Origin of the sequence: [Scytonema hofmanni] UTEX 2349 (assembly GCF_000582685.1) — a bacterium.
Lineage (GTDB): Bacteria > Cyanobacteriota > Cyanobacteriia > Cyanobacteriales > Nostocaceae > Hassallia > Hassallia hofmanni.
This window is the reverse complement of sequence record NZ_KK073768.1, coordinates 2,153,119-2,210,789: the sequence shown is the minus strand read 5'-3', so window position 1 is coordinate 2,210,789 and position 57,671 is coordinate 2,153,119. Positions and strand designations below refer to the sequence as shown.

Genomic DNA, 57,671 nt, shown 5'->3' with positions numbered 1-57,671 from the left:
GACAAAAAGCTCTGCACCGCTTTCGTGTAAAAGTTGGCAAACATTTCTGCCGACGTTGCCCAAACCTTGAACTGCGACTTTCAGCCCTTCTAAATTTTCACTTTGTAAGCGAAATTTAACCGCAGCTTTGATGCCTAAAAATACACCTTGGGCTGTGATGGGAGCTGGTCCACCAGATTTTTCTTCTACACCGACTACATAATTAGTTTCTTGACTAATTGTTCTGACATTTTCTGGGGTAAGATTCACATCTTGCCCAGTAATAAAACGTCCTTGTAATCTGTCTACAAAACGTCCGTAAGCTCTAAATAATTCTTCAGTTTTATGTGCGGGGTCAGCAATAATAACTGCTTTGCCTCCACCAACGGGAATGTTAGCACAAGCTGCTTTATATGTCATACCCCGACTTAAACGAAGGGCATCTTTTAAAGCAGCTTCTTCGTTGACATAAGGCAACATTCGTGTTGCCCCCATTGCGGGTCCTAAGCTAGTGTCATGGATGGCAATTATTGCTTTGATATGTGGGTCTTTACCATGACAAAATAACACTTGTTCATGACCCATTTCTTCTACTGTGTCAAAAAGGTTCACCCTACACTCCACTTTTGAATTTGAGATTTTTAATTTGGGGTTAAAGTTAGTAATTGTCAATAACTCGCAATTAACAACGAAGATGATTCGTAGTGAGCAGTTTACCGCTCAAATCAAAGATTTTAAGATTTTAAGCACTGAAGTGCTTACTACGTTAAGGAGCTTTTATTTAACTACTAACTACTAATACCAATTTTGTATGAGGCTGCACAGAATCATGAAATCCATTAATTCATCCGCGTTTATCTGCGTTTATCTGCGGTCAATAATTCTTTAAATCTGATTCTATGCAGCTTCATCTTAATTTGGTATAACCACCATCATTAGATATTTGGAAATGAAAGCATTGCGGAATTTTTAGCGGGAGTTGCTTTAACTCCTTGTGCAGCTAAACTATGATTGCGACCTTTAGAAGGTGCCGCTCGATTGGGGTCAATGATGACATCGATGAGGAAGGGAACTTGTGATGCGATCGCTTGTTCTAATGCTGCCTCTACATCAGATTCTTTGACTACTCTGATTGCTTCTGCTCCCATTCCTTTAGCAATCATCGCAAAGTCTGTGGGGGGAATTGATGCATCTGCTCCTGTCAATCCCAACAATTTCATTCCTTGATGGCACATGTTGTAACGTGCATCGTTAAGCACAATCCAAATTGCGGGAATTTGGTATTTGACGGCGGTGCTGATTTCGTTATTCATCAACATTGCCCCATCACCAACAATGGCTACGGCTTTACCATTCCGGGCTTGTGCTGCTCCAACAACTCCGGTGACGGCGTGACCCATTGCCCCGACTCCGGTGCTAACTCGGTAGCGATTTGTTTGAGAAAATCTCAGTAAATGCGTTGACCAGGTAAAGGAGTTACCACACTCTGCCATAACTACGGCATCGCTACCTTCGACGATGACTTTTTGAATGGCTGCCATCAAGACTTCTGGTCGCACTGGAATATCTGCACCCGGTTCAATTTCTTCTCGTTCGGGGTTGGGTAAGGATATTTGCGCGGTATTCTCTGGCATGTGCTTCAACAACGCTTTGACAAAGGCTTTGATATCAGCCTGCACGGGGTAGGTTTTGGCTGATGGGTAAGCCACTCCTGGCACTTCTGGGTCAATGTCTACATGCACAAAACCACCTGGGGGAACCATTGCCGGACTCCAAAACGAGGTCGGTTCACCTAAGCGTGTTCCTAAGACTAAAGTGCGTAAGGCAGTTGCAGATTGCATGTATGTCATGACTGAACCATGACCACCTAAACCTGTGACTCCGACAAACTGCGGATGTTCTTCCGGAAAGATGCCTTTACCGCGAGGTGAACACATGACTGCTGCACCTGTTTTTTCTGCAAGCTGGAGAATTTCTTCGGCTGCATTCCTAGCACCGAATCCAACCCAGATGGCAAAGGGTTCTTGGGATAGTAATTCAACACATTTGGCGATCGCTTCTTCTGATGGCGCCACCGATAAACAACCAACTCCTAAATCGGGCAGGGTTGTTTCATCAACTGTGGTTGTCTGTACACCTGTGGGAATGCTTAAATGAGCGACAAATCCCCCCGGTTGCGCTAACCCCAGGGCAATTCTTCTAAAAATCTGCGGAAGTTGAGCAGCAGATTCGATGGTGACAGCATAGTTGAACAGCGCTCCTGAGGTGAATATGCCGCTACTGGGCAATGTGCTGGTGCTGGTTTCCTGAATTGCCCAGCGTCCACGATGCGCTGCTGAGGTGCAAGCTGATAACAAAATCACTTTTGCACCTTCTCCACGAGCCGCAAATAAGCCTGTGAGAGCATTAGTCATTCCCGGTCCTGCGGTGGTGAAAACTACGCTCGGACTACCAGAAGCAAAGTAAGCTTCGGTGGCAGCAAAGGCGGCTCCGGCTTCATGACGAAAGTTGAGTACTTGCATGGTACTATTCGATAGAGCGCCCCAAAGGCTTGCCATTGCTCCCCCTGCGACACCGTAAGCGCAACCTACTCCCAAATTCTCTAGCATTTCGGCGATCGCATCGGCAACTGTCAGCGATTTGGAGTTTCTTCCTGATTCTAGATAACCGTTTTGTTTGTACGCTATTGGGGTAATTTGTGTCGTAGATGCGGTATAATTTTGAGTCATTGCTTTTACGTAAATCCTAAAAAATTGCTGGCATAAAAATCTCTGTATCTTACTCAACTGCCTTTAAGCTCATTTTTTCAATAATGCAGAAAAGGAAAAACTGAGTTTATCTTGTAACTTTTGACCTGGCTTGGTTGAGAGAGGTAACATTTAAATATTGCAAAAGAATATAGTTAGTACTAAACCTTTCTACATGTGCTTCTGGAAACAAGACTACGGGAGATTAAGAAGTATTTACAATGAATAATCTTTTGATCGCCTTGTCATTTTTTTTGCTGTTTAGCAAGAACTGCAATACTGATTCTGCATAGCTTACAAATCTATTCCTTGCGATAGTTAAATAAAATAGCAATCCCCTTAAATATCTAAAAAAAAGTATTAAATAATACATTTTTTTCAAAGCAAAGTGAACAAAAAATCATTTGTTCTTTGCAGTTCTGTTTTTACCTCAGATGCTTGTGTTGTTGTACAAATCAAGATTTAATACACTGTCTACCTTTTGGTGGATGAAAAGCAATTACGTATATTAAACACTTAAAATCGTCTTTCTTGTGACAGATGACAAGTATGTGGCATGAAACTTATGTTAAGATAAGTTAAGTTTATGAGTTAGGAGTCAAGTTTGCCTGAGACCTTAACTAAATTAACGATATTCTTGGCATTTTGAAGCAAAAAAGATAACGGTCAGCGTTAATAGTAGAAATTGTTTTATTTACTCTTTTTATTATATTAAACTAGCCGTTTATCATCGTTTTTATTTGTTGCTTTATAGTAGAAAATATTGTATTGTAAAGATTGCGTAAAGTTTTATTAAGAAGATGATTTTTCTGATAATTTAAGAAGTGGGATTAAAAAATTAATATTTTTAAGACCTCAAAGAAATTATTAATTCATGCTTACAAGCCCATTTATAACATTGGTGCTGACGGATTAAAAAGGTTTAGTATTTCCATGAATCTTGGCGATTACAAGTTAGTTCCATCCAACTCTCAATTGGCTTCAATGCCTCAAGAGTTGCAATTGGCTGATTTACTGTTAAATCAGGTTGCAGATGCTGCTTTTTCTCTACAAGAAAACTCCGAGTTTCTCTATGTAAACGATGCGTTCTGTCGCATTACTGAGTATTTCCGTGAGGAATTACTGGGGATGAAGTTACAGGATGTCGATGTAGATTTTTTGCCAGAAGTTTGGTCAGAACAATGGCGAACGCTAAAATTACAAGGTTCGCTCTGTTTGAAATCGCGTTACCGTACAAAGAAAGGGCAGATGTTTTTGATGGGGATTACCCTCACTTATATAGAACATCAAGGCAAGGGAATTGCTTGTGCAATAGCTAGCGATCGCAGTCAAGAAATAGTAGAGTTTTCGATGCAACGGTATGCTGATAAATCTTCTTATGCCAACATTGAATTACATCAAGAAGTATCTGCCCAATATCAGCAAAAAGAAGAAGAACTAAAAACATCTGTTAATTTACTACGTTCGACTCTCGAATCTACCGCTAATGGCATACTTGCGGTAAATTTTGAGGGGGAGATTCTTTGCTACAATCAAAAATTCATGGATATGTGGCAACTCCCCAAGTCAGTAACTATATCTAGAAAATGTAAACGAGCTAAAGCTTTTTTTGAAAGCCAAGTTAAAGATCCACAACTTTTCTCTGATTGCGTATGGGAAATGGAAATTCAATGCGATCGCGAAAGATACGATTTACTAGAATTAAAAGATGGGAGAACCTTTGCACACTACTCAGAACCGCAGCGACTTGATGATAAAATTATTGGCAGAGTGTGGAGTATTTGGGACGTTACAGAATTCAAACGCACTGAAGCAGCACTCAAGCTGAACGAATCGAGATTTCGCATTTTAGCAGAAACTACCGATGCTAGTGTTTTCCTAATTCAAAACTCAAAACTTTGCTACGTAAATCAGGCGGCGGAGGTACTCACAGGCTACAATAAAAAAGAATTGCTGAATAACTTTAACCTTAACCGATTAATTAAAAGCAAAAAGCTCAGGCAAGTTAATAAGCTTGATCGTGCGGCTCCCTGTGAATACCAAGAAATCCAGATTGTCACCAAAAGTGGCTTAGAGCGGTGGCTAGCTTGTACTGTGGAAGTGATGGATGGATTACTTGATTTTTCCGGTAAGGCAGTCGAATTCGTCACAGCAATTGATATCACCGATTACAAAAGTGCAGAATCAGAAGTTCGTCAAGCTTTAGAACAAGCAAAAAAACTCAGCGAACTGAGAGAACGCTTTGTATCTATGCTGTGTCATCAATTCCGCACACCGCTGAATATTGTCTCGTTTTCTTCTGATTTACTCAAACGCAATCTTCACCAATGGAATGAAGAGAAAACCCGCTCTTATCTTGATTTAATTCAAAATGCTGTCCATGAAATCAGCCAACTTTTAGATGAGGTTTTGTTGTTTGGGAAAGCAGAAGCTGCAAAGTTAGAATGTAACCCCAGACCAGTTGACTTACAACAGTTTTGCCGTGATATTGCCGCACAGATGCATTTAGCAACTGATAAGCAAACATCAATTAATTTTATTAGCCCTGGTAACTGTTCAACTGCTTATTTAGATCCCAAACTGCTGCATCATATCTTAACTAATTTACTTTCAAATGCAATTAAGTATTCCCCTGAAGGGAGTATAGTTACTTTTGAACTTTGCTGTCAAGATGAAGAAGTAATTTTTCAAGTTAAAGATGCAGGGATTGGGATTCCGGTAGTAGATCGACAACAAATATTTGAAGCATTTTATCGCGGTAGCAATGTCGATAGTATTCCCGGTACTGGTTTGGGTTTATCGGTTGTCAAAACCCTTGTAGAGATACATAAAGGTCGAATTACTGTTGAAAGTGATGTAGGTGCAGGCACTAAATTTACTGTTGTGTTGCCCAATAGAATTGCTGAATCTTGAGTTTTGAATAAAAACTTTTATTTAGCACTAATTAAATACTCGGCATAAAGTTTAGCGTTACTTTTCTACTAAAAATTGTGGTAATTGAAGATGATGCAACAAATAGCAAAAAAAATTCTGGTAATTGAAGATGATGCAACTACCCGCAATATCTTCTTAGATGGTCTGCAAGCTGAAGGTTTTGATACTATAGGCGCCCACAACGGTATTACTGGCATTCAGCAAGCACAAGAACATTCACCGGACTTAATAATTTGTGATATCATGATGCCGGATATGGATGGTTATGCCGTTCTGACTGCGCTACGTCAAGAGCCGATAACAGCGATTATTCCGTTCATTTTTCTCACAGGCATCAATACCCCAGAAGATGTCCGCAAAGGTATGGAATTGGGCGCAGACGATTATCTTACCAAACCGTGTACAGTAGGGCAATTGCTCAGAGCGATCGCTACCCGATTAGAAAAGCAAACTCAGATCCGCTTCTGGTGTGCCATCAATTCTCATAAAATGTCAGCATCATTACCGACACAAAAGACTTCAACCGAAGAACCTCTTGAATTCATTTTTCCATCGATTCCTCAACTCAAAGAAGTTTTTGATTATATCGAAGCTCATTATCAAGAAGGAATTACTTTGTGTGATGTAGCTCAAGCAGTTGGTTATTCCTCCGCTTACTTAACTAATCGAGTTGCCAAAAAGACGGGAGACACCGTAAATACTTGGATTGTGAAGCGTAGAATGGCAGCAGCACGTTATTTACTTCAAAATACTGATCAAAGTATCGAGCGAATTGCTACAAGCCTAGGCTACCAGAATGCATGTCACTTTTCCCGTCAGTTTCGTCAACATAACGAGATACCTCCCCAAAGCTGGCGGAAAAAGCATCAATTTATACTCACATCTTGCACCTAACCCTAGGGATTATAAATCGCGGCTATACAAACTAAGTCCACCTACGTGGACTAATCGAAAATCAAGGTTTTCAACCCCCATAGGTGGATTTTGCCTTTGTAGCCGCGATTTATAATCACCCAGTTTAACTTTTTTGTCTCAACTGCTGTATCAATAATTGTACTCCTAAAGCGAACAAACCAAGAGTTACCATCGCAAATACCCCTGTTCCTAAGGAGAAAACACCTAGAACGAGGGTACGCACTGCGGAGGAAATTCTGATGGTTAATTGGTTTTGTGAATGGATGGGGTTTGTGGCAAAACTGATAGCGATCGCATTTAGTAGGGAGTATACTGCGATCGCTAGTCCTCCAGAAATTATTGACCCAATTAAACAGCGTAATGGAGTCGCTGTATTTTTTTCTGTCTCTGGTTGTTGAATTAAATTTGGGTCACTCATAGGATTTTAGATTGGGAGTTGGGAATTGGGCATTGGGCATTGGGCATTGGGCATTGGGCATTTCTCCCTTGTCCCCCCTTTCCCTAATTCCCTATTCCGCATATAATTGTATCAGCCCATGCTTTATCTTCTGCCTTTAATGGTGGTATTGGCTCTTGATTGTAATCAATAGTTAAATAATATCTCGCACGGGCATATATTCGATTTAATAAAGGTTGCAAATCTAAAATCACTTCCTTATCTCCCGACTGCAAAGGTAAGACGAAAGCAGGAATCTTTTCGCGAATGCTAAAGCCGTATAATTTAGCTTGAGGGCGAATTTCACTTGGACTAACAACAATGCGATAATCTGTTGTTGGCACTTCTCCTAATAAAGACATTTGCCGACCATTTCTGAGTAAATCAATTTCTACTAAATGCGTCAGACTAGCTAAAACTTGTTTTCGCTTTCGTTCATAAGCTTTTCTTCCTTCACCGGCTCTTTTGTTTTTGGGAGAAAGAATTTCAATTGTTGTAACAACAAATCCCGTGTCTATCTCTCGAATTTCTAAGTAACTTTCTGTGACATTTTCTGGCATGGGTATTGTCACCGTTACCCCATCTGTGGTAGAAACTTGTGTAGTTTTAGATGAATGCTCTTTCTGATTTGATTGTTGAGAAAAAATAGTCACATCAGGAATACCTACCTTCTGGGAATCCTCTTCATCACTTAAATAAGTACGTTGCTCAATCGCAACTCGATATTGAGGAGGTATGTTTGGCTCAATCTCGTCCGCTATAATTGCGATTAACCGATGATGTACTTCTGACCAAAATACGGGATTTTCCAGATAAGGATTCATCCCAGGAAATGGAGAATTCATAGGACTATGTTTTGTTAAGATGCTATCTGAATTCCATGTGCGATCGCTTGAGTTACAAACAATTCTAAATCTTCGTTATTCGTCGCTGTTTTCACTTGCTGCTTAACTTGTTCTGCATGTTCTTGAGATTCACACAGCGCAAACACACTTGGTCCAGAACCAGACATCATCGTTCCCAAAACTCCTGCATTTGCAAAAGTTTCTCGCAACTCTAACACTTGCGGATAAGCTGGTAAAACTACCTTTTCTAAATCATTATGCAACTTCTGAGCGATTTCTTTGACATCTTGATGTAAGATTGCTTTTACCATTTCTCCTGAATGTACCGCTGATGCACGAACCGCTAAATTATCGCTATCTCTAATATAAGAATCACCAAACTGAGTGCGATAAGTTTTATAAGCCCAAGGTGTAGAAACTTCTAAGCTTTTGTATTTACCCAATACTATATATATACTATTTAAACTTGGCAAAGGAGAAAGTTGTTCACCTCTACCTGTAGCGATCGCTGTTCCACCGGCAACGCAGAATGGTACATCTGAACCTAAAGTAGCTCCTAGTTCTTCTAATTCTGACTGAGTTAATCCCAACTTCCATAATAAATTAATTCCTACCAAAACCGCTGCTGCATTCGTCGAACCCCCAGCTAAACCAGCAGCTACAGGAATCCGCTTAGTAATAGAAATTTCTACACCACCGTATTTAGCAAAGGTGTTAGGAAATTTTCTCATCATTAATTCAGCAGCCTGGTATGCTATATTACTTTCGTCTGAAGGAACTTGCGGATGGTCGCAGTGGAGACGAATCCTGTCAGTGTTGAGAGAACGCAACTCGATTTCATCTGCCAAATCGATGCTTTGCAGTATCATAGCTAACTCGTGGTAGTGATCGGGGCGATCGCCTATAATTTCCAGATACAAGTTGATTTTAGCAGGAGCAATTAGGGTGTAAGAATGCATTTTGAAAATTAAGAATTAGGAAGAGCGTCTGTTGTAGAGACGCGAAATACGAAGTCTCTACAGAAGTTGAAAATTCAGAGTTTTTCTTGACTATTGACCATTGACTGTTGACTATTGACTTCTAACTGATTTGCCAGTGCTACCCATTGAGACACGCTAACGTCTTCAGCACGGACTTGAGGATTTATTTCTAATTGTTCCAGTAATTGTGTCAGGCTGGTGCGTTCTACAATCGACTGCAAATTATTTCTTAACATTTTGCGCTTTTCCCCAAATCCTAACTTTACCAAAGTTTCCAATCGTCGCGGGTCATTTGCTGGTGGTTCTATTTGGTAGGGAACTAACCGCACGACTGCTGAATCTACTTTTGGGGGTGGGGAAAATGCAGATGCGGGTACTGTACAAATTAACTTACACTCAGCTAAATATTGTACCCGCACGCTTAATGCTCCAAAGGCTTTCGAGCCTGGTTTAGCATATAATCTTTCTCCTACTTCTTTTTGTACTAGTAGTACTATTGAATCAAATGGTTGAGAATTTGGTTTGCTGATAGTACCAAGGAGCTTTTCTATAATTGGTCCAGTGATGTTATAGGGAATATTAGCTACGACTTTATTTGGGTTTTGAAAAGCTTCAAAAGCTGCAAGATGAGATGGTAAATCTAAAGTGAGAAAATCTCCTTGCAAAAGTAAAAAGTTATCACTTTGACCCAATTGTTTGACTAATAATTTGCACAAATCGCGGTCAATTTCCACTGCGAGTAAAGATTTGACATGTGGTAATAAACGACGAGTGAGAATGCCGGTACCAGGTCCAATTTCCAGAACGCGATCGCTTTGGTTACATTCAGCTGCTTCTACTATTGACTGAAGTGCCTTTTCGCTTTTTAGCCAATGCTGGGCAAAGTTCTTGCGCGCTCTTATCATCTATATAGCTCCTAAATTCTATGTTTTAGCTTCTTTTTACTGTTAAATATATTGACTTATATAATATAGTATGATGCTCAAGATAAAATTATAAGACTTGGTGTCAAAATAAGAGCGATCGCTTAATTATCCATAAGATTTACCCAAGTGTCATATTTTTCATGTTCGAGGATATCAAGAGTCACCCATTCAACAGCCCAAAAAATCTTGACTGTTGACTGTTGGCTCTTAACCCTTGACCCTTCCTCTAAAATTCTTTCTTACTATGACAGACATTACTGTAAACTTCAACTCCATCATTAGACTCACAGACGACGACTTTTATCAACTATGTCGGAAAAACCCTGATGTCAAATTTGAACGCAATGCCAAAGGAGAATTACTTATAATGTCACCCACTGGAGGAGAAACAGGAAACTGCAATGTTGAAATCGCGACAGATTTTGTTATTTGGAATCGACAAGCAAAACTTGGAGTCTGCTTTGATTCTTCCACCTGCTTTAAACTACCCAATGGTGCAAATCGTTCCCCCGATGTATCTTGGATACGACAAGATAGATGGGATGCACTTACCCCAGAACAGCAAGAGAAATTTCCGCCAATTGCCCCAGATTTTGTTTTAGAGTTAATGTCACCAACCGATAGATTGCCAGAAACACAATCTAAAATGCAAGAATATATAGATAACCAAGTGAAGCTTGGGTGGTTAATTAACCGCAAAACACGTCAAGTTGAAATTTATCGTCAAGGACACCCACCAGAAATACTCGAATCTCCAAAAACATTATCAGGAGAAGATGTTTTACCAGGTTTTATTTTAGATATGCAAATAATCTGGAAGTAACTTATAGCGTTTCCTAGTCTGCTGAGGTACAAATTTATCTGCGTCCATCTGCGTTTATCTATCTTCCGAAGCGGTTAATCCAATATTCTATACCTCATGAATGTGGGAATCTCTATATACCTTATTGATATTTTTGCGGATTTTATACTAGCCACATTGAAGTTAATAAAATAATACAGCGACAAAATTATGAATAAAAAATATATTATCCCCTTTATTGTTATGGCGATCGCCGCCAGCGTCAGCAGTTGTAGTTCAACCCAAACTTCTCGAAATCTTGACGAAACGGCATCAGCAGCCACAACAACACCAACTAACAGTCTTTCATCCAAAAACCCAAGCATGGCTCAACTGCGAGCTAAATCGTCCCAATACCAGCCTTTTTCTACAGAACCTTTTACTGAAAATACCGCTTTCTCAACCTCTCAACCTACCACTGGCAACACTATTGACATTAACCTATATACAAGTGATAGCGAATGTCAACAATTGATTCCGAACACAGTTTCAGTGCCAGCAGAAGAACCTGCAACGGGTATTGTGAGTAAAATCATAGAAAAACAAGATACAGGCGATTTTGATTTATCTGGTTATCGTATAAGTGTAAAAAATCGTATTGCTACCGTAGATTTCCGAATATCCCCTGAGTCTAAACGGCAGTTAGTTTCTCTTTCCCATTGCGAACAGTTTGCTTTATTTGGTAGCCTCCGCAAAAGCTTGACAAGCAATGCTCAATTAAATATCAAAAAGGTTCGCTTCACCGAAAGAGGTAAGAAAATTATTCTTTAATTGCCAAGCGCGAAACGTCTGTAAGGGAGTTATGACATCGACCGAATTTAAATATGCATTATCCAGAACCCTTGATTAGACCTAGCACTGCTACGTCTCTACTCTATGTCTAATAAACTCTTTCTATGCGCTTTTGCTACAAGTACGTGAGCCAAAAAAATATTCACTATTTAGCACAAGTAGGAGGAGACACAAAATCAGTACCCTCAGAAGCAGAAGAAATAAGCGTTACCTCCCCTTTACCGTTGAATACCCAACCCGTAGCAGGTACAATTTCTATAGCTTTTGGTTTTGCGGGTTTAGCCGGAGATGTCCTGGATTGTTGTGCAGTGATAGCGCTGAGACGAGAATCTGTCCAAACAACGTCACTGCTAAGAAAATCGTCAGGGCTAAGAGGTAAACCACCGCGTCCGGTGACAATAAATTCGCTACCTTTGTTGTCAAAAGCGGCACAGCTAGAGGAAACTAGTATTGGAGTATTTACTATACCTGCGGGCAATTGCAATAATCCTTGATTTGGGTCAACATTAGGTGTGTTGATTTGTATAGTACCTTGTACCCCAAGTTCAGAACTAGCAGTAATGTCACTAAGCTCAGTTAAGCGTGGGCGAGGCTCAATGCCATAAATGCCACTTGCTGTAATATCAACCTTACCACCCTGTCCGCGAAAAGCATTAGCAGAGATGTCACTATTTTCATTAGGGACAGCGACGATGAAGCCATTGGGAGAATTGATGGTGATGTTACCCCCATCTCCACCTTGTTGTGCAGTACCTGCGGTAGTAGAAATTTGACTGGCACCACGCAGCAGCAATAAGTCTCCTACTTCTAGCTTGATATTGCCACCATTACCTGATTGAGATTGTGCAATTAATCCTCCTTGGTTGTTCAAGTTAATTTTTGGAGAGTTAACTATAATATCTCCTGCCCTTCCTGTACTTTCTGATTGAACGAATATACCAGTAACGTTGGAAGATGTAACTGCAATGTCTCCGGGAATTTGTGTATTTGCACCAACAAAAGTGCTGCTTCTAGTAGAACCAGTCCCGGAAATTGTTACAGAGTCAGAGGCATTAATATTAATCGTGCCTGCATTTCCTTGTCCAAGAGTACCCGCAGTTAATATGGCGCCATTACTTAAGGACAGATTTCGCGTAGTAATGTTGATATTGTCTGCATTGCCTATTCCACTTGGAAACACAAGACTGTATGCACCACTTATACGCTGATTACTACCAATGCCATCAAAAGTGACAAAATCAGTGGCATCAATATTTATACTGCCTGCATCTCCTCTACCATTAGTATCTGTAGCTAAACGAGCACCATTTCTGACTGTGAGCGATCGCGTCTTGATATCAATATTGCCCCCTCTACCAGGTTCGGCTGTTGCAACTTCGCTATAAATCCCACCAGCAAATCCACTTCGATTCACCCCTTCTAAAGAAATAGAATCAGTGGCTGTAATCCTGACATTGCCAGAATTTCCAGTTCCTAAGATGCTAGCTGCTAAAAAAGACCCATCAGCAGTATTTAATGACCCCGTAGTAATGTTGATATCACCACTATTACCAATTGCTCCAAAACGCACGTTACTGAAAGCTCCGGCTTCGGTGAGAAAGGAAACAACATCCCGTGCTTTGATTGTGATATTACCACCATTCCCATTACCGAAAGATTCACTACTGATAATAGAACCACTCTTCACCTGAAGCGAGCCTGTGCTAATGTCGATGTTACCCGCACTGCCTCTTATTCCTCCTCCTAACTGGCTGAATATTTCACTGTTGTTAGAAAAGGAGACGGTATCACGGGCATTTATCTTAATATTGCCTGCATTTCCTACTCTGCCATAACTGTTGACAAGCAATTGAGCCTGATTAGCCAGTTGCAGTGAGCCAGTAGAAATACTAATCGTACCACCATTGCCTTGGGCTACAGCAAAGTCCCGTAATCCTACGGTGCTTGTGGCAGTCCCTCTATCAAACAGGACAGATTCACCAGTTTCAATAATCACATTGCCTGCATTTCCTTGACCCACAGTATTTGCTGTGAGAAAAGACCCATCGGTAACTGAAAGCGACCTAGCTCTAATTCGGAGGTCATTCCCATTACCCATCCCCTCTGCTTCCACAGTCGTAAAGGCTCCACCGTCTCTATCAAAAGAGGCAGTATCGCGGGCTTCTATATTTATTCTACCTGCATCTCCCTCACCAGCAGTACTCGCTCTCAAAGTAGCACTATTGGTTACTGAGAGAGAACCTGTGGTTATCCTCGTTTCACCACCATTACCAATGGCTCCTTTTTCTACGCTGCTTGTGGCAGTCCCTCTATCAAACAGGACAGATTCACCAGCTTCAATAATCACATTGCCTGCATTTCCTCGACCCAAAGTATTTGCTGTCAAAAAAGACCCATCGGTAACTGAAAGCGACCTAGCCCTAATTCGGAGGTCATTTCCATTACCCATTCCCTGTCCTTCTACAGTAGTAAAGGCTCTACCAACTCTATTAAAAGAGGCAGTATCGCGGGCTTCTATATTTATTCTACCTGCATCTCCCTTGCCAAGAGTACTCGCACTCAAAATACCACCATTGGTTACTGAGAGAGAACCTGTGGTTATACTCGTTTCACCACCATTACCAATGCCTCCTGGTTCTACTTGGCTGAAGATAAAGCCTTCATTGCTAACCTCAGCAGTATCACGAGCATTAATAATTACATTACCCGAATTCCCTTGACCCAAAGTGCTAGCTCTTAATTGGGAGTTATTTGTAACTAATACAGACCCAGCTTTAATTTGTAAATTACCACCATTGCCCACACCTGTTGCTTCTAAACTAGTGAAGCCAAAGCCTCCATTAATGAAAGTAACTTGCCCTTGAGCATCAATTAGAAGATTCCCTGCATTTCCCTGACCAAAGGAACTAGTTTCAATCCTGGCACCATTACTGACTTTGAGCGACCCAGTTTTGATGATGATGTCGCTTCCCTGACCTACAGCATTAGCTTGTATCGCATTGGAGACAAGACTCCCATCAATTATCGCTTCTGTTGCATTTATTTCTATATTTCCTGCTTGACTTTGGGGTGAACCCAACCCTGGTGCTATCCCAGCTCGTATTTCTGTACCTGCTCCCGAAATATTCAAATTGCGAGCATTGATGGCAATACTACCACCTCCGCCTGCAAGTACGTTGACATTAGCTCGATTACTCAAAGATACGTCTTGCTTGGCTATTCCATCAGGAAAATTCAAACTTAGGTCACTGCCATTAACATTCAGTCCAACAGTACCAGTGTCTGCGACACTGCCCAACTCCACTCGACCGCCTGGAATCTGTAAAATACTATTATCTAAGCTCAAATTCCCGCCTACAAGACCTAAGGTTTTATTAGGTGCGCCTTGTAATCTAGATCCTTGCACCTGGATATTTGCCGGATTCTGTCCAAATTGCAAACCAATGGGAACGCTGATGGTTAGCAAGGGTGTGCTTTGTGGAGCGATCGCACTAAATGTAGTACCATCAGCAAAGTTGAAACTAGTAGCTGTAGTTGCCAAAAATGAGCCACCGACATTCAAACTGGCATTTTGTCCAAAAACAATCCCCGACGGGTTGATTAAAAACAGGTTAGCCGCACCGTTAGCGCGAATCAAACCATCAATATTAGATATTGACCCACCTGTTACCCGATTAATAATGTTTTGAATGTCCGCAGCATTATTGAAGAAAGCAGTAGTACCAGTAGGGACAGAAAATAGCCCAAAGCTGTGAAATAAGTTGCTTCCAGCTTGAGTTCCACCAGTGATGTTAAAAGTGTTACCTATCTTACTGACGTTAGAATTATTCGGTAGAGTGCCATCTGGTGTAATTTGTTGAGCAAGAGCGCAGTTTGGAGAGAAAAGACTTGTACACAAGCCCACAATACCCCAAAACCAGCGCCAACGATTACTTATTCCCGACATTGCACCCTCCCCAAGTATTGCGTATTTATTTGACGACACTATTAATTAATAGATAATAAATGTGGCAGATTATGCGTTTGTGTGGGATGAGAGTGAAGGTTTAAGTGCGATCGCTAATTTCTTCATTCCCAGATAGATAGACAGGTGAAGCAAAAAGTTCTACAATCTGACTGATTGTCGTAATCTTACCCATTGCCCAATCAACCCAAACATAGTAAAAAATTTTGGTGATTCGGCTCAATCGCGCCGATCGCTCTATTAAGATAAAGACGTCTTTAGTAGAGGGCGACAAACAAATGGATGTAAAATTGATATTAGTTGGATTAACTGTTATCTTTACCTTTTCGTGCTTATTTTTCGGCACAAAAAATGGCTTTTATGATTCAGACAACTACCACGGCAATGGATCGGCACATTAACAAACGCCCAATTCTGTTAATTTGATAGGTTGTCATTATCCACGTTTTTCCGAACCAGCGCGGGTTCGGAAGCGTCCTCCCCAATTATCTAATCCGCATTCGAGGACGCACTTAAGTACTTACCCCTAGGTCACAAGACCAAAAACCGCGTAAATCTAGGCTTTTGGGAAATGTGCAGCAAATATAAGGTTTGAGGGGAAAAGAGCATGAGTGAGGATCTATCAGTATCCTCTGGCTTTGATACTGGGGAGAGGACAAATGAATTAGAATGTTTTCCCTATGGTGTCCACCATAATGATGAAGGCATGTGTTTATTGGTGCGGATGGGACCACACCGCATCCTCCTTGACTGTGGCTTAAAAGATATTTCCGGACTGGTAAAGGGGCTGAAAAAGTCGGCAAAGCGAGGCAGTTCACCTCTACCAGCAGATTTAGTTTTGGTAAGTCACGCCCACCCAGATCATGCTAGGGGATTGTTGGCACTGCATAAGGCTTTTCCCTTATTACCTATATACACTAGCGAAGTGACGAGCAAGTTACTACCGCTGAATTGGCAGGATAAAGAGAATAACGAAATTCCCCAACTTTGTCAAGCCTTGCCGTTGCGATCGCCTGTGGAATTTAAAGATGGTTTAGTCGCAGAATTATACCCCGCAGGTCATCTACCCGGAGCAGTGGCGATTCTCCTCACCTACACCACCCAGCAACGCTCTTACAAATTACTATATACAGGTGACTTTTTCTTATCGAACTCCCGGCTAGTAGAAGGTTTGCGTTTAGAGGAATTACGCGGATTAGAGTTGGATGTGCTAATTATTGAAGGCACTTATGGCACATCCCGTCATCCACACCGTCGCAACCAAGAAAATCAACTAGCAGAACGAATTAATCGAGCGATCGCTGACCATCACTCCGTACTACTACCTACGCCAACATTGGGTCTAGGTCAAGAATTATTGATGCTATTACGTAGCCATCACCACTTCACCGGTCGCGACATAAATATTTGGGTTGATGGTACTGTCGCCACGGGATGCGATGCTTATTTAGAATTATTACCTCACCTGCCCCCATCTGTACAAAACTTCGCCCGTCATCAACCGTTGTTTTGGGATGAACGAGTGCGTCCCCGCGTGCGTCGTTTGCAACCAGAATATCGTCACACTGTTGGTAATACTCCTTGTATTGTCCTCACCGACTCTACAATTGATTTGGATGAATACTGCCAACTAGGTATGAATTCCTGGGTAATACTTTCACCAGAAAAAACTCATATACAACTTAATAAAGCATATCCAGGACAAACTAGTGTCGAAACTTATCTTTTGGCACAGCATAGCGATGGTCCGGGAACCACCCAGCTAATTCATAATTTGCGACCCCAGCATGTCATTTTTGTCCACGGTTCCCCCGGCTATTTGGCAGACCTGACTAGTTTAGAAGAATTGCAAAATCGCTACCACGTACATTCGCCCCCCAGTGGTACATTAGTCGAATTGCCTATTGGCGATACGTTTTTGCAACCAGCACCCCCAGAGACTAATTATGAGGGCGAATTAACAGAATTGGGAACGGTAATTACAATTACCCTCCCCGATGCCGTTACTGCTGACGCTAGGTGGCAACAATTCGCCGATACTGGCTTAATCGAAGCGCGTTGGCAGGGAGAAGAGATCGTATTGCGGGGTTTGTCGCAACGAGAATTACTCAATCAAAATAGCGATCGCTTTATTTGGTCTGATGTCGATTGCTGCGGTACCTGTAGACATCAAAGAGGGCAGCGGTGTTGGAACCCCGCTTCCCCCCTGTATAACTTCAAGGTTACTCTTGAAGGTTACTGCCCTGCCTTTGAACGGTTAAATGAGAGTTAGTTGTTAGACTGAGGACAGGTTGTCAGAATTAATTCCTAGTCCCTAGTCCCCAGTCCCCAGTCCCCAGTCTCCTTACTCTGGATTTGAGTCTGTGTAACGATTGCGGATGCGTTCAGCTTCTGGACAATCTTCAGTCATAAGAGGTTCGACATTACCACGGGGCACTGAAGCTAATTTTTGCGTTACAGCACCAATACTTTCAAGGCGAACCATCTCTTCCCAAGAACAAACTTCGTCCTCTTCTTCTGTTTCATAGCGTAGAGTGACTAAATCTCCCTCTATGTCGAGGATGCGGGCGCGTTCAATCCAGCGTTGCTGGTCCCGCAAGAATACACATACCTCCCGCCCGTCGCAACACAGTTGATAAATCTTGCGGTGTAGCATGTACTGCTTCTGCCTTTTTAAACGACGTAGTTAAACCTGTGAACATCTGGGTTTTATCCCAACCAATATATAGTACCGTTTTACAACACTTGCACAAAGCTAGACAAAGTTAAACTTAGTAGAGACGAGATTGTGCAACGTCTGTACATAATTCAGTAATTGTCCTGACAAGTGTGAGTATTTTTTGGTGAATACTTCTACCATTATGTAATAAATAATACTCCAAAACAAGTGGTAAGTGCGGTTGTTTAAGTTGCCTACTTGTAATCATTGGCATTTTTGGGAAGTCTTTACCCCTATGTATTTGATCTTAACTCATTCTCCTGTCACCTTAATGGTTTTAAACAACAACACCCCAAAAGTTCTTCACTGCGTCTTGATGTGACACAAAGGAAAGCAGTCACTAAAGGGGGACTTTCTTGACAAGGGGGACTTTCTTGACAAGGGGAAACATTTTCCCTTTGTGCTCTTGTGTCAGCTTCGTTTGTATTGTGTGGGAAATTTCATTAATAAATTTGAGGAGGATGCCTCTCGTTTAATTTGACCGACGCGAACTGCTTCATCTAGTGCCACCAAAGCAGCCAAATCTTTTGAATCATAGCTTTTGGTAGCCAAAACCTGATGAAGTAGACCCTCGGATTCAACACTAAGACATCCAGTCTGGAAAGCAGATTCAATAAGTGCGCGAATCATTTTAATTAGGGCATAGTTAGCAATGTGTTACATACAGTTTGCAATATTTCCCTCATCTGCTAGTTGACATCAAACAGTATTTACTAGTGATTATAATTACATAACTTGTGTGATTATAATCACAGGCAATAAATAATTAAATTCTAACTAAAGCTATCAAAAAAGGGAAATTTATCCTTTGGTACACCAAAATAATACTTAAGTAAAAAGTAAATAAACGTACACTAAATTAGTTTAGACTGTAAAATTGTGGTAAAATAATATACTTTAAAGACACGATTTGCATTTAATTAAAGAAAAAACTTACGGAAATCTTCATCCTTTTGACTCAACTGTACCCACTCCAGGTTTAAAGCTTGGAATTTTTGCACCAAGCGATCGCACGCTGGGCGTTCGGTAGCGTAATGTCCGGCATCAATTAAAATGAGATTGCGATCGCGACTTTCTTGAAATTGATGGAACTTACAGTCAGAAGTCAGATAAGCTTGAGCACCAGTTTTGACCACAGCTGAGATATAACTTGCTCCCGAACCCCCTAAAACAGCAACTCGCGAAATTTTCTGCTGTAAATCACAAGTTGGAGAAAAAAGCAACTTTTCTTGAGCAAGTCGGGTTTGAATTGTCGCCAGTAAATCCTGTAAACTTATAGATGGATTTAAAACACCAACGCGCCCATATCCCAAACCAGCTTGTGTGGGAACTATCGGGGTGACTTGTTGAAGTTGTAAAATTTGAGCTAAAACGTCAGCAGTGCCATCATCAACTTGGTCAAAGTTCGTGTGAGCGCTGTAAATGCCGATATTGTGGGTAAAAGCTAACCGTGCCATTTCGGCGATCGCTTCCCCAACAACTAAAGACTTCAGGGGGTTAAAAATCAGCGGATGGTGAGCAAAAATGAGATTAGCGTTAAAGGCGATCGCTTCCTCCATCACCGCTAAAGTAGGTGTTAAACAAACCAAGACGCGTGCATTTTTCTGCAAAATTCCCGGTTCAATTTGCCACCCGCAATTATCCCAGCTTTCGCACCAAGCAGGATTTGCCCATTCTTCAAACCAAGTAATTAAATCAACGATTTTCATAAAATGGATGGGGGTTGGTGGATAGTTGATAGGTATTTGTAGTGTGCGTCACGCATAAAGCCTACTGGCGCGACTTTTCCCCGTCCGTAGTCGATACCAAATTGCTTAATATTGACAAATTTTTCAATCCTTAATTTTACCACAAATTTTTTGCCACAGACATTATGAGCGATCGCGTTTATATCTGAATCTAAATTTTTATGTTTAAAATAAGTAACTTCAAAAAAGAAAGTTTAAAATTATATTCCATATTTGTTTATTTATCGTTACCAAGATATTTTTGGTAGCCCATTTCATATTTCTCCTTTGCTAAACAATCCAAAGAGAAAGGAGCAATGAAAACACCTAATAATAGCCAACAAGAAACAGTTGCAAACGGCGAAAATGTTTTTCCACAGGTTTTCTCCCAACCACCTATGCTTTCTAGCGGCAGAACAATGTGGAGCCAGATGAGTCTGGAACACCACTACCTACCAGCAGGGGAGACTCCTGAGTATTGTCTCAAACAATTTGTCATTACTATTAATCTTGGTCAGAGTTTTCAGGTGGAGCGAACTCTAGACAGACATCTGCAAACAGGGTTAATGTTTACGAGTGCTGTAGCGCTTTGTCCGATGCATATTCCCCAAGCAATCCGTTGGGATAGGGATGCCAACATTCTTTTGCTCAATTTGGAGCCGGAATTACTGATTCGCAATGCTGTAGAGTTGCTGGATACGGATCAATATGAAATGTTACCGCATCTGATCGCTCAAGATGCATTGATTCATCAAATTGGGCTGGGACTGAAGACACAGCTTAAAACTAATGGTTCAGATAGCCGTCTTTATGCTGAATCAGCCGCAACGTTTTTAGCTGTGCATCTTTTGCAAAATTACTCAACTCGAAAATCCTCTATACAAGAGTATGAAGGGGGTTTACCGCAACAGCAGCTAAAAAAAGCAGTTGATTATATCCAGGATAATTTAGCACAGGAGATTTCTCTCGATGCGATCGCACTTTATCTTGGCATCAGTCGCTATTACTTTTGTCGATTATTTAAGCAATCTATAGGTCTTAGTCCACACCAGTATGTGATTCAACAGCGGGTAGAACGGGCGAAGCAACTATTGCTGCAAGGTAAGATGAGTATTGCCGATGTTGCCCAAGCCTGTGGTTTTACTCACCAAAGTCACCTCAATCGCCACTTCAAACGATTGACTGGAGTGACACCTAAAACTTTATTCAAGTTATAGCAAGATTGTGCAAAAACTGCATAAGTATGCAAGACTCTTTGCTCATTTACTGCCACTATTAAATCAACCGGATGTGTTCGTAATTCGTCATCGGTCTCTAGTTGGATATTGTTGGTAGGGTGCAACTGCAAATTGTTGAAGAGTCTCCTTGAGGGTAATCGCCAAAGTCGGATTACGTGCCACATCTTCAAAGGATAAATCAACTTGTAGAGGTAATGATATGCCTGTAGTTAGTGACTTTATCACCATTCTTGCTGATACTCAACAGAGGACGGTAACAGCGCCTGATGGACTTACCATCACTGAGGGCTTTAATACTGGAGGACGACACGCTCCTGGTACTGCCTACATCTCTTTTATGGTAAGGGGGCTTACTGCTGGCAGCCCCAATGTTTTCGTGAACAATACAGATGTGGGAAATTTGTTTAGCAATGATGGGAATTGGCAGACACAAACTGTGACGCTGGCAGGAAATGTTTTAAACAATGGCAATAATGTTTTGCGTATCAGTGGTGTTCCAAACGATTCCTTCGATGTTCGCTCTGTCATTTGCCACTTTCATCAAGACGCTTAATTCGTAGCATTCAATTCAATTGTCGCGCTTCTGATGCCGTGTTATCGTGTAGCACACGCTACCTACGGCTTCTAAAACTTTAGTCAAGTTATATACAGGAGAAAATCGAATGAATACAAAGCAATCTCAGAAATCGCCAACCACACAAAAGCAGCAAACTCAAGCTCTATGGACAGAACTCAATGATGAGGTAGCTGCTCAACTATCAGGGGGAGGACCTAATGGACCTGAAGACAAAACTCCTCCGGTAATCTTTCCTATTCTTGTGCTTAGATTTTAACTAATTCTGGGGGTAGAACATTAGACCCTACTCTATGAGAAGCCGATGTAGCGTCTATTGCTTACTTACTACAGAAGAGCGTTACACAGAAATACTCTGTTTAAATAGCTTGTACGAGGTAAGTAACGAAATGTCAAATCTCTAGAATCGTATCGTAGCTGCGCTTTAGCACTAAAGCACAGCCAATACGGTTCGGATAAGAAAATTCGATAAACCAAAAATCTTGTAGAGACGCGATATATCGCGTCTCTACATACCCTAAATTACCACGAAAAATCCTTAACCGAACCGTATTGAAAGCACAGCTACAAACCGTGATGATTTATTCATACCGACTGATTAATTGGCGGTTAAACTCCTTTAGGAGGTAGTTATGAAATTGGTCAAAGAACCCGTAGGACTTTTTGCTCTGGGTTTAAGCCTTGCACTCTCAATAGGAATATATGTTCCTGTAATAATGGCACAGACCTCTACAAACTCAAAGACTGTTCAAGTGGGTATTGGATTGGAGACAAGAAACGCGACGAAGGAACAAATTGCGAGGGAAATAAAGCGGCATCTTAATAGCCGCAAGATTTTAGTAACAGATCAAGAGGTTGAGACCGCAGCCAGCAATGCAGTCAATAAGCTTGGTACAGCAAAAGACCCCCAAAAAGGTGTGATTTACATACATACAAAGAAGTTCACGATCTGTCTCTCATGGGGCAGAGACAAGGATTTCTGTAAGAGTCATTAGCAGATATATTGTCTCATTTCTGATATTAGTGGGATAGGTTCATGAGATTTTTCAGGTGAAGAAAATGTCTAAAAATCAAATAGCTAAGGAGTTAAAAATGTTTGGTAAGAAATCAATTAAGCATTCATCACAAAATCTTACAAACAGTTCCTCATTGCCGAAAATTGTAGTGGAACTAGATGAATACAATGAAGAGTCATTGTCTGGTGGCTCATCTGTTAAAGCGCCAAATGCTCTTGTCCTACTTTTCGCCAATCCCTTTAGCGCATAATGAAACTGAATATATGAACACAAATAATGATTGCACCGTTCCAAAATTTAGCTCTCAAGAGGATAGGACGATGAAAAGAAAGCTTTGGCAAGAATTAAATGACCAACAAGCAGAAAAGCTTTCTGGAGGCATGAATAAAGGCGAATTGATTGACGAAGTGGATCGAGCTAGACAACCAGAAGCAGAAGGAAAAATTAGAGGAACATTGATATTAACCTTATAAATTTATCATCCACCGAGTCCGCCAATACGAGGGTTATAGCGTTCCCACCCTGATGTAATACCATTTGCGATATATTCAGTTAAAATGCATTGGAGTTAGAGTATAAGTAATAACAAAGGAGGTAGCCATGTTTCGCAAGCAACCACTTGAAAATTCATCAAAACCTTCTAAAAGACTTTGGCAAGACTTGAGCGATCGCCAGACGCATTCAGTTGCATTGGTTGCTTGCAGTGATAATTGGAGAAGCAATAAAATACCTTAATAGGATTCTTTTGGACAGTAACCATGAGTACGAAATCCAAAAAACAGCTATTGCAATTGGATCGAAGCTTATATCGAGAGATTTATGAAATTGAAGCCAGCAATTGTCAAGGAGGAGCAATATCCCATGAATTAACTCATGTAAGCCAGTCAAGAACAACTCTAATTAAGTAATAAGCTCAGATGTTTTTTCAAAGCAGTATAAAAAGGAGTTGAAATATGTTTCACAAGTCTCTAATTCAAAACCGATTAAAGCATAGCTTGAATATTAAAGAATTCTCGGAAATAGTTGTTGATTTAGACGAATACAGCGAGGAGTCCTTGTCAGGAGGGAATTCCTTGCAAGGAGGAAATATCACTATTACAGCAACGGGTGACACGACTTCTAGTGCGATCGCGCTCCCCTCATTGCTCAGTCAGGTAAATAAAGCAAAACAATAAATTGATTTTAAAACCACAAAGGAGTTCAAACAATGTTTCGCCAAATCCCCAAGAAAAATTTTTTGCTGCCTACCTTGACTACCTCATATGAGGCAAAACTTATTGTGCCATTAGCTGAACATGATGAGGAGTTCTTGTTAGGAGGAGTTGGAAACAAGATCGTTACTGATACAGGATCTCTTAAGGCACCAGGAGGAAATATTACTGTTAGCACTGTTGAAATTTTAACAAACTCTAAATTTTATATGGAATTAGACGGCGTTGCATAAACGCGGAATGTGGGATTAACTAGGGCTTGCTGAATAAGTCTTTAAAGCGAATCTAGAAGCCACACAGGTTACAAAATGGTTGTTTCGTTGCTCAGTTTCCTTTCTTTACCTAGCGATCGCGCTTTGATTGTGCAAGGGTTTTGAGACTCTAGATGTTAAACAAGTGCATTTGTTTGGTGAAAAAAGGCTTAAACCCCTTATCTGGACTAGATTACACATTCATTCAGCAAGCCCTAACTAAACACAGCTATTTCTCTATAATTTACGGATTCAAAAAATCCCGATGTTCCCCCGGAAGTTGGCTCAACTCTTCCGGGGTTCCTTTTAGTTTGAGTTTACCCTTATCCAGTAGGACAATCCAATCAGCGCGTTGAATTACTCTCGGACGATGGCTAATCATAATCGTGGTTTTACCTTGACGATGTGCCAGTAGTTTATCGAGTACCTCGGCTTCCGTCACTGGGTCGAGTGCGCCAGTGGATTCATCTAAAATTAGGACGGGTGGATCGGTGATAATTGCACGAGCGATCGCTAACCGTTGCCGTTGTCCCCCTGAAAGATTTGCCCCAAACTCACCCAGCACAGTTTGATATTTGTCGGGTAGTTCGCTGATGAAATCGTCAGCACCAGCAATTTCACAAGCATTTACCACTTGCTCTAAAGTCACATGAGGGTAGCTGAAGCGAAAGTTTTCAATAATCGAACGGCTCCAGAAGTGCGCTTCTTGAGGTATCAGGATAACTTGTTGACGCAAACAATCTAAAGACAAATCAGATTGATTGTAACGCCCAAAGCGGATATTGCCAGATTGCAGTGTATGGAGAGAGGCAATTAGTTTTGCTAATGTACTTTTACCACAGCCTGACTTGCCAATCAGCGCTGTCACCTTTCCACCAGGGATAGTAATAGAAAAGTCTTGCAGCAAATCCACTCGACCAACGTGATGGAAGTTGAGATTTTTGCAGGTAATGTCAGCATCAGCAGGAATTTCTGCCCAATCTTGAGGGGCATTATCCCGAACCTCTGATTTAGCGTCGATGATGTCGCTGAGGCGTTGGGTAGCGGTTTGAACACGGGCGAACTCGTCAACAAAGTTGATTACAGTACTAATCAGTGCTATAAAGTTGCGATTCATACCGTTGAATGCCAGCAATTGACCGATGGTAAGTTCTCGCCGAATGACTAAAATGCTGCCAAAACAGAGAATAGCAAGAAAACCAATCTCAGAGATTAGGTTAGAAAAGACACCGTTGATAATACTGATATTTAACAATCTGAAGGTGACATTTGCTAAGGAACCGAAGCGACTTTGCAGTTCTTCCCAAGCTTGAGGTGAAGCATTAGTGGTTTTGAGGGTTAAGGCTCCCTTGAAAGTCTCAACTAAGAGTCCTTGGTTTTCTGTATCAGTAACTAAAACATCACGGGTTTTTTGTTGTAAAGCAGGCAAAAAGACTATGGTTGATAGACTCATGAGAAAAGCTACTGCGATCGCCGCGATGGTAAGCTGCCAGCTGTACACCAGCATTAACCCCAAAGACACCAAAGCGACGAATAACTCACTAGGCAGAGTGGTGACGACTTGGGAAATCAACAAATTAATTTCCCGAATGTCCCGCAAGCGGCTGACAATCTCCCCACTGCGATGAGATTCGTAGTAGCTGAGGGGAAGTTGCAAAATAGCCCTTCCAAATTCCAAAGCTAATCCTAGTTCTAAGCGTTGGGCAAAATGAGCTACCAGATGTGCTTGAATTAGGCGTAACAGACTACTGAAGAGAATCATGGCAGAAACAGCGATCGCCACTGTCACCAGCAGTTCTGTATCTCTTCGCACTAATACGTCATCAGTGAGTACCTGAATCAACAGGGGAAATGCTAAAGAAAGCAGCCCAATTACCAGGTTTAGGGGTAGAATTTCTGCAACTAGGTGGCGATAGTGCCAAATGCGACGTAAGAAGCGCCCAAAGCCAGCAATCCGGTCATTAGGTTGCTCGTAGAAGCGGCTTTCGTCCGGCACTAACAGCAGCATCACCCCATTCATCCAGGACTCTGTAAGTGCCTCACGGGTAAGATAGCGCACACCTATTGCCGGATCTGCAACGACGTACTTTTTGCCTTTGCGTTCATGTAGAACAACCCAGTGATAGCCCTTCCAGTGAATAATGGCTGGTAGAGGGGCTTCGTGAAGGCGATCGATAAGCAAAGGTGTTGCTTTGACAGAACGGGCATTAAAGCCTAAAATTTCCGCCCCTCGACGTAACCCCAAAAGCGTTGTTCCTAATTGCCCTGTACCAACTGCCTCACGGATACGCGAGATGGCAAATTTACGTCCATAGGATTTGGCTACGGTGGCAAGACACGCTGCACCACAGTCTTCTTCGCTGTGTTGGAGAACAATTGGATATTTCATTGAAATTTTAACAGCTTAGGATCGTCGGCTTTCTGTGTCTGGCTACCGCTCACGCACAGCTTGCTAAACTTTTCATATTTTCATATAATTCCATCACAAATCCGTCAGCAGTCTTGCCTTTCGTAACACAAACGTCAAAACCGTCTCCTGACGGGAAATAATATCTGCCCTCCCCTCCATACCCGATTGAATCGCACACTTGCGACTTCCAGCCGTTAATTCCATACCTTCAGGCTTAATTGTTACCTCGTAAGTGCCTGTTTTTGTAGTTGTGCTACTCGCATCTTCAGTAGAAGTACGATTTTCGTAGCTTACTGTAGGTATCGCATCTGGAGAAATAGCTTTGACTTTCCCTAAAAGAGTGCCGTAGTCGGTATAGGAACAACCAGCAACTCGTATTTCCACCCTTTGACCTGTTTTTACTTGGGGAATTTCCTCAGATGCTACCAAGGCTTTAATTACCAAAGGTGAATCACTAGGAGCAATTTTGGCAATGACATCACCAGAGCGTACTACTTGTTGAGGGTTACGCAGATTGAGTTCGTGGATAGTGCCAGAGGCAGAGGCACGAATAATAGTATCAGTAATTTCTTTATTGACTTGTTGAAGTTCTTGTGTGTTGCTGCTCAATTGCTTTTGAATTTCAACTTTTTGTTGTATCGTTTGCTCTCTTTCTTGGTTTAAAGAAGCAAGGTTGAGTTTACCTGTGGCGATTTCTGCGGCAATTTTCTCTTTTGAGATGACCACGTTCGCATCGCTGGGATTAAGGGAAACTAATGCTGCTTGCACTCTTGCTTTGGCTGCTTCTATAGCTTGTTGTTGCTGCCCAATTGCTTCTCGATACTCTTGGACAGTAGCTTTTTGCGACTCTAGGAGTTGTTCTTGTTGCTCAACTGCTAGCTGTGCTTCTTGGAATTGATCTATTGAAATCGATCCGCTTTCGGCTAAGGGCTGATATCTGTCTCGTTTTGCCTTTGCTGCTTTGAAAGCAGCCTCACTAGACTTGAAGTTTGCTAAAGCTGATTTCAACTTTAACTGTGTTTTTTGCCATTCCTTTTGGGCTTGTTTTAAATTGGCTCCCGCTTCTGTTGCTTGAGCAATTGAGCTAATTTGCTTGTCTTTTAGATCCCTTTCGCTGCGGCTGAGTTCTGCTTGTACTGAATTGACATCACGATTAGTGCGATCGCTTTGAGCTGCTACCTGTGCTTCTATTGCACGAATTTGGGCATCAAGTTGAGATAGTTGAAGTCTAGCTTGTTGTATATTTGTAAGCAGTTGCTTTTTTTGGGTTTGTAGGCGAGAATCGTCAATTGTGGCGATGACATCCCCTTGCTTAAGCACATGATTAGCCTGCACAGCAATACTTTTAATTCTTCCTTCTGTTGCTGATTGCACTAAGCGCAATTCTCCAGTCGGGCGAATTGTCCCTGGAGCTTTAATAATGACTTTATATTTGAAGATGGCTGCAAGCATAATAACAGCACCAAAAATCACTAGGAGTAGAACTCCTCCTACGGTACTCCAACAACTAATCGGGGGTAAAAACTCGTTTGGCGTAACAGGGTGGAGCAAGTCAGGATTAATCCCAGACTCAGTTTTTGGTTTACTGATAGAAGCTAAATCTAGTTTAGACACGGTTAATATACATCTGAATGAAAAAATCGATAGACATAGGACTTACGCAGAATGATGAATAAACAAACCGCAGAGAACGTATAAAAATAAGAGTTTGGGAGAGTTTTTGCGTAACTCCTAAAACAGTGCGATCGCTACCACTTTTGCCGGAAAATATTTTTGCAAGTCTAATAATTAGCAGTAGTTTTTAACCAACAACCAACTAACTCTTATTCGGAATATTCAGCTTTAATGATAACTCTTCGCGAAGTTCGTGGAAAGGTTTATTCCATACTGGTTGAGCATTCCAATTCCATGCTGTCACCGGAATGAGTTGATTAACAGCAAGATAAGTTAACATACGGTGTTCATCCTCTGGTTCGCGAGAAAAACAATAAGGATTGCGATAGCCTTTATTACAAGGTTTATAATGATTAGCTTTATCCTGAGAGATGAGTTGCAAAATTTCCTCACCTTTAGCAAGCAAATAATCTAAAAAAATTAAACTAAAAGGTTCTTCCTTAGCGCGAGTTTCTGGTTTTTTTTGCACCCATCTTGCCCACTCAAAGCCATAAATAAAGTCGTGGACGTAGCGAAAGCGTATTTTCGTTTTAATTCCGCACAACTCCAACAGCGATACTATCTTGTTACAAAAACATTTTAAAAACTCAATAGCATCATTTGCTATTAAAGCCTGTCTTAACATACTACTTACCAAAAAATCAAAATCCCAGAAAATATTTTCTGGGAAGTTGTCCAAATAAGCGGAAATTATTTGCTCTAAACTCTTTTGTAAAAATGTTATTAGGTGAATTTCATTAGTTTTTTCAGTAACTAAACTTCCCAGTTCAGCAAAACTGGTAGCTAAAGTTTTCTGCGGATTGAGAGACAACTGATTAATAGACTGCTGGGCAATGATTTCATCAAGAATACTGAAACTATGAATACACGTCAGATTTTGCTTCATATAAATTTCAATCACTCCAGCACTTTACAGTTTTATAAACTGCTGCACAAAGCAACAAGCCTTAGTTTAATCGAGCAGTAGATCAGAAGTAAATCAAATAGGAATAAACTTAACTTTTTAGTTACTATACTTATCGGGACTGAAACAAAATAGAACTTAAAAATAAAGTATAATGCGTTACCAGCATAGCTTTCACGTCGAGGTAACACCCCATGAAAGAGACAGCCCCCGCAACCATGCCCCCGTGCGCGTGAAAAATGGCGTCAACGGTTTGATGAATCATTTACTCATAAAGCCCAAATCGGGAAATATGACAAGAATCGAAAAATCGGTTAAGCACTAGCATTAGATTTTACCCTGCCGTCAAAGATTTACCCACTTGCAAGGCACTTCGCAATTTGCTAAGATTTTTTCAGCCCAAGTAAATATAGGAGATTTCAATTGATACCACTTATAACTTGTAGAGGAAAACCCTTAAATGCGAATCATTACAGAAACCAGACTTAAAAAAGCTTCCGAAAAATATCCGGATGCTGAATCGAGTATACAAGCCTGGAAAAAAGTTGTGAAAGCACAAGACTGGAATAGTTTTGTAGATGTAAAAAACACATGTGTCTTTGCCCCTGACCAAGTTAAAAACTTTGTCATTTTTGATATTAGAGGAAATAAATATCGTTTAATAACTTGTATTAACTATAAAAGAAAATGTATATATATTCGCGAGTTCCTTACTCATGAAGAATATGATACAGATAAATGGAAAAATGATGAATGGTTTAGTAACTAAAAATTAAGCAAACCTAAGATTGGTATTGTATCAATCTTAGCTTTAATAAATAATGAAAAACATAATTGCACAGAATGGTGAAATGGCATACAACGATATCAGCTATCAAGAATTACTTACATATTTCCCTCCCCGTCCCATAAAATCTGACGAAGATTTTGAAAAAACTCAAAAAATAATTGATAAGTTACTTGACAAAGGTGAATTAGGAGAGGAAGAAGAAGATTATTTAAATATATTAGGAATGCTAATTCATGAATACGAAGAACAACAAGATTTAGTTCCGGATATTTATGGAATAGAACTTCTTAAGGTTCTGGTTGAGGAATTAAATTTAAAACAAAAAGATTTAGTTCCTATTTTCAAAACAGAATCAATTGTTTCTGACGTACTCAAAGGTAAACGTAAATTAACTGTTGAACACATTCAAAAACTTGGCGAATTTTTTAAAGTTTCACCTGCTGTATTTTTTCCAGTGAATCCATCAGAGAGAAATTTCTTAGAATTAGCCTAATTTTAACTACCGAAACATTTACCTGTTTTAAATAAAATGGGTACATTGTCATGAATCTTCTACTAATTGACGATTAGTTGTAGTCTGTAAATCACAAGATCTACAGTCAACCGATCCAGATGTCTATTGTCATCCAGAAATATGGACAACCAATTCTCTAGTATGACTGCGTTGCCGATGTTCCCAAATGTAAATTCCTTGCCAAGTTCCCAGCACCAAATGACCTCGATTGATGGGGATGTGTTCTGAGGTATGAGTCAGGGCAGTGCGGATGTGTGCTGGCATATCGTCGGCACCTTCGGCATTGTGGATGTACTTAGCTGATTCGGGCACGATTTTTGCCATAAAATTAGCTAGATCCAAAAGTACATCTGGATCGGCATTTTCTTGAATCAGTAAACTAGCTGATGTGTGACGCAAAAATAGTGTACAAAGCCCAATTTCCACGCTTGATTCTGCAACTATAGCCTCAATCTTTGGGGTGATATTATACAAAGATTTGCCCATAGTGGGAATTTTTAGTAATTTTTGGTAGTGAGTCATAGAAACCGCTAATATTGAGGTTTGTAAAAATAATTAACACTTCAAGTAGGTTGATTTATTTGGCTGTTTTCTACTTTTGTTTTATGGTTAGATTGAGTTGCTGATGACAATATGAGTAATGGGATAATAATATACCATGCCAACTCATAGTTTCGCAAAGCAACGCGTAATAGTAGCTTTAATTCCTGTGCTTCCGTATCTAGCCAAGGAGAGTCGAAGTTATTCCAGGGAAGTATGGGTTTGTTAGGCAGATTGTGTGCCAAAACTGTAATGTTATCTAAATCTGGTTTTGGTAAACGCCAATGTCTAGAAAGCATTGTATCATCTTGGTTAGTATTCATAGTTTTTGTAGTTCGGGAATAGAATAAACCGTCAATTGATGTAACAAAGCAACCAAGGCAATTCCAGCAGTGATGTAAGTAGCATATTTCAACGATTGGGAAATGTCCTCTAATCGTGGCTTATTTGCATTATAAGTCGCTATGAAGTTGGCAAGCATTTTTAATTGATATTCTTCAGGTGATAGTAATAAATAATTATGCTGAAAATTTTCATTTTCTAGATTAGGGCTAATAAAATACTGACGTGGTAATAAAGCCCACATTAGCAGCGTAAAATTGAAGAAAAACAACAATATTTCCAGCACGCTGAATAGGCTGAAGACAGGAAGCAACTTTGAGATTGTCAGAAAGCTTAACAATGCAGTGTTTGTAACAAATAGGATGTTCGTTTGGGTAAGTAAAATTTGTCCTTCCTCCTTTTGTCTTTTTAAGACTCGACGAACATCCTGGGCAGCTAATTCCAAAGTGGTTTTGTCTGGTGTTGAAGATTCCACTCTTAATCCTTGCTTTAAAGACTTTTATTTAGTCTAAAAATAATTAATTACAGCTTTAGCTATAGCTTCATTGCCATCTTTAGCAATCGGTTGAGATTGCTTTGGTTGATGAGGTATTTGATTGAGAAAGTCCCAATTGCCTGCAAAAAATTCTTTAGGAGTAAGAATTTGATGCTGATGGTAATTGGTAATACCTTCTAACAGAAAAGCAGCTTCGGCAAAGTCATCACGAGTTAGTGAAACAATTGGCACTCCTAATCGTGTGGCTTCAGCAAAAGTGCCAAAACCAGGTTTAGAAACAACTCGTCCACAAATCGGCATAAAATCTACAGGTCGGTATTTTTTATCAGTTATTTTCACAAAATTAGGTAAATCTGGGGCAGATTTATCAAAGACGATAAATTGCCAATCGGGAAATTGTCGCAGATTTTCATAAGGAATTTGCTGCAAACCCAAGCCACCAAAAGTGAGTAAAATAGTTTTTTCTATTGGAGCAGTTATTCCCCAAGTAGATCGTAATTCATCTGCGGAATAATGAGGAGAACCACCAGTTAAACCCACATCTGTGATATTTGGGAAAGCTTGCATCGGTTCGTGGAAGGGAAGACGAAACAAGCGATCGCATTTTGAATAACATTCACTAATCCAATCAGCAATTTCTAGAAATTCCCCTCCCCAATCTCGATATATCAAATCCCAGCCAAAGTTACTCATCATCCAACAGGGAATATTAGCTGCTTTGCCAATCAAGGAAGCGAGAAAGGGAATATCTGCCAAAATTAGATTAACGCGATTTTGGCGAATAAAATTCACTTCAGAGGCAATCAGCGAATTCTGATTTTTTTTAATTTCCAGCAACTTTTCCAAAGTGGCTGCTTTATCCATTATCAAGCTATCTGCTTGCACAACACCCAAATCAAATGCGCGGGGACGATGAATAAAATCCCCTTCTATATAGCATTCTAGCAACCACCGTGGTGCAGTCGTCACCATAATTAACAAGACTTCGGGACATAACTTTTGAATTGTTGCCGCTACAGATGCAGTGCGGGTAGCATGACCAAAGCCGTGATTAGTAATAGCAATGTATAAAATTGGACGTTCCATATTAAATTCGGTATGGGGCATGGGGCATGGGGCATGGGGCATGGGGCATTGGGCATTGGGCATTGTCCAAGTGAAATTCACAAAACTTCTTTTTATTCTCCTTTTCCCTTTCCCCTTTTCCCCTCCTCAAATTGCCCAATGCCCCATATTACTTATTTGCAAAATCTCTGAATTTCGTCAATTAATTGGTCGATTTCCGATTCTAGTGTAAAGTAGTGGACGCAAGCGCGTACACAATCTGGATCGGCAATTGTTCGAGTTAATATCTTTTGTGACTCTAAAAATCGTACCAGTTGCTGGCTAGTTTGAGGTTTGTTATTTGTCAGTTTAAATGAGACTAAACCGCTTTCTGGTGGGGAAGTCCGCAGACATTTTACATCGGGTAGCGTTGCCAAACTTCGCCAAAGGTACTCACTCAAACGGAGAATTTCCTGATAACGTTCTTCAGGTGTTCCCCATTCGTGATGGATAGCGATCGCTTCCCTTAAGCCAGCGTATAGTGGAAAATCTGAAGTAGCTACTTCATAACGTCGTCCGTCTGGATGCCAATCTCCAGGCTTTCCTTGACTATCTATCACAACACTACGCCAACCTATAAAGGTCGGTTTCAGACTTTCTTGTACTTCTGGTCGCACATACAAACCACCCACACCCCCAGGACCACACAACCACTTGTGACCTGTGAAAGCATAAAAATCTGCACCTAATTCTGTTAAATCTAAAGGCATTGAGCCAACAGATTGTGCCGCATCTACGAGAATTCTTACATCGTTATTTCGGCACACTTCCACAATTTTGTCAAGTGGCAAAAGTTGACCCGTGTTCCAGAGAATATGACTCAACACCAGCAACCGTGTGTTAGGACGTAAGTGTTGGGCGATCGCATCAACGGGATCGCCTTCATTTAAAGTTGCCATTACAGGACAAGTGGTAATTTCCACTTTTAACCTGCGCCCAATTTCTCGTGCGATCGCTATAATACCTTGATGTTCGCAGTCTGTGAGCAGCATATGGTCGCCGGCTTGCCACTCCAGACCCCACATAGCAATATTGCAACCGACAGTTACATCCTCCGTGAGAGAGATTGTTTCCGGTGGGACATTTAATTCTGACGCGATCGCCCCTCTCACTGCTTTATATTCTGGCGCCAGCCAGCGATACACCTCACCACTGAAAGGACCTATATCCTGCATATGTGCTTGGGACAAAGCGATCGCATCCAGAGCCCTTTGCGGCATCGGTCCTTGTCCCCCATAGTTAAAATAAGTCTTATTAGCTAAAGCTGGAAATTGCTGACGGTAACGATGCAACTCGATTTGTGCTGTAGAAATACTAGTCATAATTGTTAGTTGTTAATGGTTGGTTGTTATTGGTTATTGGTTATTATTTAGCAACCAGTCTCTATTTCTTACCCTTTCCCCCTTACCCTTTCCCCTTTCCCCCTCTTTTTCATGTAGATTACTCCGATTAGTGCCAATTCTTGTTAGCTTAAAGGAATGTTAATTAATGCTGAACATCTGCTGCAATACCAACGGTGTAAGCGGCGACCTTTTTTAGATATTTACGGTGATAAAAGGCAGCGAGATCCCGCCAATGACTTGCTGCAAAAATTGCTACAAGACAAAATCGCTCATCAACAGAGTATTTTGACACCGTTGAGCTATCACCAACCTGATTATCCTTATGGGGACTGGGAAACTGGGGCAAAAGCGACTTTAGAATTGATGCAACAAGGCGTAGATTGCATTTATAAAGGTGTGTTGTTAATTACTTATGGTGAAGAATACACTTTGCTTTCCCGTCCAGATTTACTATTCAAACAGCCAGGACAATCCAATTTTGGAGATTGGATGTACGTGCCGACGACTATCGAACTAGGTAAGCGTCCCAAACAAGAATATCAAGTTTCGGCAGCATTTCACGCCCAAGTTTTGGCGACGGTGCAAGGTGTTGAACCTGAAGCTGCTTGGTTGATATTGCGTACTAAAATGACGAGTTATGAGGTGGAGTTGTCTAAATGGACACCGCAAATGATCTCAATTTTGGAAGAGTTTATTCTAACTTTAGAATCATCTGCGGCACCAGAGGTGTTTATTGCCCGCCAGAAGTGTAATCTTTGTCACTGGTACAGTAGCTGTTATGCGATCGCTCATTCTCAAAAACACCTTTCACTATTACCAGGAGTCACACCCCTTCGCTACACTCAACTCCAAGCACTTTCCATCACAACAGTGGAATCTTTAGCGAAAACTCTTCCCCGCGAACTAGAAAATTTGGTTGGGTTTGACAGCGAAGTAGCGCTGAAGTTGGTAGTGCAAGCTGAATCTATAGTTAAAAATCGTCCGTTTCTCTTACCTTACGCGATACCAACAGAAGATATCACATTTACAGCGCCCATCGAGATTTTCTTTGATATTGAAGCGCAGCCAGATTTAAATTTAGATTATCTCTTAGGGGTTTTGGTAGTTGATAGACAAGCCAAAACCGAAAAATTTTATTCATTCCTGGCAGAAAAGGCAGAGGAAGAAGAATTAATTTGGCAGCAATTTTTGAACTTAGTTTGGCAGTATCCGGAAGCACCGATTTATCATTTCTGCGTTTACGAATTAGATACAGTCAAACGACTGGCGAGACTTTACCACACACCGCAGCGAGATGTAGCACCTGTATTGAATAGATTTGTGGATGTATATGAAGAATTAATACAAAGTGTTGCATTGCCGATAGAAAGCTATGCGTTGAAAGCGATCGCTAAATGGTTAGGATTTGAATGGCGGGATTCAGAGGCTAGTGGTGCTAAATGTATTTACTGGTATGACAAGTGGCTAGAAACAGGCGATCGGGCTTTGCTAGAAATTATCCAACGCTACAACGAAGACGACTGTCGCGCTACTCGCAACGTTAAAGACTGGCTAGCTAACTTTTTTCAAAATGAATATTATCTTCGTCAACATAAAATTCTTTCTAATTAAGTGTTAATTACTCAATAGCCAACAAGTTAGTGCGTACAGCAGGACACATTAAAATTTATTTTTCCCCTTTCCCTAATTTTCAAGTCAGGTAGGTGTAAATAAACAAATATTATTACTAAAGGGTTAATATCATGTTCGACAATTCAGACATGTTGTAGAGACCTTATACCATTTCTATATGAAGATGCGCCTAATTAGCCCAGAAAGGTGTTCCTTGTTTGTATAGCCCCAGCAATCTCGCACCTCTTCTTTGTAGCGTGCGCTTGGCACAGTGCGATAAAGCGCAGCCTCACATAGGATTGATATTACGAAAGAAACCTCTCCACGACGGTTGGAATGTTTTTATGAAGCTGATTAAGCGGACATGATATGATCTGCTTAAAACCCTGACCAAAAGCCAAGAGCGAAAATAGCGTTCATTATGAGCAAAAACCTTTATTATATTTAATTATACTGACTTACGTTAATAGTAGATATTCGTTATTAGCTATTTATGATATTCTATTTGTGTCTTTCGCTTTTTGACAATAGCTTATTATGCAGCTTATTAAAAAAGTCTTGACGAAACCAAAAATTATTTGGTTTTCTATTGCACTTGTCGTCATCAGCATCTTATTTTTATTCAACAACTTACCCATTAACGCGGTCGAAATAACAGACATAAATTTTATCGGACAAGCTACTTTACCAAACAATTTAACTTTCCAAAATACCACAATTGGAGGATTCTCAGGAATTACATACGACCCCCAAAAAAATCTTTATTACGCTATATCCGATGACCGTGGTCAAAAAGCTCCCGCACGATTTTACACCCTAAAAATAGACCTGACCAAAGGTAAATTGACAAATGGCGGCGTTGTTCCCGTCGGTGTTACCACATTGTTAAATGAAAATGGTCAGAAGTTCCCGACTGGTGAGACTGACACAGAAGGCATTGCTTTAACTAGCAAAGATACTGTATTTATTTCTTCTGAAGGCGATGTTAACCAATTAATCAATCCTTTTATTAAAGAATTCTCATTATCTTCTGGCAAAGAAATTACAACATTAGCAATACCTCAAAAATTTTTACCAGATAAAAATGGTAAACAAGGTATTCGTAACAATTTGGCATTTGAAAGCCTCACCATCACACCCAACGAAAAGAAACTGTTTACAGCCACCGAAAACGCATTAATTCAAGATGGTTCACAAGCCAAACCAAATACTAGTACTTCTTGCCGTATTTTGCAATATAACCTGCTGACTAAGCAGCTAGAAAAAGAATTTCTTTATCAGACTGAACCAGTCGCACCGCTTTTGGATATTTCTAAACATTTCGCTAGCGGTTTACCTGATTTACTTGCGGTTGATAATCGAGGTGACTTCCTTGGTTTAGAGCGGACTTTTACAGGCTTAGGGTTTTATATTGCTTTATTTCAGGTTTCCTTAGAAGAAGCCGATGACATTCACAATATCGAGAGTATGAAACAAGCTGATACCAAAAGCATTAAACCAGTTCAGAAAAAATTACTGTTAGATTTAAGAAAATTAGACGTGTTGCTAGACAACATCGAAGGTTTAACTTTTGGTTCAAAACTACCTGATGGACAACCCTCATTAATTCTTGTCAGCGACAACAATTTCAATCCTCTGCAACGCACTCAAATACTAGCCTTTAGACTCAGAATGGAATCAGGGCTGATCAGGTTACTACGCCGTTTAGTCCCACCGAACTTCAAGCTTTAACTGCTGCTGCGTCGTATTAGTAGGATATCTAATCTTCAATTTATTTCTTCAGTGTTTTTACGGTGATACTTAAGCAATTTAATTAACCTTAATTTCGGGTTACGTGTAATTTCTCATTCGCATTGCTTGATAAACATGTTACATAATATTTAAAAGCTTTTACATAGATATTCGGTGTGGTTTTATCAAAAATTCACCTTTATTTTTGTTATTTTTCATCTCACCTAATTGAATCTATAAAATACTTTATATTTTTAGAAGATAAAATTAGATATTAAAAAGAATGTTTTATTAATTTACTCTTAAAAACAATTATGGTAGCCAATAAAATTAATAGCATGGGAACGCCAAAAAAAGAATTAGATATTTATATAGGGAAATTTTTAAATAATCGATATTTAATTAGAGATTTAATTGGCAAAGGAGGTATGGGTAAAGTTTACCTAGCAGAAGACGCTGCAAAAAATGGGATGGCAGTTGCAATTAAAATCCTCTCGTTGAGTCTGGTAAATCAGCAAATGTCCCAGCGCTTTGTTAGAGAAATTTTTATTGGAGCTCAATTAGGTCGCAAAAGCAAACATATTGTCCGAGTATTGAGTTACGGAATTACCGAAGAAAAAATTCCTTTCTGTGTAATGGAATATCTTCCAGGTAAAAATTTAAAAAATTTTTTAAAAAACGAAACATTAACCCTACCGCAATTTTTAGATTTTTCTCATCAGATTTGTTTAGGGTTACAGTGCGCTCATCAAGGTATCAGCCTCAAAGGAGAGATTTATCCAGTTGTTCACCGAGATATTAAACCAGAAAACATATTTATCGTTGAAGATGTCAAAGTTGGAGCAATAGTAAAAATCCTTGATTTTGGTATCGCTAAGTTTTTAACAGAACGTGCTGGTATGACACTTACAGATTCTTTTATTGGCAGTTTACCTTACTGTTCTCCAGAACATATAGAAGGACGTAAACTGCTAGATATGCGTTCTGATATTTACAGTTTAGGAGTGTTGATGTTTGAGATGCTAACAGGGAAGCATCCATTTTACACAACAAGCCAATCCTTTGGCACTTGGTATCAGGCTCATCGCTTTCAAATACCACCAACCTTTGAGGAAGTGAATCCTCAAATCAAAATTCCTCAAAAATTAGAACAATTGGTAATAAGTTGTTTAGCAAAAGAAGCGAGCGATCGCCCACGAAATATCAGCCAAATTTTAACAATCTTAGAAAAGGTAAAAATACAGCTTAATGATAAAACTGACAATAGTAGCAATAGCTTGAAAAGCTCATCTTCCGTGCAATTAGTTCCTCTTACTTCAATATCAGAAAAAGAATGTTTGCACCAAGTTTGGCCTAAAAATAAACCAATTGCTATAATTGGTTTTCCACATTTACTACACACTCCTCAAGGAACTACGCCAACTTTTTGGGCAATGTTACCCAAAAAAGAAATTAGCAAATTTTTAGATAAAACAAATGGCACTGACTTTATTTCTAAAATGAATATCTATCCAATGATATTGTGGACAACAGTTTTATATAATGCCAATCTGCCTTTAACGCGGTGGTTGTCTTATTACTTGGATATGAAAGATAGTAAAGGACAAAAAATAGTGCAAATATTAGCAGAAACTGGTTACTATCATCTGCTATTTTTCGCTTTTGAAGAACCAACTAACTGCGCTCATGTCAAGACTTTAATTCTTACTCCTAGCCAGCGTCAGCAACTTGCAAATTGGTTAGAGCTTAGTGAAAATTCCTCTGAAGTTATTAATTCCAATCAAGCTAAAGTTATTCTCAAGGCAGAGTACGAAAAGATTAAACCAGAAATTTTACTAAATTTAACACTAAATAAAAAAAACACTAAATCAAATGTAAAATTTTGGCTATTAAAAATATTTTCTAATTTAATAAACTTTTTCTTGCGTCCGGAAAATATAGCATAATTAACTTAGACAATATTTAAATTTTTAATTGTGAAAGCGCAGAGGTTTTAAAAGTGAATAAAAGTGCATTTGCTTGTCATAATAAGACTGAATTGCTTGCCAATCGTTATCAAATAAAGCAGCTAATTGGTAAGGGAGGTATGGGTGAAGTATTTTTAGCTTCGGACATCTTATTAGGAGGAATACCAGTTGCCATCAAGTTCCTTTCTCAAACAGTTACAAATCCTCGGATGCAAGAGGACTTTGCCCGTGAAGCTCGTACATGTGCAATTTTAAGTCAAAAAAGCTTACATATAGTCCGGGCACATGATTATGGCGTGAGTGAACAAGGCAAACCATTTTACGTCATGGAATATCTGTGCGGCAAGAGTTTAAAGGATTTAATTCCTATCCCTTTGGCGATGTTTATTACTCTTGGACGGCAGATTTGTTTAGGCTTACAATGCGCTCATGAAGGTATTAAGATTGACGAAGAAATATATCAGCTAGTTCATAAAGATATTAAACCAGCCAATATATTAGTTATACCCGATCCGATATTAGGTCAGTTAGCAAAAATTTTAGACTTTGGAATTGCTAAATTTTTAAAGTCTTCGGCAACAACCAGCACAACTAGAGGATTTAATGGTACTTTGCCCTACTGTTCCCCGGAACAATTAGAAGGAGAAAAATTAGATAATCGCTCTGATATTTATAGTCTGGGTGTAACAATGTATGAAATGCTTACAGGTAAAAAACCTTGGCAACCAGAAACCGACTTATTTGGTGCTTGGTATAAAGCACATCACTTTGAAACTCCAAGAGCGATCGCCGATATTAATCCCAACCTCAAATTACCCAAAGAGCTTGATGATTTAATCATGGCTTGTCTTGCGAAAGCACCTTCAGAGCGTCCCCAAAATATTACCCAAGTCTTAAACATCTTAGAAAAACTAGATCAGTCCACTTATCTGGTCTCCTTGCCTGCAACTTTAATCAAAGCAGAGTACACCGCTAGCATCACTTCCTTATCCGCAAGTGGCTACAACGCTCGTGACCTCCTTTCAGGTTCAACACTTTGGCGGCACGGTACAGGCAACCGCCAAGTGTTGAACCCCAACGCGCTAGCTCCCCTCTCCCCCATCTCCCCAGCTTTTCCCTTGGGTTCTGGCTTACCTTTAATAGTAGAAAAAGCCTGTTGGAAACTATTTTGGCCTCAAGACAAACCAATTCAGGAAATTGTTTTTCCTCAACTTATCAACGTTGAACAAGGATTCGCAGCACTACTGCTGATGATGTCTAAAAAAGAGATAAACAACCGCGCTTTTTGTACTCGTTACAACCAATTTATTTTTGTCACCTCTCCCCATCCGATGCTGCTGTGGCTGACTGTACTTTATAACAAAGGACTCGAACCCAAGTGGCTTCCCTGCTACCTGGATATGCAAAATCCCCAAAATCAGAAATTAGTGTCTTCATTGGCTGAAAATGAACGCTATCCTCTGATTTTCTTTACTTCAGAAGCACCCCATTCCTGCGCCAATGTAATTAGTAGTGGCATCGATCCAACTCAGCGGCAAATGTTGAAAACCTGGCTAGAACACAGTCAAAGCTTACCTCCCTCATCTTTGTCCCAGTTGAGTAAAAACCTCTTAAAACAGGAGTATAAAAAAATGCAATTTCATATATTGCGGCATCTCCAATGCCATAGATAAGGTAATGGGGACAAGGAGACAAGGAGACAAGGAGACTGGTTGCTAACCACTAACAACTAACCACTAACAACTAACAACCAACAAATAACTAATTTCCAAAAAAGCTTGACAAACAGACAGAGAATGAGCATAATTGGAAAAGTGCAATGTTGTGGGACTGTAGTTCAATTGGTTAGAGCACCGCCCTGTCACGGCGGAAGTTGCGGGTTCGAGCCCCGTCAGTCCCGTTAAATAAATAAGTTTGGATTGAATCCAAAATCTAAGCTACATTAATCATGCTTTAGTGAAGAGAGAATCTGCTGTGACTGTCAGAGTGCGTATTGCTCCAAGTCCAACTGGGAATTTGCATATTGGTACGGCGAGAACCGCTGTATTTAACTGGTTATTTGCCCGTCACCAAGGCGGCAAATTTATTTTGAGAATTGAAGATACAGATATCGAGCGATCGCGTCCCGAATATACTGAAAATATCCTAGAGGGACTGCGCTGGTTAGGATTAACTTGGGATGAAGGACCATTTTTCCAATCCCAACGCCTGGATATCTACAAACAAGCAGTAAAAAGCCTCCTAGATAAACAGTTGGCTTATCGCTGCTACACCACCTCCGAAGAACTAGAGGCTTTGCGAGAAGCTCAAAAAGCCAGAAACGAGGCTCCCCGCTACGACAACCGTCATCGCAACCTCACCCCTTCTCAACAAGCAGCTTTTGAGGCAGAAGGGCGTAGCTTTGTGATTCGCTTCAAAATTGAAGACAACCGGGAAATTGTTTGGAATGACCTGGTACGGGGAAACATGAGCTGGCAAGGCAGCGATTTGGGCGGTGATATGGTCATCGCTCGTGCCGCAGAAGATGGAATTGGTCAGCCACTGTACAATTTTGCGGTTGTAGTTGATGACATGGATATGCAAATCAGCCACGTCATCAGAGGAGAAGACCACATTGCCAACACAGCCAAACAAATTCTGCTTTATGAAGCCTTTGGCGCAAAAATTCCCGAATTTGCCCACACACCCCTGATTTTGAACATCGATGGGCGCAAGCTTTCCAAACGGGATGGTGTTACTTCCATCTTTGACTTCAAGGAAATGGGCTTCACCTCGGAAGCTTTAGTCAATTACATGACCTTATTAGGTTGGTCGGCTCCAGACTCAACGCAGGAAATCTTCACCTTAGAAGAAGCTGCCAAGCAATTCGGCTTTGAGCGCGTGAATAAAGCAGGAGCGAAATTTGACTGGGCGAAACTTGATTGGTTGAACAGTCAGTATATTCACTCAATGCCAGTGGATAAATTGACAGATTTGATTATTCCCTATTGGGAGAAAGAAGGATATAAATTTGACCAAGGACGAGAACGTTCTTGGTTAGAGCAGTTAGTTACTTTAATTCAGCCAAGCATGACTCGTTTGACGGATGCGGTAGCGATGAGCCAACTGTTTTTCACCCAAACAGTACCATTTAGCGATGAGGCAGTGGCTCAATTAAAGCAAGACGGTGTTGCTGCTACATTACAGGGGATTATCGCTGCTGTAGATAATCAGCAACTGAGTGAATCTAGCGCCCAAGACATTATCAAACAGGTAGTTAAACAGCAAAATGTCAAGAAAGGTTTGGTAATGCGTAGTCTCCGTGCCGCTTTAACTGGAGATGTTCACGGTCCGGACTTAATTCAATCGTGGTTACTACTTAATCAGATTAATTTAGATAAGCCGCGCTTGATTGAGGCGATCGCAAAAAGTAATTAGCCATTACTTGTAAAGACGTTCCGTCCGGAACGTCTCTACGATTGATTGCATAATGGGTGCAACTAGGTAATTATTTTTTAGCGATCGCTATGCAGGATAAAAGTTTGTGTTCTCCTGAAATTCAGTAGTCAATTCCTCGCGTCTTGGGAACTTGATGTGTAAAATTAGTGTCTTAAAAAACACTTAGAAAAATCCTGTAAATAAAATGCCGAAAACATTACTAAATAGAGGGATAAAATTATCGTTCACGATAGTTACGCTTTTAGTGGCATCAGCAATTAATACTGTTGCTTATGCTCAAGAAGTGCCACCACCCATATTTGGAGATATTCGTGTTGGCGGCAAGTTTTCCCCAGACCCCTTGGTAGTTCGAGGTATGAGTGGTGGTTCCATACGTGCCAGAAGAGTCGCTGGGAGAGCAGAAACTGCAACGGGTCCCTGTACTGGGTTTGTGGATGAAGAACCAGATCATACCTTGGAGCTAATAAATAGATTCGACTACCTGAAGTTAGAAGTAGACAGTCCGGAAGATACTACACTGATCGTCATCGGACCTGGTGGCAGCTGGTGTAATGATGAGTTTGACGGCGAAAATCCCGGCATTGTTGGCGAATGGCTTCCTGGAATTTACAAAATTTGGATTGGTTCTTACCACAAAAACAGGTATCTCCCTTACACTCTAGAGATTACAGAAGCAAAGTAAATGAGAATACTTGTAAAGACTCACTTTTCAAGGCAATTTTTATTGCCTTGAAAAGCAGTTTTAAGTGTTACCTGTATTCATAGTGAGCACGAACCCATCTTCGACCCTGACGTGTTCTCTCCCAATGTCCAGGAATATACACCCGACGCTGCTGCCTACCTCGCGCAACGTATACTGGTCTGCCTTGAGATGCGTGAACACGAGGGTTGACGATGACCTCTAGTGCTGATGCCGATGTTGGTATGGAGGCAATAGCTAATGGTAGAGCAACTATTATGCCAGCGATAATCCGTTTCATCACGAAATCTCCTTTACTCAATTATTTTCGGTTGAGCCAGCAAACTTTTATGTGGCTTGATGTCTCATGCCTTAATCGTATAAATGGAAGCGAATGCACAGTAGTGAGTAAAGTAAGAAAACATACCGTTACTTTAGTGGTAATTTAGTATCTGATTAACGTCATGTTTGTTCGGTTATAAGTATATTTAGCTAGATTATCGATTAGAGAAAATTCTCCATTCCCGACTTACTCAGTTTCTTTTTTGGTGGATTGTATTAGAATTAAGTTAAATTTAATTAAGATTCTTAATGATGTTATGGATTTGCCGTAGCGCTTCAATAGCTCTATGAGGATGCATGTAAAACATCAGATTAAACAAAATGGATTTATAAACATCCGTTTCACAGCGTAGTGACAGGGTAAGCAAAAAAAGGATGAACGATGAAGGATAAAGTAGTATGCTTCGGTTCGAGCCGCAAAATTATACTTCATACTTCGCACTTCAGCCGGAACTTGTCAGCACCATCAGTTACTACTGGTTAATTGTATTGGCATCTAGAGGCAAATTAAAATGAAATTCTCTTGGAGAGTCCTAGTACTCTGGACATTGCCTGCTTTGGTAATTGGCTTTTTCTTCTGGCAAGGAGCGTTTGCTGGCTCTCCTGCGGACATGACTAAAAACACAGCTAGTACCCGCATGACCTATGGTCGGTTTCTGGAATACTTGGATGCAGATCGAGTCACAAGCGTGGATCTTTATGAAGGTGGTAGGACAGCAATTGTCGAAGCGGTCGATCCAGAACTCGATAATCGCGTCCAACGAGTGCGGGTAGACTTGCCGATGAGCGCTCCTGAGCTAATTTCTAAGCTGAAAACCAAAGGAATTAGTTTTGATGCTCACCCGATGCGGAATGATGGAGCTATCTGGGGACTTTTAGGTAATCTGATTTTTCCAATTCTATTGATTACTGGATTGTTCTTTTTGTTCCGACGCTCTAGCAACCTTCCTGGTGGTCCTGGACAAGCGATGAATTTTGGCAAGTCTAAAGCTCGCTTTCAAATGGAGGCAAAAACAGGAGTCAAATTTGACGACGTAGCAGGCATCGAAGAAGCTAAAGAAGAACTGCAAGAAGTTGTCACCTTCCTGAAACAACCAGAAAAATTTACTGCTGTAGGTGCACGTATTCCCAAAGGAGTGCTGTTAGTTGGACCTCCGGGAACTGGTAAAACTTTACTAGCAAAAGCGATCGCTGGCGAAGCTGGTGTACCTTTCTTTAGTATTTCCGGTTCGGAATTCGTAGAAATGTTCGTTGGTGTCGGTGCGTCTCGCGTGCGCGATTTGTTCAAGAAAGCGAAAGACAACGCTCCTTGTATCATTTTTATCGATGAAATTGATGCCGTAGGTAGACAGCGCGGTGCTGGTATCGGTGGCGGTAACGATGAAAGAGAGCAAACCCTAAACCAACTCCTCACGGAGATGGATGGTTTTGAAGGTAACACTGGCATCATTATTATTGCGGCTACCAACCGTCCTGATGTATTAGACGCAGCATTATTGCGTCCCGGACGCTTTGACAGACAAGTAACTGTTGATCCACCGGATATCAAAGGACGCTTGGAAATCTTGCAAGTTCACGCCCGGAATAAGAAACTAGATAAGAGTGTATCTTTAGAAGCGATCGCTCGCCGTACTCCTGGTTTCACTGGTGCTGATTTAGCTAACTTACTCAACGAAGCAGCTATTCTCACCGCCAGACGCCGTAAAGAAGGTATGACTCTGGCAGAAGTTGATGACGCAGTTGATCGCGTTGTTGCGGGGATGGAAGGTACTCCTTTGGTAGATAGTAAGAGCAAACGCTTGATTGCTTACCACGAAATCGGACACGCTTTGGTCGGGACGTTGCTTAAAGACCATGACCCAGTACAAAAAGTTACCCTCATTCCACGGGGACAAGCGCAGGGTTTAACTTGGTTTACTCCCAACGAAGAACAAGGCTTAATTTCCCGCTCTCAGTTGAAAGCAAGAATTACTGGTGCTTTGGGTGGTCGCGCAGCTGAAGATGTGATTTTTGGTCATGCGGAAGTGACTACTGGTGCGGGTGGAGATTTGCAACAGTTGTCAGGAATGGCACGACAAATGGTAACACGTTTCGGGATGTCTGACTTGGGTCCGCTGTCTTTGGAAAGTCAGCAAGGAGAAGTATTCTTGGGTCGTGATTGGACGACGCGATCTGAATATTCCGAAGCGATCGCTCGTCGCATCGATTCCCAAGTTCGGGAAATTGTCGAGCAGTGTTATGACTTAGCAAAGCGATTGATTCGCGAAAATCGCACCGTCACCGATCGCTTGGTGGATTTGCTCATCGAAAAGGAAACTATTGATGGCGAAGAATTCCGTCAGATTCTAGCTGAATACACTGAAGTACCTGAAAAGCAACAGTACGCACCTCAGTTGTAATGTATCCAGCATTTCCGGAATTGGATTTGAAGCAACTGTAGTCATACGTGCTTTCAGCGAACGTTGTTAGGGGGATGGTATTTACCATTCCCTTTTTTTTTGAGTGTGGCTATATAGCACAAGGCAGCTTTGCTGGAGGCAGAAGGTTTATCATTAGTATTGCTTATTCCTATTTCTTCAACTGCTGTACAAACGCAGTATGTTCTGGTGACTTCAATCCTGCTTGCACCACCTCCAACACTCGCACCATCTGATTATTTAACAGCGCCTCCACTGCCAACCACAAACCCGGAAACACCTGAGAGCGAATAATTCCATCTGTACCGGGAGATAGCAATCGATAATCGCCATCTGTTAGGCAAAACCATTCAATTTGATTCTCGTAGGATTGCCAGATTACGTACTCCAACACCCCATTACGGCGATAAACCTGCTTTTTACTGCCTGTATCAATCGCAACACTACTCGCTGCAATTTCAACAATCAATTCGGGAGATCCTTCAATGTAACCGTCGCTGCTCAAACGGGTTTGTCCGCCTGCGTTTGGTTCAATAAACAGCACTGCATCTGGCTGAGGTTCGTTATCTAAATCTAGTCTGACTGTCGGTTCAACGCTCAAGTCAACACCGGGAGTTAGTGATTGGTAGACTCCTAACCAAGTTATGATTCGACTGTGGGGTTTGCCATGTTGCTCATGTCTTAAGGGAGATGCCACGTAAACGATTCCTTCAATCAGTTCTGCTTTCTTGATATGGGGTGCAGCTGCATAACGTCGCTCAAATTCAGGACGAGTTAGGCGATCGCCACTTTCAAGCGGAGGCAGATGTCTCTGGGACGAATTGGATTGTGTTTGGGGTGAGTACTCTCTAACCATTTGCCAATCCTTGTAATTGCCGGATACTTGTAACTTTAGCAAACGTCAGTTATCAGTTACATTAATACTACAAAACTTCTAAATAGCTAAGGACAGACTTGTGCTAAAAACTAACGATCCTCACCTTATCCCTCTGTGCTGCTCCCTAGAAGGTTTATCGGTGGGAGATGCTTTTGGAGAGCGCTTTTTTCTGCATCCAGATGTGGTTGAAAGTTTGGTGGCAGCGCGTGCCATACCAGCATCGCCGTGGTATTATACTGACGATACTCAGATGGCACTTTCGATTGTGTCTATCCTGAGAGAATGCGGGGAAATTGACCAAGATAAGTTAGCACAAAGCTTTGCTAAATATTACGTGCGCGATCGCGGTTATGGTGCGGCAATGCACAAATTGCTCGCAAAGATACAGAATGGCGAACCTTGGCAAAAAGTAGCCAGTAGTTTATTTGACGGACAAGGTTCTTATGGTAATGGTGCAGCGATGCGGGTTGCACCTGTGGGAGCATATTTTGCTGACGATTTGGATTTGGTTGTCATCCAAGCGCGAAAAAGTGCAGAAATTACTCACACTCATCCGGAAGCGATCGCCGGCGCTATTGCTGTAGCGATCGCAGCAGCTTTGGCACTTGCATTAAAAGATTCTTTACCTAGTAAAGAAGAATTTCTCAACCTTATTTTGCCTTATGTCCCAGAAACCGAGGTGAAATCAAAGATACGTCAAGCTCGCGATTTATCGGAAAAAACTTCAGTAAAATCAGCCGCTGCTATATTAGGAAATGGCACTTATATCTCTGCACAAGATACCGTTCCTTTTTCGTTATGGTGTGCTGCTCAACACCTAAACAACTACGAAGAAGCACTATGGTTAACGGTGAGTGGCTTAGGCGACAGGGATACCACTTGCGCCATTGTCGGCGGTATTGTTGCGCTGTCTGCTGGTGTGGAAAGCATCCCCACCGAGTGGTTGCAAGCGCGAGAACCTTTACCCAACTTAGATGGATAAACTATTACTTTGTTCCGTCCTACGGGAGCAAACGAACTGGCTTTGATTCGAGAAAGTGGTTATCGAGAGTTTCCACCGCGATTACCAGAACAGCCGATTTTTTACCCAGTACTTAACGAAGAATACGCTGTACAAATTGCCCGCGATTGGAATGCAGCAACGAATCATACAGGCATTGGCTATGTAACGCGCTTCCAAGTGAAGGCAGATTTTTTAAGTAGCTATTCAGTTAAAACCGTAGGAGCTTTGATGTATCAAGAATATTGGATACCTGCGGAAGATTTGTTAAAATTTAATCACAATATTGTGGGTTTGATTGAAGTGATAGCTGAGTTTCGCAAACAAACAGAGTGAAAGATCGAAATAATGAAGATGGGAAGTTAGGACAATATATCAGGCAGCTTACGACTTTTGGTATTCTGATAATAATGTTTGCGTAGTAGATAATGTACCACCTAAGTATCTACAAAAGATAAAAACACTTTAGTTTTCTTAACATTTATTAGTTATCTCTTACGATAGAAGAATAAGTTGATAATTAATTGATAAAGTAATAGCAAGATTCTTGATGGACTAGAAAATGAACATTATTGCTTGGATTATTCTGGGTCTTATAGCCGGAGCGATCGCCAAAGCTATTTACCCCGGTCGTCAAGGCGGTGGTATTCTCACAACAATGATTTTAGGTATAATCGGCGCTTTTGTTGGGGGAACCATAGTTACTGTCTTACAGACAGGAACACTACAATTTTCTGCCGCTACTCTCAGTATTCCTGGTCTAATTGTTGCTGTAATTGGTGCTATGATTGCTATTTTCCTTTGGGGATTAATTGCTGGACGTACCAGTGCCTAGTTGAATGGCAATAAGAATTGTGGTTAGAGTTTATTGATTAGTAACTAACCTCTTACTATTTCAAGTATATAAAAATACTCCACAGGCGTTAAGCAAGTGGAGTATTTAGTTATATATCCAGGTAAAAATTAATCGTGATTGTTTTACCCATTAAATATGTATACCACACTCTGTTTTACCCATACCCCGCCAGCGTCCAGCCCGTTCGTCTTCGCCTTCGCCTACTTTGGTGGTGATGGGTTCGTCGCCAATGCTAGGATAACCTTGGTCGTGTAGGGGGTTGTAGATAACGCCGTGTTCAGCAACGTAATCCCAGCTGTCTTTGCGTGTCCATGCAGCCAGGGGATTAACTTTCAGGCGCACCTGGTTATCTAATTCAAATACAGGCATATTAGCACGAGTTACGGCTTGGTCACGACGACGACCTGTAATCCAAGCAACTGTGTTTAGTTCGTCTAAACCACGTTGCAAAGGTTCTATTTTTGTTACATGGTGAAATTGAGTAATATCCTTATCCCAAAGTGCTTCACCGTATTTAGCTGTAAAGGCTTCACGAGTATCTACATCAGGATTTTTATACGTTTTCAGATCGAGATTGTATAGTTCTTTGGCTTTAGCAACTAGTTCTAAAGTTTCGGGAAAGTGATACAGCGTGTCAAGAAATATTACTGGGACTGGGTATTTGAGTTCACTATAAAGAATATGAGTGATTACCAAGTCATCCACGTTAAAAGCACTGGTTTGTACTAGTCCAGTTGGGATGTTCTCTTGTGACCATGCCAAAATATCTTTCGGATGCGCGGTTTCAAACTGCTTGTTTAGTTGCTCTAAATCAAAATCGCCAATTTTGCTTGTAAATTCCTTAGAAGCGGTTGTCATACTTTTTTAGTTGAATTGTTTTTACCTTGTTTAAGATTTATTTTACATTATCAAGGCACATTTCCCGGTAGGTAATAAGGTATTTACAAGATTCGGAAATCACTACCGAGGAAGACAAGCCAAGGACACAGCGAGTGTGTATTTTTCCCCGTTGTTCATGCAGCGTCTAGGCAAAGAGAGGAATTTGTAGAAGATGGATGTAGCTGATTGGGTGTTTCACCATAAAGCTAGGGATGCCCTCAGACTTGCTACAATTCTGATGACTCTACCATCATTTGGGAGTGCTATCCACCAAACAGTGGACATTACTAGACAACTAGTACTGCCACTGGACAGATAGCCAGTCTCAGTCCGCAAGCGGACTACGTTAAGAAGGTCATGACACCTACAAGTGCTTTCCAGCTTGTAGCTCCTGTCGTCAAAGATTAAACAGATCTATTTGGTTAAGTCAGTGTCTTTGACCTAACAAGCCTTCTTAACATTGACGAGGAAAACATTACCTGAGAAATCAGAGTTGGTTTTCTAGGTTTCCATTCAAAAAACCTAGATTAAATCTATGCTTTGCTCGCTTTGTCCACCTTTGTTCAATGAAGAGCGTGATTAGAGGCGTAGCGATCGCGAATCAAAAGTAAATATAAAAATCGCACCTGCACATCCCAGCAAGAAAATAATGTAATCTTATACTACATGAGGATCTGAAAGTAGAAGTAAGGCTTACAATGCATTGTTAGCCCAAACTTCAAACAAAAGCCAGATATTTGGCAGAACCGTAAATTAAAGATGAACGCTACACAAGAACAACTTAAAGTAAAACTTCAACAAGCGATGGGAGCGGCTTTTGGCGAGGAATACGCCGAAATAGACCCAATTTTGGTATCTACAAGCAATCCTAAATTTGGTGATTATCAAGCGAACGTATCCTTATCCTTAGCGAAAAAGCTAGGACAACAGCCAAGAGCGATCGCTTCTGGTATCCTTGACAAATTGGATGTAAGTGATATCTGCGAACCTCCAGAAATTGCCGGTCCTGGCTTTATCAATCTCAAACTGAAAATAGCATACCTGGAAGTACTACTCAACGGGATTCAGACCGATCCTCGCTTGGGGATAGCACTCACCAAAAACCCAAAGCGCGTAATTGTCGATTATCCCAGTCCGAACATAGCCAAAGAAATGCATGTAGGACATTTGCGTGCAGCTGTGATTGGAGATTGCATTTCCCGAATTTTAGAATTTGTTGGTGATGACGTACTGCGGGTTAGTCATGTAGGAGACTGGGGAACACCGTTTGGAATGCTTATAGCCTACTTGCAAACCGAATACCCAGAAGCGCTGACAACCGATGAGACATTAGATTTGGGAGATTTGTCTTCATTTTACCGTCAGGCAAAAAAACGGTTTGATACCGATGACAAGTTTAAAGAACTTGCTCGACAGGCTGTGGTACAGTTACAGGCGGGTGATGAAGAAACTCTGCTATCATGGAAGATTGTCTGTCAACTATCTAGTAAATCGTACCAAGTAATTTACAATTTAATGGGGATTGCTCGCTTTATTGAGCGCGGTGAATCCTTCTACAATGCATTGTTACCTGAAGTAGTAGAAGAGTTGGAAAAACTGGGGCTATTGGTAGAAAATCAAGGAGCCAAATGCGTTTTTCTCGAAGGTTTTACAAATAGGGATGGTGAACCTCTACCTTTAATTGTGCAAAAGTCGGATGGGGGTTATAATTATGCAGCTACGGATTTAGCCGCAATTCGTTATCGGGTTAATGTAGATAAAGCTCAAAGGGTGATTTATCCAGTTGGTGCAGAACAGGCTAATCATTTTGCCCAGATTTTTCAAGTGGGACGGCGATCTGGTTGGATTACAGATAATATGGAATTTGTCCATGTACCCTTTGGTTTAGTGTTGGGTGAAGATGGTCAGAAGTTAAAAACTCGGTCTGGGGATGCGGTAAGATTGCAGGACTTGTTGGATGGTGCGATCGCTCATGCCCGTGCTGACCTAGAAAAAAGATTACAAGAAGACAAGCGTGAAGAAACTGAAGAATTCATCAACAAAGTTGCTGAGGTAGTTGGTATCAGCGCGGTTAAATATGCCGATCTCAGCCAAAACCGTACCAGCAACTACATCTTTAGCTATGAAAAAATGCTGGCTCTGCAAGGTAATACAGCACCTTATATGTTGTATGCTTATGCGCGGATTCAGGGAATTAGCCGCAAGGGTGGGATTAACTTTGAGCAGTTAGGAGACAATGCGAAAGTTTTATTGCAGCACGAAACAGAAATAACCTTGGCAAAGCATATATTGCAGTTGGATGAAGTTATTAGTCCTATTGAGCAAGATTTATTACCGAATCGTTTGTGCGAGTATTTATTTCAACTAAGCCAGAAGTTCAATTTGTTTTACGATCGCGATCGTGGGGTAAGAGTGTTGCAGGCAGAAGAACCGTTGCGGACATCTCGGTTAGTGCTATGCGATTTGACTGCTAAAACCCTGAAACTGGGACTTTCATTGTTGGGAATTGAGGTATTGGAAAGGATGTAGATGTTCCAATGGCTTTAAAATTTTCTCACGTCAACCCAAGATAAATTTGTAAATAGTCACTGTATGAAGAGGTAAGAATGAAATGAAGCAATCATTCTTGCTACTTCCGAGACTAATTTTACGGCTGAAGAGATTGGCTTATGCGATCGTGATGATAAGAGTATTGCTTTACTTAAAAACGCGCTGTTGAAATCTCTGAAGCTGATTTTCTTGCATCAAGCTGAGAAGCGCGACTGATTGCGCTGGCGTGTAGCACTCCGTCCTTCTGGCGTGCCCCTTGGACGTTGCAACAGAAGAGCGATCCGTGTGGTGGAACTGAACATCGTGCCGCACTGCACAGCCTACACGATCCATGAGGAGCTAAAAAAAACTCAAGCCCCATTTACGGCAGGGCTGTTTCATTCCCTAAAAGGCTCGCACTCTTCAAGGGTTCAGGAGATGAAAAATAAGCTTGGCATTTAATTTTAGGCTTCAATTTGGTCACGAATTCATGACTTTTGCCCTGATATTTATCGCCAATCATATTGACAAAATACGTACCTTGTCGAATGAAACAGCCCTGCCATTTACGGGAGTGTTGAGTCATTTTGCCAGAGCAAGACGGCGATTTCCTGAAAGAAAGCCGCACTCTACAATACCTTTCAGCCAGAACAGGCAAGATGTCTCCTCAATCGCCTTGAAATCCATCACACGCCTAAACATGGTTCATGGCTAAATATGGCGGAAATCGAACTTGCCGCCCTTACATGCCAGTCCCTCCACAAACGCATCCCAGATATTGCACTTTCCAAACCGAATTACGCGCTTGGAACACCCATCGAAACAACGCTCAAACCAAAATTGACTGGCGATTTACCACCGCAGACGCCAGAACAAAACTCAAACGCCTGTACCCAGTTTTTAGTGATTAAGGTCTACTAGTGTCGAGATTAACGTTCAAATCAGGTCAGTTCTCGAACAACATCCTTTAATAAACACTCACGCAACAGCTGAGCTAACAACACTTACAGCCGTGAAACATCAAACTTGCTAACAACTTTATTACTTGCCTTCTAGACTGGGAGCAACACTATAGGCTGAAACGCTTTAATCACAACAGTTTCAAGTAACAACAAAAAAAGCTCAAAAAATAATTTGAGAAAAGAGTTGACAAGAAAGAGTGGACTCGCTATATTGAATAAGTGCCGGAAGAGCGAGCGCCAAAAAGCGGACTCAGAAGGAGACCGAACCATGAAAATATTATAGTTTGAAAGCAAGTATAAAACAACTTGTACGCGTCAGTCAAATAAAAAACCAGACTGAGGTTATAAAAGAGCAGTCAGTTATTAGAGCTAAGAAACAATCCAAAACGGAGAGTTTGATCCTGGCTCAGGATGAACGCTGGCGGTATGCTTAACACATGCAAGTCGAACGGAGTACTTCGGTACTTAGTGGCGGACGGGTGAGTAACGCGTGAGAATCTGCCTTCAGGTTCGGGACAACCACTGGAAACGGTGGCTAATACCGAATGTGCAGCAATGTGAAATATTTATAGCCTGGAGATGAGCTCGCGTCTGATTAGCTAGTAGGTGTGGTAAGAGCGCACCTAGGCGACGATCAGTAGCTGGTCTGAGAGGATGATCAGCCACACTGGGACTGAGACACGGCCCAGACTCCTACGGGAGGCAGCAGTGGGGAATTTTCCGCAATGGGCGAAAGCCTGACGGAGCAATACCGCGTGAGGGAGGAAGGCTCTTGGGTTGTAAACCTCTTTTCTCAGGGAAGAACACAATGACGGTACCTGAGGAATAAGCATCGGCTAACTCCGTGCCAGCAGCCGCGGTAATACGGAGGATGCAAGCGTTATCCGGAATGATTGGGCGTAAAGCGTCCGCAGGTGGCTTTGTAAGTCTGCTGTTAAATAGTGAGGCTTAACCTCATAAAGGCAGTGGAAACTACAAGGCTAGAGTGCGTTCGGGGCAGAGGGAATTCCTGGTGTAGCGGTGAAATGCGTAGAGATCAGGAAGAACACCGGTGGCGAAAGCGCTCTGCTAGGCCGCAACTGACACTGAGGGACGAAAGCTAGGGGAGCGAATGGGATTAGATACCCCAGTAGTCCTAGCCGTAAACGATGGATACTAGGCGTGGCTTGTATCGACCCGAGCCGTGCCGTAGCTAACGCGTTAAGTATCCCGCCTGGGGAGTACGCAGGCAACTGTGAAACTCAAAGGAATTGACGGGGGCCCGCACAAGCGGTGGAGTATGTGGTTTAATTCGATGCAACGCGAAGAACCTTACCAGGACTTGACATGTCGCGAATCCCTGTGAAAGCAGGGAGTGCCTTCGGGAGCGCGAACACAGGTGGTGCATGGCTGTCGTCAGCTCGTGTCGTGAGATGTTGGGTTAAGTCCCGCAACGAGCGCAACCCTCGTTTTTAGTTGCCATCATTAAGTTGGGCACTCTAGAGAGACTGCCGGTGACAAACCGGAGGAAGGTGGGGATGACGTCAAGTCAGCATGCCCCTTACGTTCTGGGCTACACACGTACTACAATGCTACGGACAAAGGGCAGCTACACAGCGATGTGATGCTAATCTCATAAACCGTAGCTCAGTTCAGATCGCAGGCTGCAACTCGCCTGCGTGAAGGAGGAATCGCTAGTAATTGCAGGTCAGCATACTGCAGTGAATTCGTTCCCGGGCCTTGTACACACCGCCCGTCACACCATGGAAGCTGGTAGTGCCCGAAGTCATTACCCCAACCTTCGGGGGGGGGATGCCTAAGGCAGGACTGGTGACTGGGGTGAAGTCGTAACAAGGTAGCCGTACCGGAAGGTGTGGCTGGATCACCTCCTTTAAAGGAGACCTACCCACTCAGATATCGAAAACTTTGTAGTAATTAGATATTGAGTTGGTCATCCTTAAGGTCGGTCGCGACAGTTGTAATGTATCTTTCAAACTATATTTTGGTTCGGAATTGGGCTATTAGCTCAGGTGGTTAGAGCGCACCCCTGATAAGGGTGAGGTCCCTGGTTCGAGTCCAGGATGGCCCACCTGAACAAGTAAAAACAGAAAAGTCAAAAGTATTCTTACTTTGAACTTTTAATTTTTCACTTGACTCTGGGGGTTTAGCTCAGTTGGTAGAGCGCCTGCTTTGCAAGCAGGATGTCAGCGGTTCGAGTCCGCTAACCTCCACCAGTAGTAGATAAAGGAAAATTCAGCAACTGAGCAAAACGAGCCAGACTGCTGGATATATTTCCAGCGATAGAACCTTGAAAACTGCATAGTGAAGCGAATAAGATAGCAGACACAGACACAGAGATAATTTGAGTCGTGTTTGGATTAATGTTACCAATTGTTTTATTGGTCAAGCTAATAAGGGCTAACGGTGGATACCTAGGCACGCAGAGGCGATGAAGGACGTGGTTACCGACGATATGCTCCGGGGAGTTGGAAGCAAACATTGAGCCGGAGATTTCCGAATGGGGCAACCCCAAGTACTACCTATTGAATATATAGATAGGTAAGAGCCAACCCAGCGAACTGAAACATCTTAGTAGCTGGAGGAAGAGAAATCAATAGAGATTCCCTAAGTAGTGGTGAGCGAACGGGGAAAAGCCTAAACCAAAAAGTTTACTTTTTGGGGTAGTGGGACAGCATTGTCGAATCCGGAGGTTAGACGAAGCAGCGAAATACTGCACCAGAGAAGGTGAAAGTCCTGTAATTGAAAACTGCCCGGATAGTAGCTGTATCCCGAGTAGCATGGGGCACGAGGAATCCCATGTGAATCAGCGAGGACCATCTCGTAAGGCTAAATACTACTGCGTGACCGATAGTGAACCAGTACCGCGAGGGAAAGGTGAAAAGAACCCCAAATGGGGAGTGAAATAGAACATGAAACCGTTAGCTTACAAGCAGTGGAAGTCCGATTCAACGGATGACCGCGTGCCTGTTGAAGAATGAGCCGGCGACTTATAGGCACTGGTAGGTTAAGGCGTATATAGCCGCAGCCACAGGGAAACCGAGTCTGAATAGGGCGTTATATCAGTGTTTATAGACCCGAACCCTGGTGATCTAACCATGTCCAGGATGAAGCTTGGGTAACACCAAGTGGAGGTCCGCACCGACCGATGTTGAAAAATCGGCGGATGAGGTGTGGTTAGGGGTGAAATGCCAATCGAACCAGGAGCTAGCTGGTTCTCCCCGAAATGTGTTTAGGCGCAGCGGTAATGATTATAGTCTGGGGGTAAAGCACTGTTTCGGTGCGGGCTGGGAGACCGGTACCAAATCGAGACAAACTCTGAATACCAGATGCACACATTGCCAGACAGACAGTGGGGGATAAGCTTCATTGTCAAGAGGGAAACAGCCCAGACCACCAGCTAAGGTCCCCAAATCATCGCTAAGTGATAAAGGAGGTGAGAGTGCACAGACAACTAGGAGGTTTGCCTAGAAGCAGCCACCCTATAATGAGTGCGTAATAGCTCACTAGTCAAGCGCTCTCGCGCCGAAAATGAACGGGGCTAAGCGATGTACCGAAGCTGTGGGATATGTAAAAAATATCGGTAGGGGAGCGTTCCGTATTAGGTAGAAGCACTAGCGGCGAGCAGGTGTGGACGAAACGGAAGTGAGAATGTCGGCTTGAGTAGCGCAAATATTGGTGAGAATCCAATACCCCGAAACCCTAAGGGTTCCAGAGCCAGGTTCGTCCCCTCTGGGTTAGTCAGGTCCTAAGGCGAGGTCGAACGGCGTAGTCGATGGACAACGGGTGAATAATCCCGTACTCAATTGAATTTGTGCAGAGGGACGGAGGAGGCAAATGTCAGCCGGATGTTGGTTACCGGTTCAAGGGTTAAGGTGTTGAGAGTCGGTGAAAACGATTCGAGCCAAGACCGGAGTACGACCCGATACGTCGGGGAAGTGGCATAGTCTGACTTCCAAGAAAAGCTCTAACCACGTTAAATTCAATTGACCTGTACCCGAAACCGACACAGGTAGGGTGGTTGAGAATACTAAGGGGCGCGAGATAACTCTCTCTAAGGAACTCGGCAAAATGGCCCCGTAACTTCGGAAGAAGGGGTGCCCACTGTCACAAGTGGGTCGCAGTGAAGAGATCCAGGCGACTGTTTACCAAAAACACAGGTCTCCGCAAACTC

The 57,671-nt window shown here is 41.6% G+C and carries 50 protein-coding genes, 3 tRNA genes, 1 rRNA gene, 1 pseudogene and 3 other annotated features (1 of these 58 running past the window's edge); of the genes and pseudogenes, 32 read left to right on the top strand and 23 right to left on the bottom strand.

Going from position 1 to position 57,671, the window contains the following annotated elements:
- Together scyB and scyA are read right to left on the bottom strand one after the other, a co-directional pair.
- Nucleotides 1–591, bottom strand: the 5' portion of a protein-coding gene (gene scyB, locus TOL9009_RS0114975; RefSeq protein WP_029633523.1) for a tryptophan dehydrogenase ScyB. The gene continues 474 nt to the left of window position 1, outside the view; only the first 591 of its 1,065 coding nucleotides appear in the window; its start codon is at nt 589–591; the stop codon falls past the left edge of the window.
- 323 nt (nt 592–914) lie between these two features.
- Entirely contained in the window at nt 915–2,708 is a 1,794-nt protein-coding gene (gene scyA / locus TOL9009_RS0114970) for a scytonemin biosynthesis protein ScyA (protein WP_029633522.1), read from the bottom strand.
- A 951-nt stretch (nt 2,709–3,659) separates the two neighbouring features.
- On the opposite strand from scyA, the gene TOL9009_RS0114965 reads away from it, so the two are divergent.
- Both TOL9009_RS0114965 and TOL9009_RS0114960 read left to right on the top strand, forming a co-directional pair.
- The gene (locus tag TOL9009_RS0114965) at nt 3,660–5,639 is read left to right on the top strand and encodes a scytonemin biosynthesis sensor histidine kinase (RefSeq protein ID WP_029633521.1); all 1,980 of its coding nucleotides are present in this window, start codon (nt 3,660–3,662) and stop codon (nt 5,637–5,639) included.
- A 90-nt stretch (nt 5,640–5,729) separates the two neighbouring features.
- Complete coding sequence (locus TOL9009_RS0114960; RefSeq protein WP_029633520.1) at nt 5,730–6,554, top strand: response regulator transcription factor; 825 nt, start codon at nt 5,730–5,732, stop codon at nt 6,552–6,554.
- Nucleotides 6,555–6,678: 124 nt separating this feature from the next.
- Here TOL9009_RS0114960 and TOL9009_RS0114955 read toward each other — a convergent pair whose 3' ends face one another.
- The 4 genes from TOL9009_RS0114955 to rsmA all read right to left on the bottom strand — a co-directional run bounded on the left by TOL9009_RS0114955 (nt 6,679) and on the right by rsmA (nt 9,741).
- The gene (locus tag TOL9009_RS0114955; protein WP_029633519.1) at nt 6,679–6,993 is read right to left on the bottom strand and encodes a DUF3082 domain-containing protein; all 315 of its coding nucleotides are present in this window, start codon (nt 6,991–6,993) and stop codon (nt 6,679–6,681) included.
- Between the two features lie 83 nt (nt 6,994–7,076).
- Nucleotides 7,077–7,856, bottom strand: a complete 780-nt coding sequence (locus TOL9009_RS0114950) for a DUF4058 family protein (protein ID WP_029633518.1) — start codon at nt 7,854–7,856, stop codon at nt 7,077–7,079.
- Between the two features lie 14 nt (nt 7,857–7,870).
- Nucleotides 7,871–8,815, bottom strand: a complete 945-nt coding sequence (ispE, locus tag TOL9009_RS0114945; protein ID WP_029633517.1) for a 4-(cytidine 5'-diphospho)-2-C-methyl-D-erythritol kinase — start codon at nt 8,813–8,815, stop codon at nt 7,871–7,873.
- Between the two features lie 74 nt (nt 8,816–8,889).
- On the bottom strand, nt 8,890–9,741 hold the full coding sequence (gene rsmA, locus TOL9009_RS0114940) for a 16S rRNA (adenine(1518)-N(6)/adenine(1519)-N(6))-dimethyltransferase RsmA (protein ID WP_029633516.1): 852 nt from the start codon (nt 9,739–9,741) through the stop codon (nt 8,890–8,892).
- Between the two features lie 265 nt (nt 9,742–10,006).
- On the opposite strand from rsmA, the gene TOL9009_RS0114935 reads away from it, so the two are divergent.
- Together TOL9009_RS0114935 and TOL9009_RS0114930 are read left to right on the top strand one after the other, a co-directional pair.
- Entirely contained in the window at nt 10,007–10,585 is a 579-nt protein-coding gene (locus tag TOL9009_RS0114935) for a Uma2 family endonuclease (RefSeq protein WP_029633515.1), read from the top strand.
- A gap of 189 nt (nt 10,586–10,774) precedes the next feature.
- Entirely contained in the window at nt 10,775–11,374 is a 600-nt protein-coding gene (locus tag TOL9009_RS0114930) for a hypothetical protein (protein ID WP_029633514.1), read from the top strand.
- Nucleotides 11,375–11,540: 166 nt separating this feature from the next.
- On the opposite strand, the gene TOL9009_RS39210 is transcribed toward TOL9009_RS0114930, so the two are convergent.
- Entirely contained in the window at nt 11,541–15,341 is a 3,801-nt protein-coding gene (locus TOL9009_RS39210; RefSeq protein ID WP_038296359.1) for a two-partner secretion domain-containing protein, read from the bottom strand.
- Between the two features lie 100 nt (nt 15,342–15,441).
- Nucleotides 15,442–15,705: a hypothetical protein gene (locus TOL9009_RS47335; RefSeq protein WP_029633513.1), complete on the bottom strand. Its 264-nt coding sequence runs from the start codon at nt 15,703–15,705 to the stop codon at nt 15,442–15,444.
- Nucleotides 15,706–15,966: 261 nt separating this feature from the next.
- Between TOL9009_RS47335 and TOL9009_RS0114915 the strand changes: the two genes are divergently transcribed.
- Nucleotides 15,967–17,631, top strand: coding sequence for an MBL fold metallo-hydrolase (locus TOL9009_RS0114915; protein WP_029633512.1), 1,665 nt, complete (start codon nt 15,967–15,969; stop codon nt 17,629–17,631).
- A 72-nt stretch (nt 17,632–17,703) separates the two neighbouring features.
- Here TOL9009_RS0114915 and TOL9009_RS0114910 read toward each other — a convergent pair whose 3' ends face one another.
- The 3 genes from TOL9009_RS0114910 to TOL9009_RS0114900 form a co-directional block, all read right to left on the bottom strand.
- Nucleotides 17,704–18,015 (bottom strand): DUF6679 family protein, encoded by a 312-nt coding sequence (locus tag TOL9009_RS0114910; RefSeq protein ID WP_029633511.1) that lies wholly within the window; start codon nt 18,013–18,015, stop codon nt 17,704–17,706.
- A gap of 474 nt (nt 18,016–18,489) precedes the next feature.
- Nucleotides 18,490–18,708, bottom strand: coding sequence for a hypothetical protein (locus TOL9009_RS0114905; protein ID WP_029633510.1), 219 nt, complete (start codon nt 18,706–18,708; stop codon nt 18,490–18,492).
- Nucleotides 18,709–18,998: 290 nt separating this feature from the next.
- Nucleotides 18,999–19,787, bottom strand: a complete 789-nt coding sequence (locus tag TOL9009_RS0114900; RefSeq protein ID WP_029633509.1) for a Nif3-like dinuclear metal center hexameric protein — start codon at nt 19,785–19,787, stop codon at nt 18,999–19,001.
- Between the two features lie 335 nt (nt 19,788–20,122).
- Here TOL9009_RS0114900 and TOL9009_RS0114895 point away from each other — a divergent pair, with 335 nt between their 5' ends.
- The 9 genes from TOL9009_RS0114895 (at nt 20,123) to TOL9009_RS0114855 (ending at nt 24,077) form a co-directional block, all read left to right on the top strand.
- Entirely contained in the window at nt 20,123–21,022 is a 900-nt protein-coding gene (locus tag TOL9009_RS0114895; RefSeq protein ID WP_029633508.1) for a helix-turn-helix domain-containing protein, read from the top strand.
- Between the two features lie 220 nt (nt 21,023–21,242).
- Nucleotides 21,243–21,596: a hypothetical protein gene (locus TOL9009_RS0114890; protein WP_029633507.1), complete on the top strand. Its 354-nt coding sequence runs from the start codon at nt 21,243–21,245 to the stop codon at nt 21,594–21,596.
- A gap of 109 nt (nt 21,597–21,705) precedes the next feature.
- Entirely contained in the window at nt 21,706–21,876 is a 171-nt protein-coding gene (locus tag TOL9009_RS47330; protein ID WP_186227565.1) for a hypothetical protein, read from the top strand.
- Between the two features lie 373 nt (nt 21,877–22,249).
- Complete coding sequence (locus TOL9009_RS0114880; RefSeq protein ID WP_029633506.1) at nt 22,250–22,612, top strand: hypothetical protein; 363 nt, start codon at nt 22,250–22,252, stop codon at nt 22,610–22,612.
- A 64-nt stretch (nt 22,613–22,676) separates the two neighbouring features.
- The gene (locus TOL9009_RS0114875; RefSeq protein ID WP_029633505.1) at nt 22,677–22,883 is read left to right on the top strand and encodes a hypothetical protein; all 207 of its coding nucleotides are present in this window, start codon (nt 22,677–22,679) and stop codon (nt 22,881–22,883) included.
- A gap of 70 nt (nt 22,884–22,953) precedes the next feature.
- The gene (locus tag TOL9009_RS47325; protein ID WP_186227564.1) at nt 22,954–23,106 is read left to right on the top strand and encodes an ATP synthase subunit c family protein; all 153 of its coding nucleotides are present in this window, start codon (nt 22,954–22,956) and stop codon (nt 23,104–23,106) included.
- A 127-nt stretch (nt 23,107–23,233) separates the two neighbouring features.
- Nucleotides 23,234–23,368 (top strand): hypothetical protein, encoded by a 135-nt coding sequence (locus tag TOL9009_RS49350; RefSeq protein WP_260675898.1) that lies wholly within the window; start codon nt 23,234–23,236, stop codon nt 23,366–23,368.
- Nucleotides 23,369–23,586: 218 nt separating this feature from the next.
- A complete protein-coding gene (locus TOL9009_RS0114860; RefSeq protein WP_029633503.1) occupies nt 23,587–23,808 on the top strand; it encodes a hypothetical protein in 222 nt (73 codons plus the stop codon).
- Between the two features lie 32 nt (nt 23,809–23,840).
- Complete coding sequence (locus TOL9009_RS0114855; protein ID WP_029633502.1) at nt 23,841–24,077, top strand: hypothetical protein; 237 nt, start codon at nt 23,841–23,843, stop codon at nt 24,075–24,077.
- 262 nt (nt 24,078–24,339) lie between these two features.
- Here the strand turns inward: TOL9009_RS0114855 and TOL9009_RS0114850 are convergent, their stop codons facing one another.
- From TOL9009_RS0114850 to TOL9009_RS0114840, 3 genes are all read right to left on the bottom strand, one after another.
- Nucleotides 24,340–26,484 (bottom strand): peptidase domain-containing ABC transporter, encoded by a 2,145-nt coding sequence (locus TOL9009_RS0114850; protein WP_029633501.1) that lies wholly within the window; start codon nt 26,482–26,484, stop codon nt 24,340–24,342.
- Between the two features lie 93 nt (nt 26,485–26,577).
- A complete protein-coding gene (locus tag TOL9009_RS0114845) occupies nt 26,578–28,119 on the bottom strand; it encodes an HlyD family secretion protein (RefSeq protein ID WP_260675897.1) in 1,542 nt (513 codons plus the stop codon).
- Between the two features lie 202 nt (nt 28,120–28,321).
- On the bottom strand, nt 28,322–29,065 hold the full coding sequence (locus TOL9009_RS0114840) for a hypothetical protein (RefSeq protein ID WP_029633499.1): 744 nt from the start codon (nt 29,063–29,065) through the stop codon (nt 28,322–28,324).
- Nucleotides 29,066–29,543: 478 nt separating this feature from the next.
- Here TOL9009_RS0114840 and TOL9009_RS0114835 point away from each other — a divergent pair, with 478 nt between their 5' ends.
- Together TOL9009_RS0114835 and TOL9009_RS0114830 are read left to right on the top strand one after the other, a co-directional pair.
- Nucleotides 29,544–29,852: a type II toxin-antitoxin system HigB family toxin gene (locus TOL9009_RS0114835; protein WP_029633498.1), complete on the top strand. Its 309-nt coding sequence runs from the start codon at nt 29,544–29,546 to the stop codon at nt 29,850–29,852.
- Nucleotides 29,853–29,904: 52 nt separating this feature from the next.
- Nucleotides 29,905–30,366: a helix-turn-helix domain-containing protein gene (locus TOL9009_RS0114830; RefSeq protein WP_242055399.1), complete on the top strand. Its 462-nt coding sequence runs from the start codon at nt 29,905–29,907 to the stop codon at nt 30,364–30,366.
- A gap of 129 nt (nt 30,367–30,495) precedes the next feature.
- Here TOL9009_RS0114830 and TOL9009_RS0114825 read toward each other — a convergent pair whose 3' ends face one another.
- The 5 genes from TOL9009_RS0114825 to TOL9009_RS0114805 all read right to left on the bottom strand — a co-directional run bounded on the left by TOL9009_RS0114825 (nt 30,496) and on the right by TOL9009_RS0114805 (nt 34,191).
- Entirely contained in the window at nt 30,496–30,909 is a 414-nt protein-coding gene (locus tag TOL9009_RS0114825; protein ID WP_029633496.1) for a secondary thiamine-phosphate synthase enzyme YjbQ, read from the bottom strand.
- A gap of 41 nt (nt 30,910–30,950) precedes the next feature.
- Nucleotides 30,951–31,250: a hypothetical protein gene (locus TOL9009_RS0114820; RefSeq protein ID WP_029633495.1), complete on the bottom strand. Its 300-nt coding sequence runs from the start codon at nt 31,248–31,250 to the stop codon at nt 30,951–30,953.
- Nucleotides 31,247–31,744, bottom strand: a complete 498-nt coding sequence (locus TOL9009_RS39200) for a hypothetical protein (protein ID WP_051502903.1) — start codon at nt 31,742–31,744, stop codon at nt 31,247–31,249. The genes TOL9009_RS0114820 and TOL9009_RS39200 overlap by 4 nt, the downstream gene beginning before the upstream one ends.
- Before the next feature lie 33 nt (nt 31,745–31,777).
- Complete coding sequence (locus tag TOL9009_RS0114810) at nt 31,778–32,851, bottom strand: glycosyltransferase family protein (RefSeq protein ID WP_029633494.1); 1,074 nt, start codon at nt 32,849–32,851, stop codon at nt 31,778–31,780.
- Between the two features lie 152 nt (nt 32,852–33,003).
- Complete coding sequence (locus TOL9009_RS0114805; protein ID WP_029633493.1) at nt 33,004–34,191, bottom strand: aminotransferase class V-fold PLP-dependent enzyme; 1,188 nt, start codon at nt 34,189–34,191, stop codon at nt 33,004–33,006.
- Between the two features lie 156 nt (nt 34,192–34,347).
- On the opposite strand from TOL9009_RS0114805, the gene TOL9009_RS0114800 reads away from it, so the two are divergent.
- The 7 genes from TOL9009_RS0114800 (at nt 34,348) to TOL9009_RS0114770 (ending at nt 43,641) form a co-directional block, all read left to right on the top strand.
- On the top strand, nt 34,348–35,823 hold the full coding sequence (locus TOL9009_RS0114800) for a TM0106 family RecB-like putative nuclease (protein ID WP_029633492.1): 1,476 nt from the start codon (nt 34,348–34,350) through the stop codon (nt 35,821–35,823).
- Nucleotides 35,824–36,360: 537 nt separating this feature from the next.
- Complete coding sequence (locus TOL9009_RS0114795) at nt 36,361–37,554, top strand: esterase-like activity of phytase family protein (protein WP_029633491.1); 1,194 nt, start codon at nt 36,361–36,363, stop codon at nt 37,552–37,554.
- A gap of 314 nt (nt 37,555–37,868) precedes the next feature.
- A complete protein-coding gene (locus TOL9009_RS0114790) occupies nt 37,869–39,500 on the top strand; it encodes a serine/threonine protein kinase (protein ID WP_398344627.1) in 1,632 nt (543 codons plus the stop codon).
- 53 nt (nt 39,501–39,553) lie between these two features.
- Nucleotides 39,554–41,194: a serine/threonine protein kinase gene (locus TOL9009_RS0114785; protein ID WP_029633489.1), complete on the top strand. Its 1,641-nt coding sequence runs from the start codon at nt 39,554–39,556 to the stop codon at nt 41,192–41,194.
- A gap of 153 nt (nt 41,195–41,347) precedes the next feature.
- Nucleotides 41,348–41,421: transfer RNA gene (locus tag TOL9009_RS0114780), tRNA-Asp, on the top strand.
- 74 nt (nt 41,422–41,495) lie between these two features.
- Nucleotides 41,496–42,938 (top strand): glutamate--tRNA ligase, encoded by a 1,443-nt coding sequence (gene gltX, locus TOL9009_RS0114775; protein ID WP_029633488.1) that lies wholly within the window; start codon nt 41,496–41,498, stop codon nt 42,936–42,938.
- Between the two features lie 205 nt (nt 42,939–43,143).
- On the top strand, nt 43,144–43,641 hold the full coding sequence (locus TOL9009_RS0114770) for a hypothetical protein (protein WP_029633487.1): 498 nt from the start codon (nt 43,144–43,146) through the stop codon (nt 43,639–43,641).
- A gap of 67 nt (nt 43,642–43,708) precedes the next feature.
- Here TOL9009_RS0114770 and TOL9009_RS43495 read toward each other — a convergent pair whose 3' ends face one another.
- A complete protein-coding gene (locus tag TOL9009_RS43495) occupies nt 43,709–43,939 on the bottom strand; it encodes a hypothetical protein (RefSeq protein WP_072022141.1) in 231 nt (76 codons plus the stop codon).
- A 553-nt stretch (nt 43,940–44,492) separates the two neighbouring features.
- Here TOL9009_RS43495 and ftsH2 point away from each other — a divergent pair.
- On the top strand, nt 44,493–46,379 hold the full coding sequence (gene ftsH2 / locus TOL9009_RS0114765) for an ATP-dependent zinc metalloprotease FtsH2 (RefSeq protein ID WP_029633486.1): 1,887 nt from the start codon (nt 44,493–44,495) through the stop codon (nt 46,377–46,379).
- A 169-nt stretch (nt 46,380–46,548) separates the two neighbouring features.
- Here ftsH2 and TOL9009_RS0114760 read toward each other — a convergent pair whose 3' ends face one another.
- Nucleotides 46,549–47,253, bottom strand: coding sequence for a Uma2 family endonuclease (locus TOL9009_RS0114760; protein ID WP_029633485.1), 705 nt, complete (start codon nt 47,251–47,253; stop codon nt 46,549–46,551).
- A 100-nt stretch (nt 47,254–47,353) separates the two neighbouring features.
- Between TOL9009_RS0114760 and TOL9009_RS0114755 the strand changes: the two genes are divergently transcribed.
- The 3 genes from TOL9009_RS0114755 (at nt 47,354) to TOL9009_RS0114745 (ending at nt 49,109) form a co-directional block, all read left to right on the top strand.
- Complete coding sequence (locus TOL9009_RS0114755) at nt 47,354–48,256, top strand: ADP-ribosylglycohydrolase family protein (RefSeq protein WP_063628689.1); 903 nt, start codon at nt 47,354–47,356, stop codon at nt 48,254–48,256.
- Nucleotides 48,257–48,265: 9 nt separating this feature from the next.
- Nucleotides 48,266–48,610 carry a hypothetical protein gene (locus TOL9009_RS47320; protein ID WP_199341418.1) on the top strand — a complete coding sequence of 115 codons (345 nt, stop codon included), beginning with the start codon at nt 48,266–48,268 and terminating at the stop codon, nt 48,608–48,610.
- Between the two features lie 226 nt (nt 48,611–48,836).
- Nucleotides 48,837–49,109 carry a GlsB/YeaQ/YmgE family stress response membrane protein gene (locus TOL9009_RS0114745; RefSeq protein WP_029633482.1) on the top strand — a complete coding sequence of 91 codons (273 nt, stop codon included), beginning with the start codon at nt 48,837–48,839 and terminating at the stop codon, nt 49,107–49,109.
- A gap of 150 nt (nt 49,110–49,259) precedes the next feature.
- Here the strand turns inward: TOL9009_RS0114745 and cysH are convergent, their stop codons facing one another.
- Entirely contained in the window at nt 49,260–49,988 is a 729-nt protein-coding gene (gene cysH, locus TOL9009_RS0114740; RefSeq protein ID WP_029633481.1) for a phosphoadenosine phosphosulfate reductase, read from the bottom strand.
- Between the two features lie 780 nt (nt 49,989–50,768).
- On the opposite strand from cysH, the gene argS reads away from it, so the two are divergent.
- The 5 genes and pseudogenes from argS (at nt 50,769) to TOL9009_RS0114705 (ending at nt 55,713) form a co-directional block, all read left to right on the top strand.
- Nucleotides 50,769–52,538: an arginine--tRNA ligase gene (argS, locus tag TOL9009_RS0114730; RefSeq protein ID WP_029633480.1), complete on the top strand. Its 1,770-nt coding sequence runs from the start codon at nt 50,769–50,771 to the stop codon at nt 52,536–52,538.
- 621 nt (nt 52,539–53,159) lie between these two features.
- A pseudogene (locus tag TOL9009_RS0114720) lies at nt 53,160–53,449 on the top strand (IS630 family transposase); the annotation flags it as partial.
- A 434-nt stretch (nt 53,450–53,883) separates the two neighbouring features.
- Nucleotides 53,884–55,372 (top strand): 16S ribosomal RNA (locus TOL9009_RS0114715).
- A gap of 122 nt (nt 55,373–55,494) precedes the next feature.
- Nucleotides 55,495–55,568 (top strand) — tRNA-Ile (locus TOL9009_RS0114710).
- Nucleotides 55,569–55,637: 69 nt separating this feature from the next.
- Nucleotides 55,638–55,713 (top strand) — tRNA-Ala (locus TOL9009_RS0114705).
- Here the strand turns inward: TOL9009_RS0114705 and TOL9009_RS45670 are convergent.
- Complete coding sequence (locus TOL9009_RS45670) at nt 55,701–55,886, bottom strand: hypothetical protein (protein WP_144238240.1); 186 nt, start codon at nt 55,884–55,886, stop codon at nt 55,701–55,703. The two genes, TOL9009_RS0114705 and TOL9009_RS45670, sit on opposite strands and share 13 nt — an antisense overlap.
- Before the next feature lie 8 nt (nt 55,887–55,894).
- Nucleotides 55,895–56,425, top strand: a sequence feature (23S ribosomal RNA rRNA prediction is too short).
- Nucleotides 56,426–56,432: 7 nt separating this feature from the next.
- Nucleotides 56,433–57,156: a sequence feature (23S ribosomal RNA rRNA prediction is too short), on the top strand.
- A gap of 14 nt (nt 57,157–57,170) precedes the next feature.
- Nucleotides 57,171–57,535 (top strand) — a sequence feature (23S ribosomal RNA rRNA prediction is too short).
- Nucleotides 57,536–57,671: the final 136 nt, after the last annotated feature.

Coding starts and splice junctions, on each gene's coding strand:
- scyA (WP_029633522.1), bottom strand. CDS start 2,708: ATGACTCAAAATTATACCGCATCTACGACACAAATTACCCCAATAGCG.
- TOL9009_RS0114965 (WP_029633521.1), top strand. CDS start 3,660: ATGAATCTTGGCGATTACAAGTTAGTTCCATCCAACTCTCAATTGGCT.
- TOL9009_RS0114960 (WP_029633520.1), top strand. CDS start 5,730: ATGATGCAACAAATAGCAAAAAAAATTCTGGTAATTGAAGATGATGCA.
- TOL9009_RS0114955 (WP_029633519.1), bottom strand. CDS start 6,993: ATGAGTGACCCAAATTTAATTCAACAACCAGAGACAGAAAAAAATACA.
- TOL9009_RS0114950 (WP_029633518.1), bottom strand. CDS start 7,856: ATGAATTCTCCATTTCCTGGGATGAATCCTTATCTGGAAAATCCCGTA.
- ispE (WP_029633517.1), bottom strand. CDS start 8,815: ATGCATTCTTACACCCTAATTGCTCCTGCTAAAATCAACTTGTATCTG.
- rsmA (WP_029633516.1), bottom strand. CDS start 9,741: ATGATAAGAGCGCGCAAGAACTTTGCCCAGCATTGGCTAAAAAGCGAA.
- TOL9009_RS0114935 (WP_029633515.1), top strand. CDS start 10,007: ATGACAGACATTACTGTAAACTTCAACTCCATCATTAGACTCACAGAC.
- TOL9009_RS0114930 (WP_029633514.1), top strand. CDS start 10,775: ATGAATAAAAAATATATTATCCCCTTTATTGTTATGGCGATCGCCGCC.
- TOL9009_RS39210 (WP_038296359.1), bottom strand. CDS start 15,341: ATGTCGGGAATAAGTAATCGTTGGCGCTGGTTTTGGGGTATTGTGGGC.
- TOL9009_RS0114915 (WP_029633512.1), top strand. CDS start 15,967: ATGAGTGAGGATCTATCAGTATCCTCTGGCTTTGATACTGGGGAGAGG.
- TOL9009_RS0114910 (WP_029633511.1), bottom strand. CDS start 18,015: ATGCTACACCGCAAGATTTATCAACTGTGTTGCGACGGGCGGGAGGTA.
- TOL9009_RS0114905 (WP_029633510.1), bottom strand. CDS start 18,708: ATGATTCGCGCACTTATTGAATCTGCTTTCCAGACTGGATGTCTTAGT.
- TOL9009_RS0114900 (WP_029633509.1), bottom strand. CDS start 19,787: ATGAAAATCGTTGATTTAATTACTTGGTTTGAAGAATGGGCAAATCCT.
- TOL9009_RS0114895 (WP_029633508.1), top strand. CDS start 20,123: ATGAAAACACCTAATAATAGCCAACAAGAAACAGTTGCAAACGGCGAA.
- TOL9009_RS0114890 (WP_029633507.1), top strand. CDS start 21,243: ATGCCTGTAGTTAGTGACTTTATCACCATTCTTGCTGATACTCAACAG.
- TOL9009_RS47330 (WP_186227565.1), top strand. CDS start 21,706: ATGAATACAAAGCAATCTCAGAAATCGCCAACCACACAAAAGCAGCAA.
- TOL9009_RS0114880 (WP_029633506.1), top strand. CDS start 22,250: ATGAAATTGGTCAAAGAACCCGTAGGACTTTTTGCTCTGGGTTTAAGC.
- TOL9009_RS0114875 (WP_029633505.1), top strand. CDS start 22,677: ATGTCTAAAAATCAAATAGCTAAGGAGTTAAAAATGTTTGGTAAGAAA.
- TOL9009_RS47325 (WP_186227564.1), top strand. CDS start 22,954: ATGAAAAGAAAGCTTTGGCAAGAATTAAATGACCAACAAGCAGAAAAG.
- TOL9009_RS49350 (WP_260675898.1), top strand. CDS start 23,234: ATGTTTCGCAAGCAACCACTTGAAAATTCATCAAAACCTTCTAAAAGA.
- TOL9009_RS0114860 (WP_029633503.1), top strand. CDS start 23,587: ATGTTTCACAAGTCTCTAATTCAAAACCGATTAAAGCATAGCTTGAAT.
- TOL9009_RS0114855 (WP_029633502.1), top strand. CDS start 23,841: ATGTTTCGCCAAATCCCCAAGAAAAATTTTTTGCTGCCTACCTTGACT.
- TOL9009_RS0114850 (WP_029633501.1), bottom strand. CDS start 26,484: ATGAAATATCCAATTGTTCTCCAACACAGCGAAGAAGACTGTGGTGCA.
- TOL9009_RS0114840 (WP_029633499.1), bottom strand. CDS start 29,065: ATGAAGCAAAATCTGACGTGTATTCATAGTTTCAGTATTCTTGATGAA.
- TOL9009_RS0114835 (WP_029633498.1), top strand. CDS start 29,544: ATGCGAATCATTACAGAAACCAGACTTAAAAAAGCTTCCGAAAAATAT.
- TOL9009_RS0114830 (WP_242055399.1), top strand. CDS start 29,905: ATGAAAAACATAATTGCACAGAATGGTGAAATGGCATACAACGATATC.
- TOL9009_RS0114825 (WP_029633496.1), bottom strand. CDS start 30,909: ATGACTCACTACCAAAAATTACTAAAAATTCCCACTATGGGCAAATCT.
- TOL9009_RS0114820 (WP_029633495.1), bottom strand. CDS start 31,250: ATGAATACTAACCAAGATGATACAATGCTTTCTAGACATTGGCGTTTA.
- TOL9009_RS0114810 (WP_029633494.1), bottom strand. CDS start 32,851: ATGGAACGTCCAATTTTATACATTGCTATTACTAATCACGGCTTTGGT.
- TOL9009_RS0114805 (WP_029633493.1), bottom strand. CDS start 34,191: ATGACTAGTATTTCTACAGCACAAATCGAGTTGCATCGTTACCGTCAG.
- TOL9009_RS0114800 (WP_029633492.1), top strand. CDS start 34,348: ATGTTAATTAATGCTGAACATCTGCTGCAATACCAACGGTGTAAGCGG.
- TOL9009_RS0114795 (WP_029633491.1), top strand. CDS start 36,361: ATGCAGCTTATTAAAAAAGTCTTGACGAAACCAAAAATTATTTGGTTT.
- TOL9009_RS0114790 (WP_398344627.1), top strand. CDS start 37,869: ATGGTAGCCAATAAAATTAATAGCATGGGAACGCCAAAAAAAGAATTA.
- TOL9009_RS0114770 (WP_029633487.1), top strand. CDS start 43,144: ATGCCGAAAACATTACTAAATAGAGGGATAAAATTATCGTTCACGATA.
- TOL9009_RS43495 (WP_072022141.1), bottom strand. CDS start 43,939: ATGAAACGGATTATCGCTGGCATAATAGTTGCTCTACCATTAGCTATT.
- ftsH2 (WP_029633486.1), top strand. CDS start 44,493: ATGAAATTCTCTTGGAGAGTCCTAGTACTCTGGACATTGCCTGCTTTG.
- TOL9009_RS0114760 (WP_029633485.1), bottom strand. CDS start 47,253: ATGGTTAGAGAGTACTCACCCCAAACACAATCCAATTCGTCCCAGAGA.
- TOL9009_RS0114745 (WP_029633482.1), top strand. CDS start 48,837: ATGAACATTATTGCTTGGATTATTCTGGGTCTTATAGCCGGAGCGATC.
- cysH (WP_029633481.1), bottom strand. CDS start 49,988: ATGACAACCGCTTCTAAGGAATTTACAAGCAAAATTGGCGATTTTGAT.
- argS (WP_029633480.1), top strand. CDS start 50,769: ATGAACGCTACACAAGAACAACTTAAAGTAAAACTTCAACAAGCGATG.